This is a genomic window from Synechococcus sp. CCY 0621 (genome assembly GCF_019038465.1).
GTDB lineage: Bacteria > Cyanobacteriota > Cyanobacteriia > PCC-6307 > Cyanobiaceae > Cyanobium.
Genome location: NZ_JAFKRH010000039.1, coordinates 1 through 53721 on the forward strand (window position 1 = coordinate 1; position 53721 = coordinate 53721).

A 53721-nucleotide genomic window follows, 5' to 3' on the forward strand; every position below is an offset into this window, starting at 1 on the left:
CCTCGGAGATGTCCCAGAAGACATAGGCCCACTGGGGATCACGGGGCAGGAAGACGACGCGGGTCTCGGCGGCGGGACGGGGGGCCGGGGACATGTCCGCCTCCAGGTCCGCGACGGTCCGTCCCGGCTGCGCCGGGATTTCGGGCAAGGTCGCACCGGCCTCTCCGGAGCGATCGGCAATGGCATCGGCCAGGGCACCCCTGTCCTGGGCGCTGTAGCGCTGGATGCCCAGGGTCCTGGCCAGCTCGCGCAACTGGCGCATGCTGAGGTCGGCCAGATTCGCGAACGGGTTGATCCTGGCCATGGTATTTCAAGAATCGTTACATCCCATGATCGCCGATGGGATCAGGCTGGGATCGCTTCTGTCAGCGGATGGCGACAGCCCCGAAGCGGCCGGGATCACCGGGCCCTGCGTGAGGTCGGCGCCACGGCGCTCCGGCGGCCGGCTGGGGCGCTCCGGAACGCTGGCCAGCAGCGCCGACACCGTCAGCAGGGACCCCAGCATCAGCCACAGGCCCCAGCGACGGGGCAGGGCTAGGGCAGGGCCGCGCCCCTGCCCCCGGCGGCGCGTGCCGCTGGCGATCCGACGCGCCCTGCCGATCCCCAGCGGCTCGCCACAGCGGGCGCAGACCATGCGACCCGCCAGGCTGCGGTCGGCGCGCACAGCCCAACTGCCGCACGTCGGACACCCCATCCCTCTCCCAATCCATCATGTCTCCATCGTGGCGGAACGGGCTAGAGCAATGCCGGATCGGCGCCGGCCGGCCGCTCAGACGGCCGGAGATCGGCCATCAGCTGGAAATCCTCGAAGGCAAAACCCGGTCCCACGCAACAGTGCAACAGGCTCCAGCGCCCCCGGCTGCGGGCCGCCTGCCACCAGCCGGCCGGCACGACCTGCAGGGTGGCCGGCTCCGGAGCCTCGGTGGCCTCACCGGTGGCGGCAGCGACGAGGGGACCGAGCACCAGCCGTTCGGCCGTGCCTCCCTGGGGCGGCAGCCGCCAGAGGTCGAGGGGATCACCGCCGGCGTGGTGCCACACCTCATCGCCCCCCGCGACCCGATGCCAACGGCTGAGCTGCCCCTCCGCCAGCAGGAAAACGATCACCGTGAGTCCGGCGCGTTGCCGCCCGTCCTCGCTGCGTTGCACCTGGCCGGCGGAGCGGTGCAGCTCCCGGTACCAGCCCCCCTCCGGGTGGGGCTGCAGAGCGAAGCGGGCGATCAACGCCTCCGGACTGGAATCCATGACCTGACGGCAGGGGGTCGCCGCCGATGATCCCGCGGCAGGGGCCGACCGGAGTAGAACACCTGTACTGCCACGACCTGATGCTGTCCCTCCCTCCCCAGGTGCCGCTGCCCCCACGGCAGGGAGCCGCGGCGCTGCTCTGTCGTTTGGCCACCGAAGCCGTCAGCGCCGGCTTCCCCAGCCCCGCCGACGACTACGTGGAGGCCCGCATCGATCTCAACGTGGAACTGATCCCCCGCCCGCTGTCCACCTTCTTCATGCGCGTCAGCGGCGATGCCATGCGGGGGGACGGCATCGTCGACGGCGACCTGCTGGTGATCGACCGCAGCGTCGATCCCCGTCCCGGCATGGTGGTGGTGGCGGTGCATGCCGGCGCCTTCCTGCTGCGGCGCCTGGCCCGCCGCGGCACCGGCCTGTGGCTGGTGGCCAGCGACGGCACCAGCCCGCCCCTGGTGCTCATCAGCGACGAAGGCAGCGGTGGTGATGGCGCAGACCTCTGGGGCGTCGTGATCCACGCCGTGCACCACCTGGCGGGCGCCCCCTCCAGGCGGCGCTGATCGGGCTCACGGATCGGCGCGGTGGGGCAGGGCGCGCGCGTCGCGGGGAAGGGCGGGAGGGGTCATCAGCAGGCCGCGCCGGCGCAGTTCACGCCGGAACTCAGCGGCCAGTCCGTCGGCCATCCAGAGCTTGCGCAGGTGGCCGAAGATCACCATGCAACGCAGGGCGATGGTGACGCAGACGAGCAGCTGCAGGCAGAGTTTCAGCACGGTGGAAGCAGCTGCGGCGCTGTGCTGAGTCCAGCCTAGGGGCGCCGGCGGCGGGCGGCCGCCGCGGGCCAGCAGGGAAACGCCGTCCAGGCGTCATGCTGGGGGCGATGAACGGCAACGCCGCCCCAGCCTGCTTCGATGATCGAGCCTCTGCCGGAGCTGAGCACCGCCGAACTGGAGACGTTGCTGGCCGCGCTTGATCCGCTGCTGGATGGTTTCGGCGAAGGGGGCTCCTGCCTCGACGATGCCAGCGCCTTCCTGGAACGGCTGGGCATCGGTCAGGGCGATGGGGCGGAGACGACCTCGCCCCTGCTCCAGTGGCTGGAAAGCTGGCGGGCCGCCGGCGGCAACCGGACGACCCTGCGGCTGATGGTGCAGACCCTGCTGACGGGACGGCAGGAGGACCTGCCGGACTGATCCGTCGGCCGGGATCAGGGGCGGCAGAGGGCATCGGCCATGCGGGCCGTCTGCACGATCGGGCCGACATCGTGCACCCGCAGCACATCGGCACCGGCGGCGATGGCCTGGCCGCAGACCGCCGCGGTGCCCCACAGGCGGGCCCGGGGGCGGGGCTCGGCCAGCACCTCGCCGATGAACCGCTTGCGGGAAGGTCCCACCAGCAGGGGAAACCCCTCGGCCCGCAACAAGGCCAGCCCCCGCAGCAGGCTGAGGTTGTGGACGGTGGTCTTGGCGAAACCCAGCCCCGGATCCCAGAGGATCCGCTCCGGACGCACCCCCGCCGCCAGGGCCCGGTCGGTGGCGCGCAACAACTCTTCGCGCACCTCGGCGACCACGTCGCCATAGCGGGCCAGGGCGTCCATGGTGCGGCTGTCACCACGGCTGTGCATCAACACGCAGGGGCAGTCCGCGGCCGCCACCACCGCCAGCAGGTCGGGATCGCGCCGGCCGGCGCTGACGTCATTGATCCAGTGGGCACCGGCGGCCAGGGCGGCTTCGGCCACCGGGGCGCGGAAGGTGTCGATCGACAGCAGGGGGCCGCCGGCTTCCGGGGGCGGCAGGGACGCCAGGATCAGCGCCAGGGCGGGAAGCACCCGGGCGATCTCGGCCTTGGCATCGATCTCGCTCGCCCCGGGACGGGTGCTCTGCCCCCCCAGGTCGAGCAGGTCGGCCCCCTGGCGATGCAGCAGGCGGGCCTGGCGCAGGGCCGCTTCGGGGGCCTCGTGACGGCCGCCGTCACTGAAGGAATCGGGGGTGAGGTTGAGGACCCCCATCACCAGGGTGCGATCCCCCCAGCGGAAACCGGGCGGTGTGGCGGCAGGCGGGGCGACGCCCACGGCGGTCAGGCCGGCACCGGCACCTGGTAGTTGGCGATGCGGGCGAAGCTGACCGGATCAAGGGAGGCGCCACCCACCAGCACGCCATCGATGTCGCTCTGGGCCATCAGCATGTCGATGGTGGCGGGGTTGACCGAACCGCCGTACTGCACCACCACCTCAGGATGGCCCACCCAGCCGCGGATCAGGCCGCAGATGCGGTTGGCCTCCTCGGCGGCGCAGGTCTTGCCGGTGCCGATCGCCCAGATGGGCTCATAGGCCACGATCAGGCGCAGGGGGTCGACACCCTCCAGGCCCTGCTCCACCTGGCGGTGGATTACCCGCTCGGTTTCACGGGCTTCGCGCTGGTCGTCGCTCTCGCCCACGCACAGGATCGGGATCAGACCCGTCTTCTGGGCCGTGCGGGCCCGCAGGTTGATCTGCTCGTCGGTTTCGCTGAAGTACTTGCGCGGCTCGCTGTGGCCCACGATCGCGTGGGTGACGCCATGCTCCAGCAGCATCGGGGCGGAGATCATGCCGGTGTAGGCGCCGCTCTCCTCCCAGTGGACGTTCTGGCCGGCAATGGCGACGCCGGCCCCGGCCAGGTGACGGCAAAGGGTGGGGATGGCCGTGAACGGAGGGGCCAGCACCACCTCCCTGTCATCGGGCAGATCGGCGATCAGGGGCCGGAAGCTGGCCGCAAACGCCCGCGCCTGGGCGCAGGTCATGTGCATCTTCCAGTTGCCTGCGATGACGGCCTTGCGCACGTGGTCTCCCGGCAGCGACATTCAAGCGAGGTTAAGGCGTGATGCCGCCATCGCCCCCAGGGCCCAGCCGCCTGGAGAGCATCAGCACCTCATGGCCGTCGATGGCCACCGCGTCGCCAGGGGCCAGCTGGCGGCCGCGCCGGGTCTCGATCGTGCCGTTCACGGTCACATCGCCACGCTGGATGCGTTGCTTGGCCTCGCCGCCGGTGCCGACGAGGCCCTGCCATTTGAGGAACTGATCCAGCTTCACCGTCAGGGGACGCCCGGAGAGCGCTGATAGGGTTCGTCGATGCTTGCACCCTCGCCGGCCGGCTTCCGCAGGCTCTGGCCGCTGCTGAAGCCCCATCGGCGACCCCTGCTGCTCGGGGGGTTGTGCATGCTCGTGTTCGTGGGCTGCTGGCCCCTGCTGGCCTGGCTGGCGGGCCAGCTGATCCCGGCCATCGGCGCCGGCGATTTCACCAAGGTGCTGCGGACCATCGCCGCGGCCCTGGCGGTGTTCCTGGTGCAGAAGATCGCCCAGTTCGGGCAGGACACCCTGCTGGCGGGTCCGGCCCTGCGGGTCAGCCAGGAGCTGCGGCGGCAGCTGTTCGCCCGCCTGCAGCGGCTCGACTTCTGCGCCCTCGAGAAACTCTCCGCCGGCGATCTCACCTACCGGCTCACCGAAGACGCCGACCGGGTGGGGGAGGTGATCTACAAGACGATCCAGGACACCACCCCCAGCGCCCTGCAGCTGGTGGTGGTGCTGGGCTACATGATCTGGCTCGACTGGCCCCTGGCCCTGGCCACCCTGTTGCTGGCGCCGCTGGTGGCGCTGATGGTGAGCGCCTTCGGGGCCCGGGTGATGAACGCCGCCGAGCGCAGCCAGAAGCAGGTCAGCGATCTGGCGGCCCTGCTGGGTGAAGCGATCGGCGGCCTGCCCCTGGTGCGGGCCTTCGCCGCGGAACCCTGGCTGCAGCAGCGGTTCGACACCGAGATCGACCTGCACCGCCGCGCCCGTTACCGCACCCTGGAACTGCTGGCCCTGCAGCACCCGGTGGTGGGTTTCATCGAAGCAGCGGGCATCCTCTCGGTGCTGCTGATCGGCGCGGCGCGGATCAAGGCCGGCGGCCTCGACAGCCAGGGGTTCAGCAGCTACGTCGCCGCCCTGCTGATGCTGATCGATCCGATCTCCCACCTCACCACCAACTTCAACGAGTTCCAGCAGGGCCAGGCCTCGCTGAAGCGGCTGCGGGCGATCGAAAACGAGCCGGTGGAACCGCCCGACCACGCCGACGCCAGGCCCCTGGGGACCGTCTCCGGGGAGCTGCGGCTGGACGGGGTGAGCTTTGGCTACGGGGGCGCCAGCCCGGTGCTGCGCCAGCTTGATCTCCACATCCTTCCGGGCCAGGTGGTGGCCCTGGTGGGTCCCTCCGGTGCCGGCAAGAGCACCCTGTTTTCGCTGCTGCTCCGCTTCAACACCGCCCAGAGCGGCCGGGTGCTGCTCGATGGCCAGAACCTGGCCGACCTGCGGGCCCGGGACCTGCGCCGCGCCGTGGCCCTGGTGCCCCAGCAGAGCAGCGTCTTTTCGGGCACGGTGGCCGAAGCGATCGCCTTCGGGCGCCCCGCCAGCAGCGAACAGATCCGCCAGGCCGCCAGGCTGGCCAATGCGGCTGATTTCATCGAAAGCCTCCCTGGCGGCTACGACAGCCGCCTCGAGGAACGGGGCAGCAACTTCTCCGGTGGCCAGCTGCAGCGGCTGGCGATCGCCCGGGCCGTGCTGGGCAACCCGGCGGTGATGCTCCTCGACGAGGCCACCAGCGCCCTGGATGCGGAGGCCGAAGAGGCGGTGCAGCAGGGCCTGCAGCAGGCCATGGCCGGTCGCACCGTGCTGGTGATCGCCCACCGGCTGGCCACCGTGCAGGAGGCCGACCTGATCGTGGTGCTCGACGGCGGCCGCATCGTCCAGCAGGGCAGCCACGATGAACTCATGGCCAGCGGCGGCCGCTACCGGGAGCTGTGCGAACGCCAGTTCATCCGCTTGGAGGCCTGAGTCCGCCACCTAGGCTCACGTCCAATCGCTCCTCCCCCGTTGGAAACTCCCAGCCAGCAACCGCCCGTGCTGACCTTCGAGGGCCTGCGCTACGACCTCAACGGCCTCCCCGACGATGTCAAGGAGCTGGTGCGGGGGATGCAGGTGGCTGATGCCCAGCTGCGCATGCATGAAGACACCCTCAAGGTGCTGGCCGTGGGCCGCCAGGCGATGGCCAGCCAGCTCAACGACAAGCTGAAAACGATCACCCCACTGCCCTGAGCCCCACACCTAAGCCAGGGGGGCGAGATCCTCGAACCGGAACACCTGGCGGCCGGCCGGCGTGTCGCCGTGGGCGTCCGTCTCCACCACCCGCTCGCTCAGCACCCAGGGGCCCACGCCAGAGAGGGGCACGAAGGTGTCGGTGAAGCGGCTGGTGCCGCCGCGGGCCTCACCGGTGGCAGGGTCGCTGTAGCGGCTGGTGTAGCTGTGGCTCAGGTAGCCGCTGCCGGTATCGGTGGTGCTTTCGGTGAAGATCGTCACCACCGTGCCGTGGATATGGCGGTGCACCATCGTCACCACGTTGTCCTTGATGCGGTAGCGGTCGCCTTCGGCCTTGCCGCCCATGATCACCTCGGTGCCCACCGCATCGGTGTCACCGGCGGTGAAGGTGTTGGCGCCGTGGGTCTGCTCAAAAGGGCGGCGCACCCGGTGGATCGCCACTTCCCACAGCTGGGAGGCGACGGCCTTGTGCACCTCTTCATCGCTGAGCCCCTCCACCGTCGCCTTGAGGTCGGCGCCAACCTGGAAGGTGCCTTCGAGGCAGCGGTCGTCCTGCTCCCAGACGCAGCGGCCGCCATAGCCGCCGAAACCCGGCTCCCAGGTGTAGCGGTTTTCATAGGCGGCGCGGAAGACCTCGCGCAGGTCGGTGCCGGGGGCGACGGGCTGGGCGGCCAGGGTGCTGGTCACAGGAGCAAGGGACGATCGGACGATCACCCTACCCAGGGTGGGTGGATGTCCTGCAGGGCGGCCACCTCCACCTGCTGCTGCTGCTGCAGGGCCGCGATGGCCTCCACCGCGGCCCTGGCCGCCGCCATCGTCGTGACCGTCGGCACCGCGTAGTCGAGGGCCGCCAGGCGCAGGTAGCGGTCGTCGTGGGCGGCCTGGCGCCCCACCGGCGTGTTCACGACCAGCTGCACCAGGCCGGAGCGGATCGCGTCCTCGATGTTGGGGCGGCCCTCATGCACCTTGAGCACGGGCTCCACCGCCAGTCCCGCTTGGGCCAGCATCGCCGCAGTGCCGGCGGTGGCGGTGAGGGCGAAGCCCGCCGCCAGCAGATTCCGGGCCACCGGCACCAGGGCGGGCTTGTCGCGGTCGTGGGTGGAAAGGAACACGGTGCCGGCGGTGGGCAGGGGTTCACCGGCGGCCAGTTCGGCCTTGGCGTAGGCCAGGCCGAAGCTGGCGGCGATCCCCATCACCTCGCCGGTGGAGCGCATCTCCGGGCCCAGCAGGGTGTCGGCGCCGGGGAAGCGCTTGAAGGGCAGCACCGCCTCTTTCACGGTCTGGCGGGGCGGCTGGGGCTCGGCCAGCAGTCCCAGCTCCGCCAGGGTGCGGCCGGCCATCAGCTGGCTGGCGATCTTGGCCAGGGGCACGCCGGTGGCCTTGGCCACGAAGGGGACGGTGCGCGAGGCCCGTGGGTTGGCTTCGATGATGAACACCGTTTCGTTGCCGGCGCCATCGTTCTGCACCGCAAACTGCAGGTTGATCAGGCCGCGCACCTCCAGGGCCAGGGCCAGGTCCGAGCTCCAGCGACGGATCGTGGCCAGGGCCTCGGGCCCCAGGGACACCGACGGCAGGGCGCAGGCGGAATCGCCCGAGTGGATCCCGGCCGGCTCGATGTGCTCCATCAGGCCGCCGATCACCACCGTCCCCTCCCGATCGCAGAGGGCATCGACATCCACCTCGATGGCGTTCTCCAGGTACTGGTCGATCAGCACCGGGTGGTCGGGCTCCACCTGCACCGCCTCCACCATGTAGCGGTTGAGCTCCTCCTCATCGAAGACCACCTCCATGGCCCGCCCCCCCAGCACATAGCTGGGACGCACCACGACGGGATACCCCACGGCCGCCGCCACCGCCCGGGCCTCACCATCGGTGCGGGCCAGGCCGTTGCGGGGCTGGCGGATCTCCAGGCGGCGCAGGATCGCCTCGAACTGTTCCCGGTCCTCGGCCCGGTCGATCGATTCGGGCGAGGTGCCCCAGAGCCGGGTGCCGGTGGCGCGGCCCTCCTCGCTCGCCAGCCAGCGCAGCAAGGGAATCGCCAGTTTGAGGGGCGTCTGGCCGCCGAACTGGACGATCACCCCCTCCGGCTTTTCCGCCTCGATGACGTTGAGCACGTCCTCCAGGGTGAGGGGCTCGAAGTAGAGGCGGTCGCTGGTGTCGTAGTCGGTGGAGACCGTCTCCGGGTTGCTGTTCACCATCACCGTGGCGAACCCGGCCCCCCGCAGGGCGAAGGAGGCGTGGCAGCAGCAGTAGTCGAACTCGATGCCCTGGCCGATGCGGTTGGGGCCACCGCCCAGGATCATCACCTTGCGGCGGGTCTCGGGGGTCACCTCGTCCTCAGGGGCGAGCACGGTGAGGGAACCGTCGGCCTCAAGCCGCTCCAGCGGCCGCTCATAGGTGGCGTAGTGGTAGGGCGTGGAGGAGGCGAACTCGGCGGCGCAGGTATCAACCGTCTTGAACACAGCCCGCACCCCCAGGGCCTGGCGCCGGCGGCGCACGGTGAGTTCGTCACTGCCGGTGGCCCAGGCGATCTGCCGGTCGGAGAAGCCACTCTGCTTGAGCTCCAGGAAGTCCCCGGCCCCGATGGCGTCGAGGGAACGCCCCCGCAGCAGGGTGGTTTCGACCGTCAGGATCCGGCGCAGCTTGGCCAGGAACCAGGGATCGATGGCGCTGAGCCGGTGGATCTCGTCGTCGCTGCGGCCAGCCACCATGGCGGCGCGCACCGCATGGATCCGGTCGGGGGAGGGGATGCGCAGCTGGCGCTCCAGGTCAGCCGGATCCAGGGGATGGTCGGGGCGGTCGCAGCCCCAGCCGGCATGGCCCGTTTCCAGGGAACGCAGCGCCTTCTGGAAGGACTCCTCGAAGCTGCGGCCGATGGCCATCGCTTCCCCCACCGACTTCATCGAGGTGGTGAGCACCGCCGGCGAGCCGCGGAACTTCTCGAAGGCGAAGCGGGGGATCTTGGTGACGACGTAATCGATCGTCGGCTCGAAGCAGGCCGGGGTGGCTCCGGTGATGTCGTTGACGATCTCGTCGAGGGTGTAGCCCACCGCCAGGCGGGCGGCGATCTTGGCGATCGGGAAGCCGGTGGCCTTGCTGGCCAGGGCCGAGCTGCGGCTGACGCGGGGGTTCATCTCGATCACCACCACGTCGCCGTTGGCGGGATTGATGGCGAACTGGATGTTGCTGCCGCCGGTGTCCACGCCGATCTCGCGGATGATGGCGATCGACTGGTCGCGGAGGCGCTGGTACTCCCGGTCGGTGAGGGTCTGGGCCGGGGCAACGGTGATCGAATCGCCCGTGTGGACCCCCATCGGGTCGAGGTTCTCGATCGAGCAGACGATCACCACGTTGTCGGCGGTGTCACGCATCACCTCGAGCTCGAACTCCTTCCAGCCGAGCAGGGATTTCTCGATCAGGATCTGGGAGACGGGGCTGGCCTCCAGGCCGCTCTTGCAGAAGGCCTGGAATTCCTCGGGGTTGTAGGCGATGCCGCCGCCGGATCCCCCCAGGGTGAAGGCGGGCCGGATGATGCGCGGATAGGTGCCGATGGCCTCGCCGACGCGGATGGCCTCCTCGAGGTCGTTGGCGATCCCCGACGGGCAGACGGCCACGCCGATGCGGGCCATCGCTTCCTTGAACAGCAAACGGTCTTCCGCCTTGCGGATCGCCGCCAGGTCGGCGCCGATCAGTTCGACGCCGTAGGAGGCCAGGGTGCCGTTCTCGGCCAGCGCGACCGCCAGGTTGAGGGCGGTCTGGCCCCCCATGGTGGGCAGCAGGGCATCGGGGCGTTCCACCTCGATCACCCGGGCCACCACCTCGGGGGTCAGGGGCTCGATGTAGGTGCGATCCGCCAGGTCCGGGTCGGTCATGATCGAGGCCGGGTTGGAATTCACCAGCACCACCTCGTAGCCCTCGGCCCGCAGGGCCTTGCAGGCCTGGGTGCCGGAATAGTCGAACTCGCAGGCCTGGCCGATCACGATCGGTCCCGACCCCAGCAGCAGGATGCGCCTCAGATCCGTGCGGCGGGGCATAGGGCGTGGTCGGGCAAACCCGCCCAGCCTCTCACGGTCGCCGTCCCGACCGGCCTGTGCGGCCCTCTGGCACCGCAGGCAATCGCTAATCTGAGTGGATACCTACTGCCCGAGACGCCGCCGATGAGCGAACTCCAGCGCCTGAAGGGGTTGCTGCCCCCTGAGATGCAGAGCTGGGTGTTCGTGGAAGCGGCAGCCTCCGTGGATCCGCCCCTGGTGACGATCGAAGAGATCGGCCGTGACGAAGTGGAGATCCAGGTGGATCTCGAGAAATGGGATGGTCTGGCCCTCGACCACCGCAACCTGCTCTTCTGGCACGAGGTGGGCCGCATCCAGAACGACGCGATCCCCCGGGATGGCTGGGAGATGGCGGCGCTGGCCATCGGTCTGGGCGGCGCCATCGGCGAACTCTGGGTGCAGGACGGACTGCTGCTGGTGATGGCCCTCGGCCTGTCGGGCTTCGCCGGCTACCGCCTGTACCTCAAGAACAATTCGGAAAAGCGTCTTCAGGACGCGATCCTGGCCGACGAGCGGGCCATCGACCTGGCCTGCCGCTTCGGCTACAGCCTGTCCAATGCCTACAAGAGCCTCGGGGGAGCCCTCAAGGAACTGGTCGAGCAGACCCGCAAGAAGCGGCGCCGCACCTTCTACGAAGACCGCCTCGAGGCCCTGCGCAAGAGTGCCGGCAAGGCCCGTGCCGAAATGGCCCAGCAACAGGGCTCCCGCCAGTCGGTCACCAGTGAGAACGTCTATGGATAGTCGCGACTTAGCCCTGCTCGCCGCCGAGGCCTGCGACGACCGCAAGGCCGTCGACATCCGCCTGATCCGGGTGGATGAAGTGTCGTCCCTGGCCGACTTCTTCGTGATCTGCAGCGGCCTCAGCGACGTGCAGGTGCGCGCCATCGCCCGCTCGGTGGAAGACCGGCTCGAAACCGATGCGGCCCGCCTGCCGCTGCGGCGTGAAGGCCAGAGCGAAGGCCGCTGGGTGCTGCTCGACTACGGCGAACTGATTGTTCATGTGCTGACCCCCCAGGAACGCAGCTACTACGACCTTGAAGCCTTCTGGGGCCACGGTGAACAGGAGCGCTTCGTCGGCACACCGATCGAGGTGAGCGGCGGCAGCCAGGTCGGCGGCTGAGGGAAGGGCAGATGGCCGCCGGCATTCCCAGCCTGCCCAGCCAGGACGCTCCCTGTCCGGTGCCCCCGGCCCAGCGCCCCCTGCAGGAATACGACCAGCTGAGCCGCTCCTGGTTCTTTCGCTGGCCCGCCGCTGGCCCCACCGGACTCTGGCGCCCCCTCGGACTCACCTGGTTGCTGTCCCTCCCCCTGGCACTGCTGGTGGCGGGGGGCAGCATCCCCCTGCGCCACGATCCACCCCGGCTGGTGATCGCCGCTGGGGCCGCCGCCGTTCTGTTGCCGCTGTTCCTGCTGCTGCGCCAATGGCTCGGCTGGACCTACGTGCAGAGGCGGCTGGTATCCGAGCGGGTGGAGTACGAGGAGTCGGGCTGGTACGACGGCCAGGTGTGGGAAAAGCCGATCACCTGGCGCCAGCAGGATCTGCTGGTGGCCCGCCACCAGGTGCAGCCGGTGCTGGCCCGCCTGCGTCAGGCCATCGCCGTGGCCATCGCCCTGATGCTGGTCGGGACGGGGCTCTGCCAGGCTCTCTGAGGTCGGCTTCCACGGACTTTCTCGCAACGCCATGACCCTGTCCTCCAGCTTCGCCGGCCCGGGCCGCCCCGGCATTCCCCCCCTGGAGGTTCGCCTGCTGCGCAACGGCATCGTCGAATCGCGGCACCGGGTGCATGCCGTGGTCTGCGACCAGCGGGGCCGGGTGCTGATGCGCGCCGGCGACCCCCAGCAGCTGAGCTTCGTGCGCTCGGCCCTCAAGCCCTTCCAGGCCACCGTCTTCGTGGGCAGCGGTGCCGCTGATCGGATGGGGGCCGGCGAGCGGGGCCTGGCGATCGCCTGCGCTTCCCATGCCGGCACCGCCCAGCAAGCCCGGGAGGCGTTCAAGCTGCTCTGGGGGGCCGAGCTCGACACCGAGGATCTCCAGTGCCCGACCCCCGCCGGGGGCAGCAGCCCGCTGCAGCACAACTGCTCCGGCAAGCACGCGGCCTTCCTGGCCGCTTGCCGGCAGATGCACTGGCCCCTTGAGAGCTATCTGCAGAGCGACCATCCCCTGCAGCAGGCGGTGATCAAGCGGGTCGGGGAACTGCTGGGGCTGCCGGGCGCGGAGCTGATCAGCGCCCGGGACGACTGCGGCGCCCCGACCCTGCAATTGCAGCTGGCCCAGATGGCCCTGTTGTTTGCCCATCTCGGTGGCGGGGAGCAGGCCGACCTGGAGCGGCTCAGCCGGGCGATGCTGGCCCACCCCGAACTGATCGCCGGCGAAGGGGAGTTCGACACCGAAGTGATGCGCCTGGGCCACGGCCAGGTGCTCAGCAAAGGAGGGGCGGAGGGCATCCAGTGCCTGAGCCGGGTGGGCGAAGGCATGGGGGTGGCCATCAAGGTCGACGACGGCGCCCGTCGGGCCAAGCAGGCGGTGGCCCTGCACCTGCTCGAACAGCTCGAGTGGCTTACCCCCACCACCCTGGTGGAGCTGCGCCAGCGCTACCTCGCCCCCGCCGACCACCTGCGCCTGGAGGTGATCGGCGAGCTCCGTTTCGACGGTGCCCGCCCCTGAGGGGCCCTGCCCCCATCAGCCGATCCGGGGGCGGGCGCATCGGCTGATACGATCTGTTGGTGCGACGCGGGGTAGAGCAGTCTGGTAGCTCGTCGGGCTCATAACCCGAAGGTCAGGAGTTCAAATCTCCTCCCCGCCACCAATTTCCGGGTTCCTTCTTGGGACCTCCACCCCGAACCCCCAGCCCAGGCTGGGGTTTTTTTGTTGGTGGACCCACGCCCTCTGGCGGGCGCGAACCTGCGCGGCGATGCTGGGGCCCATGACCCATCCCCTGGCCGGCGTCTTCGTCCTGGTGGCCGGCTCCCCCCTGGCCCCGCTGCCCCTCAGCGCCCTGCCGGCGGATCTGCAGCCCCTGGTGCGGGGGCTGGCCCAGCACGGATTCATAGTGAAGCTGGCGGTCCCTCCCGTGCGAGGGGTCTACGGGCTCTACGAAGCTCGCCTGCGGCGGATCTGGGTGGCACCGATCACCTTTGAGCTCGGCATCGCCCGCCAGACCTTCCTCCACGAGGCGGTCCACGCTGTGCAGAGTTGCCCCAGCGGTGTGGTGGCTCCCCTCGGATGGAAGCTTCCCCTGGCGCCGGTGGTGCGCCAGCAGATCGGTGGGATCCTCACCACCGCGTATCACGGCAACAAGGCAGCGGAGCAGGAGGCCTTCGCCCTCCAGGGCCAGCCGGACGCGGTGCCCCGGCTACTGACGGCCCTGCGCCAACGCTGCGCACCCCTGGCGGGTCGCTGAAGCGATGACCCACACGCGGCGCTGGTGGGGGTCATGGGGGCGGGCGATGCGGCCAACCCCGCAGGCGATGGGCCTGGCGGAGGCCCTGGGCGCGGAGATCAGCCGGCGGGGCTGGGCCTTGCTGAGCGGCGTGCTCCCAGGTACAGCAGCCCTGGGGCAGCTTCTTCCGCTCCCTGTCAGCCGCGGTGCAGACCGCCGCCGACGTTGCGGCCTGCTGCGAGATGATCGGAGCCCTGGAGCGCGCCCAGCGTGCCGCTGAGGCGTTGGGGTGAGCTCAGGCGGGGGGGGGATCGATCTGGCCCTCGGAGATGGTGATGAACACCCCGTCGAAACTGCGGAAAGTGAAGGACAACGGGCGTTCCGCGTACTCCAGTGTGCGCCTGCGGAGGATCTCCATCGCCACCCGCTCCCCCAGCCGCAGGCTGCGGGTGTTGTCCGAACGCCAGTGGACCCCGCCCATGCTGCGTCCCATGGCCACATTGGCGGCCAGTTTGTTCAGCTCCCCCCCCACCGTGATCAGACCGGCATCGGCGCCGGTGTAGGCCGCGGGATCGGCGAAGTTCTCCCCTCCCAGATGGGCACCGGGCTGCAGCAGGCCCTGGATCACGACCGGCTCCTTGCGTCGGGACGCGCTTGCCGCCTGGGCCAGCAGCGGCTCGAGCCGCGCATCTTCATCAAACCAGGCCTTGAGCACCGTCACGCAGGCGCCGGCCACGGTGGCATGGCCGGCACCGTAGGCCGGGTGGGAAGGGGATCCGGCGGAGAACGCCATCGGCAGGAAGTTCGTGCCGTGCTGCAGGCGCACCCGCTGGGCGGCCACCGAGTCGATGGCCAGCCGTTGGAGGCCGTAGACGCGCTTGCTGACGCCGACCCCGACTTCCTGCATCTCGATCATGCCCCCGTACACCTCGGGACGGGCCCGGCGGTGCACCAGCCACTTCTGGCGCCACACCACCTTCAGGGCACGACTGGCCACCTCAGAGACCACCGTGAGCAGGTCGGGCCCGCCGAGGGTGGCGAAGGCCCCCTCCCGGCTCTTGCGCACGCCCTTGTAGGGATTGCCGTCATCGAGGGGGGCGTTGATCGCATCCAGGAACAGGGCGGCATTGAAATAAGCCTGATGCAGGGCATCCCGATTGACGAAACGGGCCAGATCCCTGAGGGTGGAAATGAAACGCGGCGAGCTCGCGTAGTAGATCTCCCCCCGGGCCGGATCGATCTGATCCGCATAGTTGTTGCAGCTTCCATAATCCCGTCCCCATCGATCCTTCCCCGTGTTCTGGGCCCGCAGCCAGTCGTCGCGGGAGGTCAGGAAATCCTTCTCCCGCACATAGGGTGTCTGCTTGGCGGAGATCGTCTGGACGCCGTAGGGGGTGTCCCTGAGGAAGAACTGGCTGACCAGTGGGCCGAACGCTTCGTCATGAAGACCGCAACGGAACAGGGTTTCCTGCCGAAGATCCAGCCCGGACACGTTGGCCGGCAGATCCTGGCCCAGCTTCAATCGTCCCCGGGCCCGATCCTGGTCGAGGGCGGTCTGGAAGACGGGGCCGACTTCGGCCACGGCGGAGGCGACGTCAGGATCCGTGGCGAAATCGTGGAGGGGTTTGTCGCGCAGCAGCGCCATCCAGTACAGCTCCACCATCTCGGCCGCAGAACTGAGGCTGTTAATGCCGGGGGCCGGCGGCATCTCCAGGCCTGTGGGATCCGGTCCCCACTCCTCGGTGGCGGCGCCGGCCAGGGGGCTGGTGAATTTGGCGACGGCGGACGCGGCACCTGCGTCCGCCGTGGGGGCGAAGGCTGGGACCAGGAGACCCTTGCGCACCCGCTCGAAGGAGGTCCGCATGCCTGCGGCAATGTCCTGGCAGGTTCGAACGAAGTCCCGGTAGGCGTCGCGATCCACCTCACCGAACTGATCATGGGGAAGGGTCTTGTGAAAATTTCCCAGAAAGGCAGCAGCGGAACCTGGGTTGCCAAACTCCTTGATTTCGTCGCTGTTGGGTGTCGGGAATGTCATGTTGCCCCTGGCATCGAGAGATGATCATCGATCCGATCGATAGACACGCTGCATTTCTGTGACACAGCACAAGATGCCGCAGAGAAGCCTCCTCATTTCTTCACACCTCAGCGCAGACGAGATAGCTCAGCCCGGGGGCGAAACACACCCGGGGCGCCGGGTCCGTCAGTTTCCGTCGTTGTCCGCTCTCAGCCCCGATCACCCCTGTCGAAGCAGGCCGCTCCGCCCGTCGATGGGGAAAGGAAACCGCCATCCACGATGATGCCGCGATCGCCCGCCGCTCCAATGGCCGCCGCCCCATCCCCCTCAACCGGCAGCGAGACCCCCTGGGACGCTGTGGTGGTGGGGGCGGGGGCCAACGGATCGGTGGCCGCCATGGTGTTGGCGGAAGCAGGGTTGCGGGTGCTGGTGCTCGAGGCGGGGCCGGAGCTCTCGGCCCGGCGGGCCCTGGGCAGCGAGCCGCTCAACAGCCTGCGGCGCCTTGCCCACCTCAGCAGCGGCCGCCAGCGTCTGCAGCGGCACCATCCGGGGTTCTGGAAACACAACCCCGAGCTGTTCGTCGACGAGCGCCAGAACCCCTACAGCACCCCGCCGGAGGCCCCCTTCCTGTGGACCCGGGGCCGCCAGGTGGGTGGCAAGAGCCTCACCTGGGGGGGGATCACGCTGCGCCTGTCGGAGGCGGAGTTCCAGGCGGCGCGGCGGGATGGCCACGGCCCGGCCTGGCCGATCGGAACCACCGAGCTGGCGCCCTTCTACGACCGCCTGGAAACCCTTCTGGGGGTCCACGGCCAGCGGGATGGTCTTCCCCAGCTGCCGGACGGTCAGTTCCTGCCGCCGCTGCCGTTCACGCCGGGGGAGCGACACCTGCAGGGTGCGATCGCCAGAGATCTGGGCCTGCCCCTGATCCATTCCCGCGGCTTCCGCCTGCACACACCCACCCCGGCGGCCCCCTGGCCCCCCTCCAGCGCCCAGGGCCTCAGCCTGGCCCGGGCCCTGGCCACGGGCCGGGTGCAGCTGCGCAGCGGGGCGGTGGTGAGCCATCTGGAGATGGCGGCCCAGGGCGGCCTGGCCGAGGCGGTGGTGCTGGTGGAGGCGGCCAGCGGCCGGCGGGAGCGGGTCGCCGCCCCCTTGATCGTGCTCTGCGCCTCGACGATCGAAACCGTGCGTCTGTTGCTGCATTCCAGCGACACCATCCGACGCGGCGGCCTCAGCGACCCCTCCGGCAGCCTGGGCCGCTTCCTGATGGACCACATCTCCACCAGCCGGTTCTTCTCGATTCCTGCCATCGCCACGCCGACCGAACCCGCCGAGCTCTCCGGTGCCGGCAGTTGCTTCATCCCCAACACGGTGAATCTGGACGACAACAGCCAGGAAGGCTTTCTGCGCGGGTACGGGATCTGGGCGGCCCTGCAGCGCTTCGATCCCCCCGCCCTGCTCAGGCGCCGGCCTGGGGAGGCGGTGGGGTTCCTGATCGGCCATGGGGAGGTGCTGGCCCGGGCGGAGAACCGGGTGAGCCTCAAGGGCGACCGCACCGATGCCTGGGACCTGCCCATCCCCCACATCGACTGCCGCTGGGGCACCAACGAGCAGGCCATGGTGGCCCACATGCAGGGGCGCATGGAGGCGGTGGTGGCCTCGGCGGGGGGCCGCATCCGACCCATTGAGGAATTGTTCGTGCTGCCCCTGCTGGAGCCCCTGATCCGCAACAGCCTGGCGGTGCGGCCCGAGCCGCCGCCTCCCGGGTACTACATCCATGAACTGGGCGGGGCACGCATGGCAGGCAGCCCGGAGGCGGGCGTCGTCGATGCCTGGAACCGCTGCTGGGGGGCCCCCAACGTGCTGGTGACCGATGGGGCCTGCTGGCCCAGCGCCGGCTGGCAGAGCCCCACCCTCACCGAGATGGCGATCACCTGGCGTGCCTGCGCCGCCGCCGCGGATCGGATGCGGCGGGGCTGAGGGCGCCGGTCAGGGAGCCGTCACACGAGGGGGAAGGTGGTGTCAATCACCACAGTCTTCCCAGCGCAGCCTGAGCACAATGACGGGGCGACCTCCAAAGGGTCGGGCAAGGGAGAAAACCATCGGCGGGGGTTGGCACCCTCGCTTTTTTTTGTCTCAGGGTTTCTGGAAGAGTCCGTCGAGATAGTGCTGCGAAACGACGGGCTCCTGGCAACCGTTCTGGAACAGGAATCCGGCCAGGGCTGAGGTGATGACGCTGTATTGATCCCAGTGCGGATGGGTGTTGATGAAATCACGCATGCCTTCGTAGAGCACCTCCGGCACCTCCGCTTCCAGGCTGACGCTCGCCTCGTCGCCGGCGCACCCCGGGCACTCTGGATCCATGGCCATGCTGGTGGGGGTCTGCTGGGATCGTTCCAAGTACGCCACAGGGGAGACCCAGCGTCAAAAACGCCTCGATGGGAGCCGACCTCGGTCAGGTTGGATGAGACTCATTGCCCTGGCAGGGCCATGGTCCGGGTGTCCCACATCACGCCAGCAGCCGAGGGAGCCGGCGAGGACTGTCAAGGCTGATCCGAGCAATCATTCAGTTTCCCCAGCCCCCGCATCCCAGCCACGCCGGAACGCCCCCATCTGTGGAAAAAGCCCCATGAAACGGGGGAAAACGGCATCACGGTGGGGGAAAGCCCCGAACCATCGGAAAAAATGATCAGAGCCAAGTCTCTCGGGTCCAATCAAGGGATGAGACCGGCAAGGCCAGCGGACCCTGACGCGGAGGCTCACTCGGCGGGGCGCCGCAGCGTGACGGGACCCAGGGGATGGTCGGCATGGGGATAGATCGGATGGTGATGGTGCACCCCCTGACCAGGGCCATGGGCGTGGTCATGGCCGCCGGCCGAGCCACCCACCGGCAGGGGCACCCCATCGGGCTGGCAGGCTCCGGTGCACTCCCGCTCGCAGAGGGTGCAGCTCTCCACCAGCCCTTCCACGTGGTGGTGGTGGCTGTGCTGGGGCGCCCCCACCTCCCGCTCGAAACCCAGCACTTGGGCCCGGTACTTGCACAGGGAGCAGTTCATGTTGGCCTCACCCCCCAGCACCTCGGCGACCCGCTCGCGGAAGGTGTCCAGCACCAGGGGATGGTCGCCGAGGTAGCCGGCCTGGACCATCTCCAGCTCGGGATGGTCCGCGGCCACGCGCTCACTGTGCTGCCGGATCCGACTCACCAGCACCCCGGAGAAGAGGAAGTAAGGGAAGACGACGATGCGCCGGTAGCCGAGCTTGACCGCCTGGCGCAGGCCCGGCTCCACCAGGGGGAAGGTGACACCGGAATAGAGCGTCTCCCCCCAGCCGAAGCCAAATCCCTCCACCAGCATCCGGGTCACCTTGGCCACGTTGGAGTTGGCATCCGGGTCGGAGGAGCCGCGCCCCACCACCGCCAGGAGCGTGTCGTGCAGGGGAACGGGGCTGCGGCCGTCGGCGACGGCTTCGGCATCGGCGGTCTCGAGGCTGGCGCGGATGCGGGCGGCCGCGGCCTGGATCATCTTGAGATCCACCCCCAGCTCACGGCCGTAGTCGATGCGCAGCCCCGTCTCGGCGGCGTAGGTGTTGAGCACCGAGGGGATGTCGTTCTTGGCATGGCCGGCGGCAAACAGCATCGCCGGCACCGCCAGCACATGGCGCACACCCCGTTGGCGCAGGGCGTCCAGGCCGTCACGCAGGATCGGCCGGGCGAACTCCAGGTAGCCGTGGTCGACGGGCACCGGATCGAGGTGGTGCTGGAGCTGGTGGGCCAGGGAGGCGAATTCGGCCACCGCCAGACGGTTGCGGCTGCCATGGCCGCAGACCAGCACACCGATCGGGCCGTGGGGTCCGGCCAGGGCGCCGTCTCGGTCAAGGGCGGTGGTCATGGACGTCTGCACGTGGATCGACCCTATTCCCGCGACTGGGACCAGCCGGGATGCCGCCAGGATGGGTGCCAGCCACCGGCACCCATGAGCCTGCACCTGCCCCCCTATCGGCCCCTGCCCCCACCAGGACCCAGGGTGGAACTGCTCAGCGTCGCCATCACCGACCTCCAGCCCACCCAGATGTGCGTGGGTCTGGCGGAGGTGCGCAGTCGCCAGCAGGACTTCTCCCAGGAAACAGCCGAGCAGCGGCTGCGCTATCTGCGCGGCAAACCCGTGCCCCTGGTGCGTGGTGGGGCCGGCGAGCTCTGGATGGTCGACCGCCACCATCGCCTGCGGGGGCTGATCGAAATCGATCCGACAGCCCTGGCCTATGGCTACCTGGTGCTGGATCTGCCGGGAGCCCCCCCCGAAGCGGTGCTGGCCGAGCTGCAGGAGCGGGGCTGGCTGTACCTCTATGACGGCCGCGGCCACGGCCCCCTGGCGCCGGCGGCCCTGCCGCCGCGGCTGCCGGATCTCCAGGACGATCCCTACCGCTCGCTGGTATGGCGACTCAAGAAGGAGGGAATGATCGATCCGGCTCCCCTGATCCCCTTCCACGAGTTCCGCTGGGGGGCCTGGCTACGGCGCCGCCCCCTGCCCCCCTTCAGCTCCGGCAACCTGGCGCCGGCCCTGGCCGCCGCCCGCTCCCTGGTGCGCTCCGCTTCCGCCTCCCACCTGGCTGGCTGGAAAGGCTGAGCCCCCCTTGTCGGAAACTCAGCCGGGCCTGTTGCGCGGCGGTTCGCCATCCCCGGCCAGCAGCAGCCGCTCCCAGCGATCGAAGCGCTGGGCCAGCAGCAACGCGGCTCCGGCCAGCAGCAGCGCCACCACCAGAACCTGGGGGGTCTGCCACCAGGCGACCGCCAGCAGCGACAGCCAGGGAATCGCCTGCAGCAGCGGCCGCCAGCGCCGCAATCCGCGCAGGGCGCCGCTGCAGGCGGCGCAGTGCTCCCCGTGGCTGGCCCAGCGCTCCATCAGCGCCGACTGGTCGAGGCGGAGCGGCAAGGGCTGGCCGGGAAACGGATCGCCGTCGTGGTGGTTGACCCAGTCGTGCAGCGCCTTCACATAGACATCGGCGCCGGTGGCCAGGAAGAACGCCCGCTCGGCCCCGCCGCTGCGGCCCCGCTGCTCCAGCACCCGCTCCTGCCAGTGCAGAAACACCTGGTCGTCCTCCAGCACGGTGTGGTTGGCGATGTGCTGCAGCCACCGGGGCCGCAGGCCCAGCAGCAGGGGAGGCAGCCGGGACTTGAACTGGAAGGGGAAACGGGCGAACAGACGGCATTCGCCCCGGCGGATCGGCGTCGCGTAGACCACCGTGAGAATCCGGGCGAAGCCCGGCGCCGTGAGCTCATGCCACATCAGGCCGGGGGCGGCGAAGGTGGTGGACTGGCTGCCTAGCGTTCCCTTGCGGGGCCCTTCCTGCCACAGGGCCGTGAAGCCCTCCGGTCCGGCACTGGTGATCGTCGCGGCCACTGGAGCGGCGTTCTCACGCTTGCCCACGGTGCGGTGGTGGGTGAACGGCACATGGCTCACATCGAGCACGTTCTCCAGCAGGGTGAGGGCATCCATGGGCAGGTCCCGGAAGGTGTCCTGCACGAACCAGCCCGGCTCCTCCAGCACCGGCACCAGGGGCAGGGGCACCGCCGCGGCCCCATCCGCCTCGCCGGCAAACACGAACAGCAGGTCCTGGCCCTCGGCGGTGGCGTAGGCCCGGCAGCTGGAGCGCAGGGCGCTGGGGGTCGCCCCCGGCTCGGCCTGGGGGATCGCGGTGCAGTGACCATCGCCGGCGAAGGTCCAGCCGTGATAGGGGCACTCCAGCTCGCCGGCGCCGTTGAGGCGCCCCTGGCTGAGGGGCACCAGGCGGTGGGGACAGACATCGGCGAAGGCGCGCCAGGCCTGGCCGGGGCCATCCCACCAGAGCACCAGGTCCTCCTCCAGGAGGGTGAAGGCGGTGGGCCTGGTGCGGTCGAGGTCCCGCAGATAGGCCACCGGATACCAGTGCTGGCGCCAGGCGGAACTCGTCATGCCGTCGATTCTGCTGGGGGGCGCGGGCGGGTGCGGGCCCGTTACGAGACGCGATACGGACCGTTGACGGCGGCGGCGGCGCTCCTAGGACGGCCTGGAGGACATCCCTGCCATCCCTCTCCATCCCCGTGGGCTCCTTCCTGGCAGGCAATCCCCTGGCGATCTTCGCCCTGCTGCTGATGCTCAGCGTGGTGGTGCCGCCCCTGGTGCGGCCGTTGCGGCTGCCGGATCTGGTCGGACTGCTGGTGGCCGGTGTGGCGATCGGTCCCCATGGCCTCGCCTGGCTCGCCTCCAGCAACGAGACCGTGCGGTTGCTCTCGGACGTGGGGGTGATCTATCTGCTGTTCATTGCCGGCCTGGAGATCGACCTGGGGGAGTTCCAGCGGATCCGGTCCCGCTCCTTCCGCTTCGGCTTGCTCACCTTCACCCTGCCGATGCTGGCGGGCACGGCGCTGGGATTCGCCTACGGCTATCCGGTCGTGAGCGCCGTCCTGATCGGCTCGATCCTGGCCTCCCACACACCCCTGGGCTACCCGATCGTGCGCAGCTTCGGCGCGATGCGGGAGGAGTGCGTCACGGTGGCGATCGGCGGCACGATCTTCACCGACATCGCCGCCCTGGTGGTGCTGGCCCTCTGCGTCAGCCTCGGGAAAGGCCAGCTGAGCGGCGTTGGGGTGGTCGCCCTGCTGCTCAAGGTGGCCGTCTACGCCGCCGCCGTGATGCTGCTGATCCGGCGGCTGGGTCAAGGGCTGATCCGCCGCAGCGTCGACGGTGACAGCCGTCTGTTCGTGGCGGTGCTGCTGGCCCTGTTCCTGGCGGCGGTGGGGGCGGAAGTGGCCGGTGTGGAGAAGATCGTCGGCGCCTTCCTGGCCGGACTGGCCGTCAATGGCGTGCTGCCGGAGGGCCGGGTCAAGGAACAGGTGGTGGTGGTGGGGGCGAGCCTGTTCATCCCGCTCTTCTTCATCGATCTGGGGCTGCTGCTGGATGTGCCGGTGTTCCTCAGCACCATGACCGGCTCGGTCTTCGCCATCGCCTTGATCCTGACGCTGATCACCAGCAAAGGGCTGGCCTCGTGGTGGTCGGGCCTGCTTTACCGCTACGACGGCCCAGAGATGCTCACCCTGTGGTCGCTGTCGCTGCCCCAGGTGGCCGCCACCCTGGCGGCCACCTATGTGGGCTTCCGCCAGGGCCTGCTGGATGAGCGGATGCTCAACAGCGTCCTGGCCCTGATGGTGGTCACCGCCACCCTGGGGCCAATCCTCACCTCGGTGGCGATGACCCGCATGGCCAGCCGCCGGGCCAGGGATCTCAGCCTGCAGGAGAGCGGCCAGCTGGCCCTGGTGCGACGGGCCCTACGGGTGCTGGTACCGATCAGCGAGGCCCGCAGTGAGGAACCCCTGCTGGCGCTTGCCGGCCGGCTGATCGACGGGGACGCGGGCCGCCAAGGCACGGTGCTGCCCCTCTCGGTGGTGTCGCCGCGCCAGGCCGAAGCGGGCCGCGGCGCCCAGCCGGTCGTGCATCGTGCCCTGGCCGAAGGGCGCCAGCTGCTGGAGCGGGCCGATGCCTTCACTGCGGCGGCGGGGGTGCCCAGCCGCTCCCTGCTGCGGGTCGACAACGACATCCCCGGAGGCATCGCCCGCACGGCTCTCGAGCAGGGCGCCGACCTGGTGCTGTTGGGCGTGGCCGCGGCCCCCCGCTTGGGGCGCTGGCTGTTCGGCGATCTGGTGGCCGCCATCTGCCGTCAGGCCCACTGCCCGGTGGTGATGGCCCGTCTGCGGGACGACCCGGCCAGCTTCCGCCGGCTGCTCGTCCCGGTGAAGGACCTCTCCTCCGGCGCCCTGGAGCAGTACCAGCTGGCAGAGCGCCTGCTCAGCGCCTGCCCGCCCGGTGAGGGCGCCGCCATCACCCTGCTTCACATCCATGAGCCCTGGTTGCCCCAGGCGGAGCGGGAACAGCTGGCCCGCCAGCTCCAGGGCTGGGTTGCCTCCCCCTCCAGGTCCGGGAAGGGCGTGCCGGTCACGGTGGAGCTCCTGGCCCACCAGAACGTGGCTGAGGCGATTGAGAGGGGCAGCGAGAGCCACGATCTGGTGATCCTGCGCTCCCTGAGGCGCCTGGTGGAGGGCGTGCCGATTCCCGCCAGCGACCAGGCCACCAGCCTGCTGCGGCGCCTGCACTGCTCGGCCCTGGTGATCAGCGATCCACTTCACTGATCCACTGCGCTGATGCAAGGCCTTGACTAGACAGAGGAGAGACCTGCCGCTCCCATGTCCTTCAGCCAACTCCTGGTGCCCAGCGACGGTTCCGACCTCTCGATGGCGGCCGTGCGCCACGCCGTGGCACTGGCCGCCTCCCTCGGGGCCCGCATCACCTTCTTCCATGCCCAGGCCAGCGTGCCGGTGCAGGTGGTGGGGCTCGGCGAGATGCTCGATGCCACCACCATGGAGGCCCTGATGAGCGCCAGCCGCAAGGATGGGGAACGGATTCTCGAGGAGTCCCTGGCGGTGGCCAAGGAGGCCGGCGTCAACGCCACGGCCGAGCGTGTGCTGAGCGACCTGCCGCACCAGGCCATCATCGAGGCCGCCACCCGGCTGGGCTGCGACCTGATCGTGATGGCCTCCCACGGCCGCCGCGGCCTGGTGGGGATGCTGATCGGCAGCGAAACCCAGCGGGTGCTGGTCCAGTCCCCCTGTCCGGTCCTGGTGATCCGATGACGGAGAACCCCTCCGGCGGGGGCGGCGCCGCCGCGGATCGGGCCTACGACATCCTGCGCTCCCAGCATCAGCCGCTGGCGGCCCTTTTCTCGCCGCGCAGTGTGGCCGTGATCGGAGCCTCCGACCGGCCGGGCAGCGTCGGGCACGGGGTGCTCTGGAACCTGATCAGCCACCCCTTCGGCGGCACCGTCTATCCCATCAACCCCAAGCGCCCGAGTGTGCAGGGAATCCGGGCCCACGCGTCGGTGGCGGAGGTGCCCGAACCGGTGGACCTGGCCGTGATCGCCACCCCCGCCGCTACGGTGCCGGCCCTGATCGAGGAGTGCGCGGCGGCCCGGGTGAAGGGCGTGATCGTGCTGTCAGCGGGCTTCCGGGAGATCGGCGCCACCGGCATCGCCCTGGAGGCCCGCATCCGGGATGGCCTGCGCCGCACCGGCATGCGACTGGTGGGCCCCAACTGCCTGGGGCTGATGAATCCCCTCACCGGCCTCAACGCCACCTTCGCCGGCGCCATGGCCCGCCCTGGCCACGTGGGCTTCCTCAGCCAGTCGGGGGCGATCTGCACCGCCGTCCTCGACTGGAGCCTGCAGGAGAACGTGGGCTTCAGCGCCTTCGTCTCGATGGGCTCGATGCTGGATGTCGACTGGGGGGATCTGATCACCTACCTGGGGGACGATCCGGAAACCCACAGCATCGTCATTTACATGGAATCGATCGGTGACCCCCGGTCGTTCCTCTCGGCGGCTCGGGAGGTGGCCCTGACCAAGCCGATCGTGGTGATCAAGGCCGGCCGCACCGCCGAGGCGGCCCAGGCGGCGGCATCCCACACCGGCGCCCTGACCGGAAGCGACGCCGTCCTGGATGCCGCCTTCCGCCGCTGCGGCGTGATCCGCGTCGACAGCATCGCCGACCTCTTCGATCTGGCCGAAGTGCTGTCCAAGCAACGTCGCCGGCCCCTGGGGCCGCGGCTGACGATCCTCACCAACGCCGGGGGGCCGGGCGTGATCGCCACCGATGCCCTGGTGCGCCATGGCGGACAGCTGGCCACCCTCCCGGCGGCCACCCTGGCGGACCTCGATGCCGTTCTGCCCCAGCACTGGAGTCGGGCCAACCCGATCGACATCCTGGGGGACGCGGATCCGGACCGCTACGAGCGGGCCATCCGCCTGGCCCTGGAGAACCCCGACAGCGATGGCCTGCTGGTGGTGCTCACCCCCCAGGCCATGACCGATCCCACCAGCACGGCTGAGCGGCTGGTGGCCCTGGCGGCGACCACCACCAAGCCGCTGCTGGCCAGCTGGATGGGGGGCCAGGACGTGGAGGCTGGGGAGCGCCTGCTGAATGCCGCCGGCATCGCCACCTACCGCTACCCGGACGGGGCCGTGCAGCTGTTCGATCTCCTGTGGCGCTACAGCGACAACCTGCGCGCCCTTTACGAAACCCCGGCCCTGGTTCCGGACACCGAAGCGACTGGAGCCGGCGAGCCCCACGCCGATCGCCAGCGGGTGGAAGCTCTGCTGGAAGGGGTGCTGGCCCAGGGACGCACCCTTCTGAACGAATGGGAAGCCAAACAGGTGCTGGAGGCCTACGGCATCCCCACAGTTCCCACCCACATGGCCACCAGTGCCGAGGCGGCGGCGGCGGCGGCCGACGCGATGGGCTACCCGGTGGTGGTCAAGCTGCTCTCCGCCGAGCTCACCCACAAAAGCGATGTTGGCGGGGTGCAGCTGAACCTGCGTGACGGCGCCGCGGTGACCCAGGCCTTCCGCGCCATGCAGGAGGCGATCGTGGCACTGCACGGCGAGAGCGCCTTCGGCGGGGTGACCGTGCAGCCGATGCTGGAGCTGACGGGCGCCTACGAGCTGATCGTGGGCAGCAGCATCGACCCCCAGTTCGGCCCGGTGATCCTGTTCGGCACCGGCGGGCTGCTGGTGGAGGTGTTCCGCGACAGCGCCGTGGCCCTGCCGCCACTGAACACCACCCTGGCCCGGCGGCTGATGGAACGCACCCGCATCCATGCGGCGCTGCAGGGGGTGCGCGGCCGGCCGCCGGTGGATCTGGCGGCGCTGGAGCGGTTGCTGGTGCGCCTCAGCCGGCTGGTGCTGGAGCATCCGGCCATCCTCGAACTCGACATCAACCCCCTGCGGGTGGCACCTGGGATCGGCAAGGGTTCGCTGGTGGCCCTGGATGCCCGGGTGCTGCTGCAGTCGTCCTCCGGGGCCACCTGTTTCACCCCCAGACCGGCGATCCGTCCCTATCCGAGCGAGTACGTGCGCGCCTGGCACCTGCCCGACGGTTCACCGGTGACGCTCCGGCCGATCCGACCGGAGGACGAACCCATGCTGGTGGCCTTCCACCGCACCCTCTCGGAGCAGAGCGTCTACTTCCGCTACTTCCATCTGATGACCCTGGGCCACCGCATCGCCCACGAACGACTGACTCGGATCTGCTTCACCGACTACGACAGGGAAATGGCCCTGGTGGTGGAGCGGCCGGGGCAGAACGGCGCCCCGGCCGAGGTGCTGGGGGTGGGCCGGCTCAGCCGGATCCACGACGACAACGCCGCCGAGTTCGCCATGCTGATTGCCGACCCCTGGCAACGGCAGGGGTTAGGCACCGCCTTGCTGGGGCTGCTGATCACGATCGGCCGGGCCGAGGGGCTCGAGCGGATCTGCGCCGAGATCCTCCACGAGAACAGGGGCATGCAGCATGTCTGCCAGAAGCTGGGCTTCCGGCTGCGGCCGACGGCCGAGTGCGTGCATGCCGAGATCAGCCTGCTTGATGCTGCAGTTGCCGGGCCCGCTGCAGATCCACCCGGGTGACGCCGAACCCCAGCCGGCGGGCCGCCAGCAACAGTTCCGCTCTGGAGCGGCAGTGACGCAGCCCGCGGCGGATCACCTCATCCGTCTCCGCCTCCTCAACAAGGCGCTCCAGTTCACTCCAGCTCATCGTGTCCTCCCGCCCTCTGACTCACGCTGGCAAGGGCCGGCCGATCTGACCAGGGGTCGACAACAAGCGATGCAGAGGGGGCGCTGGCGGCGAGTCGCATCTTGTCGGACATCCCCGGGGACCCATTCATGGCTCGGTCACATGACTTCGCTTGATTGATGTCATCCCCACCTCAGGGGTCGCTCCTCACAACGCGAACCACCATGAACACCATCCTTCGTCAGGGTTCCCGCCGCCTCGCGGGCCTGCTGGGCACCACCGGCGTCCTGGCCCTGCTCGCCACCCCCCTGGAGGCCTTGGCCGGTCCCTGGGGCCAGGCCGGCGTTCCCCGTCAGGTCGACAGCCGCCGTGTTCCCTACCCCGTGCAGACCCTGCCCAGCCCCTCGTCCTACGGCGACGGCTACGGCGGCGGCTACCGGGCCGACTACGACGTCGACCGCTACCGGGCCAACCTGCCGGTGGCCCCCGACTACATCCAGGCCCAGACGGCCCAGCGCTGCAACGTCGGCCGACTGGTGGGCGGCATCATCGGCGGCGGCCTCGGCTACGCCGCCTCCCGCCAGGACGGCCGCACCTGGGCCGTGCCGCTCGGGGCCCTGCTGGGTCAGCAGATGGGCTGCAGCATCGGCGCCCAGCGCGCTCCCCTGCCCTGGTGAACCCCCGGCTCAGGCAGCGGTCCCGAAGGCCACCTGGCAGGCGGCATTGAGGAGTTCCGCTTCCTGGGCCGTCTGGGGCTCCTGGCCATTCAGCAGACCCTGCTGGCAGTCAGCGGAGAGCTGAAAGACGCTGCCGTCGGCACTGACATCAAAGGCCACCGTGGAGGTGCCGGTCGGCTGGACCGTGCCGAACAGCAGCTGGTACTCGGTGTTGGGCACCACGATCACCGTCTGGCTGCTGGCCACCGCGGCATCGACGGCACTGTTGATGATCGAGGCCGTCGCCAGCGTGGCCACACCCCAGGTGGCGGCCCGGGCCCCCCACCATCCCCAGGACGGGGTGGCCCAGCCGCCGTACCAGCCATGGTTCCAGGGCCGGGCAACCCCCCAACCCGGACGGGCCCAGCCCGGTCTGACGCCGATGGCGTTGACATTGACGGCGCGGTTCCAGTTGCGGTTGACGTTGACGTTCCGCGTGAGATTGGCGTTGCGGTTGATGGTTCCGGCCCCGCCAACCCTGTTCACACCCGCTGAGCCAACCCCTCCAGGACGGTTAAGGCCAGGGGTTCCAACACCACCAGGGCGGTTGAGACCTGCTGCTCCAACACCACCAGGTCGTCCGACGGGACCAGCCAGGGAGGGACGACCCATGCCGCCGGCGGCACCGCCACTCCAGCCACCGGCGGGTCGGGCCGCGCCACGGTTGAGGCCTCCGGCACCACCGGATCCCTGGAAACCACTGTGGGCCCTGGCACCACCACCGGCCCTCGCCCCACCACCAGCAGCCCTGCCGGCACCGCCGCCTCGACCAGCACCACCGGCCCTGGCACCACCACCGCCTCCCCGTCCACCGCCGCCGCCGCGGGCAATCAGCTGCGGGGTGACCAAAGAAGAAGAAGAAGTCTCCACGGCCAGGGCAGCCCCGACCGGGGAGGCGATCACACCGGCCATCAACAGAGCGAATCCAGCGAGGATCTTCATTTCAGGAGCAGCGCGCAGGCGTCGTCGTAGCAACTGGCATCCACCCGACCGTCCTGGCCGAAATGGACCATCACCAGATCGCGTCCCTGAAGGCGGGTATTGGCGCGATCCTCCCGGACACTGTTGAGGTAATTGGGGTTGACCACACACAGGTCCTTGCCGTTGAAGCAGACCGTGTTGGTGGAGAACCGGGCGGAAGCTCCTCTCAGCGGGCGCCATTTCTTGGTGTCGTTCGCCCAGATCGCCATGGTCACCGGCTCGGCGGTGATGCGGACCGTTTCGGTGACGTTGCCGATGAGGTGTCGGTAGAGCGTGGCCCCTCCCACGTCCACCGCTTCCACCTTGCAGGGGACCGGAGCCGCCCCCTGGAGCGAGCACTGGGTGGAAAGGGTGTAGAGCACCTGGGCCGCAGGAGCGGGCTGGGGGGCCAGCAGGGCCGCGGCCGTCAGGCCGGCCAGGATCCCGGCACCGCCTACGGCCAGACGGTGACGACTGCCGCCAGCAGGGCGGCCACAGGGGCGAAGGCTGATCCAGCGCTGGGGCATGGGGAAAGGAATCAACGGGGCTCCCGGAGGACCGGTGGCGTCAAATCCAGCGTGACCATCGAGACTCTCGATGACGCTGAGCATCTTGCAAAACGTTGTAATCAGCGGCGTTGGTCCGGATCACGGCGCCGCCTTGGCTGCGCGGGGCTCCAGGCGATGCGAACCCAGGCAGGAACGGGAAGATAGTGTCCGTTGACCGTCGTGACGAAGCATCGTGGGTCACTCCGAGCCATGGGAGCTTCGCCCACGCCCCCGATGGGCGCGCGTCATCTTGCCCCTGCTGGCCGCTCTGCTGGCGGCCCAGCTGCTGGCGTCGCCCCCCCTGGTCCGGGCGGGTGCCGCCCCACCCGAGGCCTCTGCCGCTGCCCAGAACGCTCCGCAGCCGGCCTTCATCGAACTGGATGGCCGACGGGTGCTGGAGATCCGCGCCGGCGTCGGCGCCCAGACCCCGGCCCAGATGGCGCAGCGGGGCAGCCAGCGGCTGGCCGAGCTGGCCGCCAACTACTCAATCGAGCCAGGGCAGATCGTTGTGCAGGAGGACCCGCCCTACACCACCATCGGCCTGATGCGGGGCGGCGCCTTCGAGCCCAGGATCTCTGTTGACGACCGCAACGCGGCCCGCTTTCAACTCAGCCGTCAGCAGCTGGCCCAGCGCTACCTGGAGCAGATCCGCGCCGCGATCGTGCGCTACCGCCAGACCCACCGGCGTTCGGACTGGCTGCGGGGCGCCGCCCTGGCCCTGCTCGCCCTTGGCTTCTACATCCTGTGGCTGCGGGGACAGATGGCCCTCAACCGGCACCTGGAGCGCTGGATCAAGGACCCCGCCAACCGCCGGATCCGGGGACTGCAGGTGGGGGGCAACCAGTGGCTCACCGCGGATCAGGAGCGCAGCCTCCTTGATCCCCTGCGCCGGATCGTGCACGGGTCCGTGCTGCTGCTGGTCAGTTACCTCTCCATCCCCCTGTTCCTGGGGCTGTTCCCCCCCACCCAGGGCCTCTCCGAAACCCTGCGGGCCCAGATCACCGGCCTGGTGGTGGGCGGGGCCCAGGCCATGGCCACGGCCATTCCCGACCTGATCTCGGTGGCGGTGATCCTGGGCCTCAGCGTGCTGCTGATGCGGGCCAGCAACGCCTGGTTCCGGGCGGTGGAGATGGGCAACCTCCGCCTGCGCTGGTTCTATCCCGAATGGGCCCGGCCCACGGCCCGGCTGGTGGGAATCGGCATCCTGCTGCTCGGCGTGGTGGCGGCCTACCCCTACATCCCCGGAGCCAACAGCAAGGCCTTCCAGGGCGCCGGCCTGTTCGTGGGGGTGCTGGCGGCCCTGGGCTCAAGTGCCGTGGCCGCCAACCTGATCGGCGGGCTGATGCTCACCTACACCCGGGCCTTCCAGGAGGGCGACCGGGTCAGCATCAACGACACCGTCGGCGTCGTCCATGACTGCGCCCTGCTGGTGACCCGCCTGCGCACCCCCCGCAACGAGGTGGTGAGCATCCCCAACGCCACCGTGCTCGGGTCCTCGATCGTCAACTACAGCCTGTCCCGCCGGGAGATCGCCGAGCCGGTGGTGATCGCCACCACCGTCACCATCGGCTACGACGTGCCCTGGCGACAGGTTCACCGGCTGATGCTGGATGCGGCCGGCGCCACCGCAGGCATCAGCCGGGAGAGGCCCCCGTTCGTGCTCCAGACCTCACTGAACGACTTCCACATCAGCTACGAGCTCAACGCCTACGTGGAGGATGTGGACACCTACCGCAGCACCCTCTCCGAGCTGCTAGGGGCCATCCAGGATCAGTTCGCCGGCGCTGGCGTCGAGATCCTCTCTCCCGGCTACCACGCCATGCGTGACGGCAACGGCAGCACGGTGCCCCCCTGGCCTTCCGAGTCCTTCGGCACCCCGACCCCCACTCCGCCCGGCGCCGGTTGAAGGCTCAAGCCGTTCGCAGCGGGGCTCTGCGCCAGCGCAGGAAGGGAATCGAAAGCAGCACGGTGACCAGCAGGTAGGCCAGCACGGCCAGCTTCAGGCCGGGCATCCCGGCGCCGTAGGTGGTGGCGAACAACAGGGCCAGGCCCGGGTTCCGCATCGACATGACCAGGGCCACGGTGGTGCGCTCGCGAGGCTCCGGGCCAGCCAAGAGGTAGCCGATGGCCAGGGCCGCGGCCACCATCACCGCCATGAAGCCCAGGGCCAGCCCGTTGGAGGCCACGAACGGCAGCAGCAAAGGGCCGGCCTTGATCAGCACGAGCACGATCAGCAGCAGAAGCAGGCCGTTGGCGAGCTTGTCGAGCGGCCCCTCCAACCGCGCCACCCATTCGGGCTTCCAGCGCCTAAACAGCAAGCCGGCCAGCAGCGGCAGCACCTGGGCCTTGCCCACCTGCAGGGCCACGTCCCGGGGGGCGATGTCCCAGCCATCAATGCCGAACGAGGCCCGGAACAGATCGGCCAGCAGGGGAATGGAAACGATTGCGGCCACGGCCGCGCTGGCCTGCAGCAGCGCCGCCAGCTGGCGATCGCCCCCCGTCTTGCCGGCCTTGCGCAGGGTGAGCGGGGCGCTTGGACAGGCCGCCATCAGGGCGATGCCGAAGCGGGCCGGCGGGGAGAGGGCGAAGCTCACCGGCAGCTTCAGCAGCACCAGCGCCACCAGGGGCACCAGCACACAGGAGCCGATCAGCACCCGGATCACCAGGGCGGGCCGATGCCGCAACTGCGCGATCGCCTCCAGTTGCAACCCCAGGCCGAGGGCGAACATGATCGTGAACAGGGTGAGGCTGACGAGTGCGGCAGAGGCCTGGGCCATGGAGGTCAGGGGAAGGGAAGGGAGGAGTTGCGAAGGCTCAGAGCGCCAGACCCCCATTGGCCAGCATCGCCAGGGCAACGGAGCCAATCAAGCTGAGGCTCACGGCCGTGGCCATGGCGATCGAGCGAGGCCGATGCCATCGCTACCGTGCCGTTCCGCATAAACGCCATCGACACCAGGCGTACCCATGGCCCGCATCGCCCACCGCGCCAGCCTGACTACTGATGGCGGCCACAATCTTGTTGAGGCCAAAACCAAACTGATCAGCGACTGGCAGGTGCGGATCCAGTCCATCAACGTGCGCTCCGCAGGCTCGGATCCATGGTTACTTCCATGCTCCCTCTCCCCTGCCTCGCTAGCGTTGAACCAGCCACAGACAAACCATCGATGGCCGTTCTCAACCGCTGCGCGATCGCGGTGGCGCCGCGGCAGCCGATGGTGGACTGGACCCGGCCCTTCTGGACCCGGGAGGACATGGAGGGTCTGGGGGACGACCACAGCCTCTATCTGATCCCCACCTACGACAGCGAGGTGGAAGCCCAGGACCGGCTGCTGGACAGCTACGGCCAGATCTTCGCCGCCGAGCTCGAGCTGTGGTGCCGCGACCGCAGCCGCTGGCCCCAGCCCCGCAGCCTCGAACTCTTCGAGGCCTGGTTCTCCGTCCGCTTCTTTCCCCTCGTCGAAGACCTGGACAGCGAGCCGTTGCACACCTACATGATCGATGACGACCTGCAGGATGCCCTGCGCGAGGCCCTGGGCTGAGACATGTTCTTCCGCATCCACCACCGGCTCAGCTACAGCTACGACCGGCCCGTTTTCCTGGAGCCCATGACCCTGCGGCTGACCCCCCGTCAGGACGGCAGCCAGAGGATCCTGGAGCACCATCTGCGACTGGTGGATCCCGCCGCTGGCCTCACCCGTGTGCTGGAACCGGATGGCACCGACGCCATGGTGGCCTGGTTCCAGCAGGAGCGGGACCAGCTGACGATCGAGGTGGACATGCTGCTGGAGACCCTGCGCAGCAATCCCTACGACTGGATCATTACCCACAAGGAGGCCCAACACCTGCCGGTGGACTACCCGGAGGCGGAGGCCTGCTCCCTGGCGGGCTGCCGGCATGGCCAGATCGATCCGGCCGTCCGTGCCTGGGCCCAGGCCATCGCCGACAAGGTCGAGGGATCGGCCACCGCGTTCCTCGGCGCCCTTGCCGATGAGATCCACCACGGCTTCCACCATGTGGGCCGGCTGGAGGGGGAACCCACCTCAGCGGCGGAGACCCTCGCGACGCTGACTGGAGCCTGCCGGGACACGGCCGTGCTGTACATCGCGGCCTGCCGCAGCCAGGGCCTGGCGGCGCGCTTCGTCAGCGGCTACTCGATGCACCATCCCCCTGAGGTGAGCGAGCATGAGCTGCACGCCTGGGCGGAGGTGTACCTGCCAGGGGGGGGCTGGAGGGGTTTCGATCCCAGCCTCGGTCTGGCGGTGGCCGATGGCCATGTGGTGCTGGCCGCTGCACCGGATCACCATCTGGCGGCGCCGGTGAGCGGACGTTATCGGGGAACCGGCGTGGGCTCCAGCCTGGCCTACCTGATCCGGCTGCAGGCCGCCTCCAGCCGCGACGAGCTGGAGGGAATGGCTCAGCCGATGGTCTCGAGCTGAAGCCAGCACCCCGCCGGGGCCAGCTTCTCAACGATCACCGGTGCCTGGTGCGTCAGGGCCAGGTTCTGGGCATAGCGTTCGGCTTCGTCACGGTGGTCGAAGAGGGGGCCGTGAACCTCGTTGGGAACGGTGGTCTCGTTCTGGTCGGCGGGTCGGACCCGGTAGCGGCCTCGAGGGCTGGGTTCACTCATGCCACCAATCTGCTCCCCACCCCCGGCAAGTCGCTCCAGCAGCAGAGTGTCTTTCGATCCGTGCCGGACTCCCAACAAGGACCTGCCCGCCCGGGGCGCGGATGACCATGAAAAAACCGCCCCGGAAAACCGGGACGGCCAGAGAAGAAAGAGCCGATGACTCAGTAACGGCTGCGGCCGCCGCCACCGCCGCCATAGCCGCCGCCACCACCGCCGTAGCCGCCACCGCCGCCGGAGCGACCACCGCCGCCGCCGCCGCCACCGGTGCGGGGCTCAGCTTTGTTGACGCGGATGCTGCGACCCATCCACTCGACGTCCTGAAGATCATCGATGGCCTTGGTTTCGTCGGCGTCGTTGGTCATCTCAACGAAGGCGAAGCCCCTTTTGCGGCCGGTGTCGCGATCAAGGGGAAGGGTGCACTGGCGCAGTTCGCCGTACTGGGCAAACAGATTTTTGACGTCTTCCACTTCGGCGTCGAAGGAAAGATTTCCGATGTAAATGGTCATGAACCTGAAAAAAACTATGAACCGATCCTTCGACAGCCCTTTTAGAAAGTGATGAGCTCGCTGGAGAGAAATCTTGGAATCTTCCCTACCTTACAGCCCCTGCGGTCCCAGAACGCCCCGTGGACGGGGAGCGGCAAGGGCCGGCAGGGCGATTGCCGCAGCAGCGCTGCCCATCTGCAGCTTGCCTGTCCGAGAGGTGCAACGTCGCGGAAGCCATCCCAGCCCCGCATGCAGCCGAGGTATCAACAAACAATCTTTACAGCAAGCCTGGTCAGGGGGAGAGCGACGCCAGCCAGTTCAGGACCAAAACGAGCCGATCAACCCAGTCCGATCCTGGTACGGAGATCAGCACCCTTGGGTCCATCAATGCCAGGACGGATCGCGGCAACGACCATGGCGAAGCCGTGCGTACGTTCGGATGGACTCACATGCGGGACATGGCCACAATCTTGTTGAGCTTGTCCTTATCCAGCCCGTCCAGTTCTTCCACCTGGAGCAAGCCGTCTTTTACCAGGCTGGCAAAGACGAACAAGAGTCCTGCTAGACGGAAATCGAAGCGACCTTCAATTTCGTGGCGTTGAATGCTGAGGAAATCATGAAGTTTCCAGCATTCCTCGACGGTGTCCATGCGACTGGCGTGGGCCTGGGCGGCCCTGATGATGCCGAGGACGGCTCGGGAGTGGGCCTTGTCAAAGGCGCACCGGGCTATGTCCTGTTCCTGATCCGTCCACTCCAGCACCGCTGTCACCATCGGACCCAACATCTGTTTTTTGACCTTAACGCGCAGGCTCGAGCCGCCGCGAGCTGTTCCCAGGGCCGTGATCAAGAGAAACGCGCCGCCGCAACTCCGGCAGCCGGAACCAGGGCACGGCCGGGTAGGCATGGTGCTCCCAGTGGTAGCCGAAGTGATAACAAGCCAGCAGGGAGAGAAGGTGGGAGTACCCCAGACTTCGCACGGCATGGCTGCCGGCAGGAAGAGGTCCTGATCCTTGGCTGCGATGGGGAAGATAGGTACCGAAGAGGAACAGTTGAAACGAGCTCAGCACCAGCGGCAGCACCCAGAATGCGACCACATTCATCGCCCGTTGGGGATCCAGCTCCAGTAGCAGTGCTGCTGCGGTGATCCAGGTGATCAGGAGCAGGGCCAACTGCTTCCAGGAGAGATAGTTGCCCATGAATCGCACATACCAGCGCAGGGCACCATCGCCACTGGCGAAACGGAAATCGGGATCCCTGAGGCTGCCAGGTGAGCGGTGATGGCGCAGATGCTGGCGGCGACAGGGCCCATAGGGCAAGCCGGCGTAAAGCACCAGGGCCAGGCGACCGAGTCCGTCGTTGAGGGCAGGGCGCCCAGGCACCAGGATGCGGTGCATGGCGTCGTGGCCCAGGATGAACAGGCCGGTCTGCAGGAACGTCCGTCCTGCGACAGCCAGCAGGATGGCCGGCGCTGGCCACTGGGCTGGATGGGCCAGCAGCAGGGTGATGAGACTGACCAACCAGCCCAAGAAGATCGCCATCCCAAGCCAAAAACCCCTGCCCAGGGGGGCAGGGGAAACAGCACAGACGCTCGCCTTGTCCGTCATCGGGCCAGGCTGGAGGGAGGATCCTGTCAGCGTGCGAATTTGAGCAACTCGGCCGGGGACGCCAGCAGGTCGATCGCCACGAAGTAGATCCGGTTCTCGGGATCCAGCAGGAAACGCCAGGCCACATTCATGCCGACGCCGGCGCCGAACCAGGGGGTCTGAACCTTTCCGGTGACCTTGATCTGGGTGAAGCCGCCATCGGAGGGCTCACTCACGCCACTTTCGGGAAGCAGCTTGAGGTTCTGGCAATCTTCGCGGAAGAAGCGCAGCACGGCATCGGTGCCGACAATCGGCCGCTGGAAGGGGGGCTGCAGGGCGCCGTCGGGAAGGAACAGCTTGATCAGCTGGTCGAAATCGTTGGCGTTGAGCAGATCCATGTAGGAGAGGATCGTGGCATTGTCGATTCCCGCGATCGTCACCTTGGTGCGCTGCTCGGGGGCCGTGGGCAGCACGATCGGCTCAGCGATGCGCTCCGTCCCGTCCACCTTGCTGGGGTCGAAGCCCATGTCGACGACGAAGTTGCGCAGCACCGTGATCTGCTGACCGGCATCAATGCCCTTCAGCGAGGACAGCACCGAAGCGGCGTTGGCAGAGAGCTGATAACCCTCGGGGATGGGGGCGACAAGGCCTTCCTCCATCCACTCGCCCAGGCGATACCAGAACCCCAGTTTGATGTTGACCGACCAGATGGCATAGGTGCGGCAGATGTCGGTGTCGGCCCTGTTGGCCAGATCCACCATCACCTGGCTCTGCTCGGCGAAGGTCATGGCCTTGATCCGGTTGAGCACCGGCTCGGCGAACTGCATGCGGGCCGCCCCGGGCGCTGCGATGGTGATGGTCTTGCCCATCTCGAGGTAGGCGAACCAGATCAGCGCCAGCTGATCCTCCGCGCTCAGCAGAGCGAACCGAGCGGTGAGGGCGGGCACCACATCGGCGGAAAGGGTGTCCGGAAAGATCTGGGACGCTTTTTCGAGCGTGAACATGACAGGAAGGCTCCGGAGGTCAATAAATCTTTACAAATCCTAATGCATGGTGGCACCGACGCTGACGCTGAGACCACCTGTGATCAAGGAAAGCACGATTTCGTGTCCGTCATCACAGCGAGCAACAAGCGGATAACCCCTACAGGGATTGGGAAAGTCCCTGGGGACCGAGGCCCCCAGGGACCGCCGATCACTGCGCTGCGGTGCTCAGCATCGCCGCCGCCGTCCACAGCACCAAGCCCGTGATCGCAAAGCCGCCGGCGGTGACCAAGCCCTGCCAGATCTGGCGCGCCAGTGGTGAGGGCTGCTCCCCGAGCCAGGCGGCGCGGGGGGTGCCCGGCGACCAGGGGCTGGTGCCACGGGGCGCCCTGGTGGCGATCACATCGCGCCAGCGGCCGTCATAGCGGGGAGCTTGCTGGTTGAAGGGGCGCTCACCCTGGGCCCGACCCGGCAGCACCCGAGAGCGTTGGTAGGGCACAGTGTCGTAACCAAAAGTCTCCAGATACTCCGCCGAGTCGAGCAGGGCATCCACCAAGGTGACGAGCCCATGCTGGGCAACCAGGATGGAATAGCGGATACGTTCCTGCTCGCCATAGACAGGGCGGCCCAGAACCCTGCCGATCAGCTGCTCCACCAGCCGATAGTTGCTGTTGCAGTCATAAAAGCCTTCACGGAATCGCCTGGAAAGCAACAATCCGCGGATGAAATCCCTCATGGTGATCTGTCCGCTACGGAGCTGGGATTCCAGCACCACTTCGCGATCCACCTTGAAGGCATGAAAGAAGATCTGGCGGTAAGCCTGCTCGATCTGAACATCCAGACCGAGGCGAGCCCCACCGGTCTTGCCGGTCTCCAGCGTGGCAACGGCCTGGCGGGGAGATTCCTCACTGGCGATGGCGAAACTCGGCACCCTGGCATTGAGGCTCGAGGGTCGGGCGGCGAGCAGGGGAAGGGCCATGAAGGGCTTCGGGGAGAACGACCCGGAAAGATACCGAAGATCAAAAGTGGCCTTAGGCCTGCGGCCAGATCCCTTACACAGCTTTACTGATCTGGCCGGCCACGGGTGGCTCCTGGGGGGTCCTGGCCAGCGGTGGCACAGGAAGCACCGAGGGTTCACAGTCCAGTCTGAGCACCCGCTCAAGGGTCTGGTTGCGGTAATTGCGCAGGCAGTACTTACAACCGCCGGTGGTCTGCAGATGGCGCTCAGGCGTGATCACGACCTCCCGGACAGGATGCTCAACGCAACGAATCTTGATGGGAGTGCGAAAACTCTTATAGATCATCTTGGAATAGTCGTATCGTGTGCCGAATCTGGAAATGGCTCTCTCCAGAAACGTGGCTTCATCAATTCGTAAACCCATTGTTCAGACCGCGTGTATCCGTTCGAAAGGCCCACCTGGACGTTGGTTCTGAACCCCATCCCAGGGAGGGGGGTACCGATGGGCTCCGTAGGCCGGACGGTGCCGGAACTGCCGGGATTCTGCCCCCTGCGCCAGTCGGGCAGGCCCAGCGCAGGATTTCTCCACACTTCCACACCGCCGCAGGCCGATGCGGAGGCCGGCGCTGGTCGCTCCGGACCTCAGTGGGGGGCGCTCTCGGAGGGGGCCATCACCTCGGTGATGACCCGGAAACCGGTGAGTTGGTGATCGCCGAAGGAGCGCAGGAAGGGCACGTCCGCCGCGTCCCTGCCCCGGGCGATCAGCACACGACCGATGCGCGGCGTGTTGTAGCGGGCATCAAAGACATACCAGCGATCTTCGAGGAACGCCTCGAACCAGGCGGAGTAGTCGATCGGATCAGGCCGGGCTGCCACGCCCGTGTAACCCAGGTAGCCGGTGCAGTAGCGCGCCGGGATGTTGAGGCAACGGCAGAGGCTGATGGCCAGGTGGGCGAAATCCCGACAGACGCCGCGCCCCTCCCGCAGGGCGTCGTGGGCGGTCTTGTCGCTGCGGGCGGCGCCGTAGTCGAAGCGGAGCTGCTCATGCACCCAGTCGCAGATGGCCTGCACCCGCGACCAGCCCGGCCGGACACCGCCGAAACGCCCCCAGGCAACCTGGGCCAGCCGATCGGTATCGCAGTAGCGGCTGGGGTTGAGGTAGGGGTAGGTCACGATCGGCAGCGCCGCCACCGGGCACTCCCCCACGTCCGCAGCCACCGGGTCAGGATGGCCATCATCGGCCACCACCACTTCAAACTTCAGCGTGGTGCTGCCGGCAGAGGCCATGAAGCGGCAGGCACGGTTGCCATCGGCATCGGTGAGGACCTCGGCGATGCGATCCGGGCTCAGCCACAACCGCTCCGGGCCGCGCCGATCCTCCAGGCGGCTGCCATGGGGATGGACCAGGGCCAGTACCGGCGTCGGGGCCCAGCAGGAGAGGGTCAGTTCGCAACCGAGCCGGATCAGCATGGAGAAGGCAAAAGAAACGGCGCGCTACCCCAAGCTCGATTGTGGACCCCCGGCAGGGAATCCGTGGCGACCCAGCCCAGAAAGTGTTAGTACAGTTGTACTGCACGCCTGGCCATGTCCGTCACCCCGCAAGCCCCCCTGGCTCTCACCTCCTGGCCCTATCTGGGACCGGAGCGTCTGCTGCCCAGCCGCAGCCGTCAGGTCTGCCTCACCTGCCACTGGTTTCGTCACCACGCCGACGCCGACAGCCTCCCCCTGCTCAGCTGCCAGTGGCATCAGGCCCTGATCTGCCACGGTGACCACCTCACCCAGCGCTGTCCCCGCTGGATCGAGCCGCTCCAGGTCGGCGGTGGCTGGTGCCCGGAAGCCTCCTGAACACCTCCTGGAAGCACCACCCTCGATAGGCTGGATTCCACCCCAAGCCCGTCCGCATGGCCATCGTCCGCGCGCAGGGCCTCGGCAAGACCTACCGGGTGGCCGACAAGCAACCCGGACTGGCCGGCACCCTGCGTCACTTCGTGAACCGCCGCGAGCGCCTGATCGCGGCGGTTCAGGACGTGAGTTTCGCCATCGAGCCCGGCGAATTCGTCGGCTTTCTCGGGGCCAACGGCGCCGGCAAGACCACCACCCTCAAGATGCTCACGGGGCTGATCCACCCCACCAGCGGCACGGTGGAGGTGGCCGGCTGTGTGCCCCATCGCCGCCAGGCGGCCTTCCTCGGCCAGATCACCCTGGTGATGGGCCAGAAGCAGCAGCTGATCTGGGATCTGCCGCCGCTGGATTCCCTGCGGGTCAACGCCGCCGTCTACGGCATCCCCCCAGCGGAAAGCCGGCGTCGCATCGACGAGCTGGCCGACATGCTCGAACTCGGAGACGAGCTGCGCCGGCCGGTGCGCAAGCTCTCCCTCGGCCAGCGGATGAAGGCGGAGCTCCTGGCGGCCCTGCTGCACCGGCCGGCGGTGCTGTTCCTGGATGAACCCACCCTGGGGCTGGATGTGAACGCCCAGGCCCGGGTGCGCAGTTTTCTGGCCGATTACAACCGCCGCTTCGGCGCCACCGTGCTGCTCACCAGCCATTACATGGCCGACATCACCGCCCTCTGCCCCCGGGTGCTGCTGATCCATGAGGGGCGCCTCTTCTACGACGGCAGCCTGGAGACGCTCACCCAGCGCCTGGCCCCCTGCCGCGAGGTGCGCCTCGAGCTGCATGCGCCCCTGGGGGCCGACGTCTTCGCCAGCTACGGCGACGTGGAGGCCATCGAGGGCCGGGAGGTGCGGCTGCTGATCCCGAGGGAACGGCTCACCGAGCAGGTGGGACGGCTGCTGGCCGACCTGGCCGTGGTCGATCTTTCCGTGTCTGACCCACCGATCGAGGACATCATCGGCCGCCTCTTCCACCGGGGGGCCCTGGCATGAGAGGGGGCCCTGGCATGAGGCCTCCCCTCGCTCAGCGGCTGGGCCATGCGCGCCGTATCGCTGCGGTGCTGCTCTCCAGCCAGTACGCCTACATGCTCGAGTACCGGGCCGAGATCGTGCTCTGGGCCCTCTCGGGGGTACTGCCCTTCATCATGCTGGGCCTGTGGAGCGCCGTCGATGCCGGCGGCGGGCTGGGGATGAGCTCCCTGCAGCTGGCCCGCTACTTCCTGTCGGCCTTCGTGGTGCGTCAGTTCACGATCGTGTGGGTGATGTACACCTTCGAGGAGGACAACCTCACCGGCCGCCTCTCGCCCTACCTGCTTCAACCCCTGCCCCTGGTGTGGCGCTACGTGGCCGCCCACCTGTCTGAGCAGGCCACCCGGCTGCCGTTCGTGGCGATGCTGGTGGGGCTGTTCTTCCTTCTGTACCCCGCCGCCTTCTGGTGGCCGTCGTTGGCGTCGGTGCTGCTGGCGATGCTGGCCACCCTGGCCGCCTTCGCCCTGCGCTTCCTGATGCAGTTCACCCTGACGATGGTGTGCTTCTGGAGCGAGAAGGCCAGCGCCCTGGAACGGCTCCTCTACCTCCCCTACCTCTATCTCTCCGGGTTGGTGGCCCCCCTGGCGCTCTATCCCGAGGGGGTGCGCAACTTCGCCTTCTGGACCCCCTTCCCCTACATGGTCGATGTGCCCGCCAGGATCCTGGCCGGTGAGACCGTGCCGGTGCTGCAGAGCTTCGCGGCGATGGCCGCCTGGGCCGCCCTGCTGCTGCCGATCAACCTGCTGCTGTGGCGCCGGGGGCTGCGCCACTATTCGGCCATGGGGGCCTGATGGGCAGGTACCTCTCCACCCTGCGCATCTTCTGGATCGCCTCGCTGACGGCGGAACTGGAATACAAGGCCAACTTCGTCATTGAGCTGGTGGCCACGGCCGGCAATCTGGTCGGCAGCATCTTTGTGCTGTCGCTCTTCTATGGACGCGGCCAGTCGCTGGGGGGCTGGAGCTGGGAGGGGGCCCTGGTGGTGCTGGGGGTCTACACCCTGCTGGAGGGGGTCACCAGCACGCTGCTGCAGCCCAACCTCAGCACGATCGTGGCCCACGTGCGCACCGGCAGCCTCGATTTCGTCCTGCTCAAACCGATCGACAGTCAGTTCTGGCTGTCGGCCCGCACCTTCTCCCCCTGGGGACTGCCCGGCATCGCCCTGGGGGCCGCTCTGATCGGCTACGCCGCCTGGAAGGCCGGCGCCACACCATCGCCCCCCACCCTGCTGGCGGCGGCCCTGATGCTGGTCGCCAGCCTTCTGATCCTCTACAGCCTCTGGTTCGTGCTGGCGGCCAGCAGCATCTGGTTCGTGAAAATCTGGAACGCCACCGAGGTGCTGCGCAGCGTGCTGGTGGCGGGCCGGTTTCCGGTGAGTGCCTTCCCGGCCGGGTTGCGGGCCTTCTTCACCTTCGTTGTGCCAGTGGCCTTCCTCACCACCGTGCCCGCCGAGGCGATCCTGGGTCGGGCCTCAGGCCCCTGGCTGCTGGCGGGCGGCGCCGTGGCCGCTGGCTCCATGGCGCTGAGCCGTTGGTTCTGGCAGTTCGCCCTGCGCTTCTACACCTCCGCCTCCAGCTGAATGGAGCCGCTCCTTCCCCTTCCCCTCGACGCCCTGCCGCCCCTGCCAGCCCTGACCCTGGCGGTGGTCGGCCATGTGGAGATGGTGAGCTTCATTGGCGTTGAGCACCTGCCGGCGGCCGGGGAGATCCTCCACGCCAACGATTTCTGTGAGCTTCCCGCCGGCGGTGGTGCCGTGGTGGCGGTGCAGATGGCCCGCCTCACGGGGCAGCGCATTCCGTTCTTCACCGCGCTGGGCAACGACGGGATGGGGCGCCGGGCCGCCGCGGAACTTGAGGCACTGGGGCTGGAGTTGCACATCGCCTGGCGGGAGGCCCCGACCCGGCGGGGGATCACCTTCATCGACACCGGCGGCGAGCGCACGATCACGGTGATCGGCGAGCGGCTGATGCCCACCGCCGCCGATGGGCTGCCGTGGCAGCGGCTGGCCGGGGCCGACGGCGTGTTCGTCACGGCCACCGATGCGGCTGGCCTGCGGCTGGCACGGCGGGCCCGGGTGCTGGCCGCCACGCCACGGGTGCGGCTGGCGACCCTGCGGCAGGCGGGCGTGAGCCTCGACGCCCTGATCGGCAGCGCCGCCGATCCCGGCGAGGTCTACCGGCCGGGGGATCTGGAGCCGGCACCATCGCTCTACATCGGCACCGAGGCCGAAAGGGGCGGGGTGCTGGAGCCCGGTGGCCGCTATGCCGCCGTACCGCGCCAGGGCCCCGTGCTGGATGCCTACGGCGCCGGCGACAGCTTTGCCGCTGGTGTCACCACGGCCCTGGCTGCCGGCTGGAGCCTCCAGGACACCATCAGCCTCGGCGCCCAGTGCGGCGCCGCCTGTCTCGATGGCCGCGGACCCTACGCCAGCCAACTGCAGCTCAGGCGTTGCTGACCAGGAGCAGCAGCCGGTTGCCCTCCGGATCGGCCAGCCAGGCCTCGGCGCCGAAGGGTTCCTGCCGCGGCGGCTCCACCAGCGCCGCCCCCAGGGGCAGGACGGTCTTGAGCCAGTCGTTGAGCACCTGCAGGGGCGGGTTCTGCCCCGCCGGGCGGGAGAAGCAGAGGGCCAGCCGGCCCTCGCCGCGGGGACGGGGACGCCGGCGGGACGGGGCGTAGATCTCCAGCCGCCCCTCGCCTGGCCCCTGCAAGCGCCAGTGGCGGGCACTGGCGCCCACCAGGGGAGTGGTCTGCAGCAGGGCGCCGTAGAAGACGGCCAGACGCTCGGGGTCGTCGGCGGCCAGCACCAGGAAGGGGGGTGGAACGGCAGGGGGCATGGCGGAAAGCGCCGCCTTGGGCGCCGCGATTCGCCACCATGGCAGGAGAACGGACTCCCGAGGGCCATGGCGGTGCTGGTGCTGAACGAGGCGGAGCGGCGCAAGCTGGACGGCACCGACGACGCCCTCTTCTATGCCGAGCCGCGCTACGTCCAGCACCTCGACGGCGCCTTCCGCCGCCGGCTCACGGCGCTCTATCGCGAGCGGATCCCCCCCTGTGCGGTGGTGCTGGACCTGATGAGCAGCTGGGTGAGTCACCTGCCCGAGGAGATCCGCTACGAAGAGGTGATCGGCCACGGCCTCAACGGGGCCGAGCTGGCGGCGAACCCCCGCCTGGATCGGCACTGGCTGCAGAACCTCAACCAGGACCAGCGGCTTCCCCTGGCGGACGCCAGCGTGGATGCGGTGCTGATGGTGGCGGGCTGGCAGTACCTGCAACGGCCCGAACCGGTGGCGGCCGAACTGCTGCGGGTGGTGCGCCCCGCCGGCCAGGTGATCGTGGCCTTCTCCAACCGGATGTTCTTCCAGAAGGCGCCCCAGGTCTGGACGGACGGCAGCGACCGTGATCACCTCGCCTACATCAGCCGGGTGCTGCAGGCCCAGGGCTGGCCGGCGCCGCAGCTGATCGCCGAGTCGACGCGGGCCGAGGGCCCCCAGGGCTGGCTGGGGGGACAGGGAGATCCGTTCTTTGCCGTCGTGGCCGAAAAGCCTGCGCCCTAGGCCCGCCCCATGCCCGACGCCATGCCAGCCGCTTCAGACTCCCTGCCGCCGTGGCGCCCACTGCTGCGCGGGGCGCTGGAGCGCCAGGGACGTTCTTCTCCCCAGGCCCGCTGGCTGCAGCTGGCCAGCCTGGCGGCGGACGGCACCCCGAGGGTGCGGACCCTGGTGTTCCGCTGCTGGGCCGGGGGAGCGGCCATGGATTTGCTCACCGACCGCCGCAGCGCCAAAAGCGGTGAACTGAAAGGGAAGGCACCGCTGGAGCTTTGCTGGGTGCTGCCGAAGGCCCGCTGCCAGTTCCGTCTCAGGGGCCGGCGGCTGCCGCTTGCGGGCGAGGAGGAACGGCAGGCCCTGGATCGCCACTGGCAGGCCCTCACCCCCAGAGGCCGGGCCCTCTGGGGCTGGCCGGCGCCGGGGGAACCGCTGCAGGCGGACGCGCCATTCCCGCGGGAACTCGATGACGGCGCCCCGAGACCGGTGCACTTCGAGCTGGTGCGGGTGCAGCTGCAGCAGGTGGAACTGCTGGAGCTGCAGGGTCACCCGCACCGGCGCCGCTGCTGGCGCGCCAGCAACGGCTGGCAGGAGGAACGGCTGAATCCGTGAGGGCCAACGCCCGGTCGAGCGTCCACGTTTAACAGATCTTTACATTAGGCTGGGTCAAAGCGAGAAATCCATGCTGGAAGCCCTGTTCCCCATCGTTTACATGGTCAGCTTCGCGGTGATCGCTGGCGGCGCCTTTGCCCTGATGACCCAGAATCTGCGCAGCGCTTCGACCATGCCGGCCAAGCGTCCCTCCCATCCCGAAGCCCCCGCCCCGGGCGAAGACGTGCTGTATGTGGACCTCAGCCGCGAACGGCTCGAGCAGCTCTACGAACAGGCCAGCTGAAGGGACCCTCAGCCGGGGAACACCGTGATGCTGGACGTTTCCCGGTAATTGTCATCCGCCATGCTGTCGACCCGAAAGGAGGTCCAGGTGGCAAAGGGCTCGGGATCACTGGCGGTCACCGGCCATTCGATGCGGCGGGTTTGGTAGGTCAGACCAACGCAGGTCAAGGCCTGATCGTCGGCCATCAGCGACCAGAGAAGCCGCAGGTCGCTGCGCTCATAGGGAATGCTCTGCTCCTGAATGCACGGATCGGCGGGATATCCAGGCGAAAGCTCCAGGGACCGCTGGTTTTCCCAGCAGAGATAGTCGCCGTTTTCGGTGGGATAGAACCAGCAGGTTTCGTTGTCGGCGTCTCGCAGGGAAAACTGGTCGAGACAGCGAATGGACGTGATGGCCAGGCGATCCACCGGGTGGCCGGTGCTTCCCTGAAGCTCCTCACCATTGAGCTCGTAGGCGCCGAGCCAGAGGCAGCGGGGCTCCAGGTGGGGCACGACGGCATCACAGATCAGCCGGCGGACCGGGCCCGCCTCCGCGGAGGGGATGGGATCCTCCTGGCAGGGATCGGTGCGAAGGGGCTCGAACGGATCGGCGCCACTGACGTTGGCCTGACCCGAAGCGACCAGCTCATCGAGGCTCAGCTCGGGTGGCGTCGCTGTGCGGAACATGCGCAGGGCAATGCCACTACCGACGCCAAGGCGCTGTGCCGCCAGGAGATCGGCCCAGGCGGCGCCATCGCCGGGCAGGGCTCCTTCCGGGGCCAGTACAAAGACAAGAGCGTGCGCCATGGCGGGTCGGGGTGAACGCTGCAGACATCAAAGCCCGGATGGCAGAACCACCCGGGCTGAAGCAGGCGAACCTTCCGGTGAATCAGCCGAGGCCGATCTGGGCAAGGATGCCCTGGCCGGTGAGGATTTCGGTGCCGAGGCCGATCACGAAACCGAGCATGGCAAGACGGCCGTTCCAGGTTTCAGCGAAAGCGACGAAGCCGAAGCGGGTGGTGGAGTCGGTCATGGAAGGAGTTTGTTTGCGAAACTTGAAGGGAGTGTAAACGATCGTGAAGCGTTGTGACTGTCGTCAGCGATGCCGTTGACGACCCAGGGGCTCGATCCATTCCTCCAGCACCCCTGGGGTGGGCGACTCAGGGCACGGGGTATCGGCAGACACCAGGCGGCAGCCCAGCTGGATGTCGCCCTGATCGAGCAGGCGACCGAGCCTCAGGGCAGTGGCCTCCTCCAGACGGGAGAAACGGTCCTGCCCGTGGGTGAGCCAGGTGAGTTCGGTGGGGGTGATGATCCCAGTGGCCAGGGATTCCAGGTAGAGCTCGCCGACCGTCATGACTGATGTAACGGAACGTAAAGATTCTGGCGCTTGGCGGCGGAGACCGCGGCGAAGCGCCAGAAAAAGGCGATGAAGCGCCTGCGGGGGTCAGTCCTTTACAATTCTTAAGACGTTCTTCGGGGACGGGTTCGCTGACCCGTCCTTTTTTTTGCCCGTGTGCCTGGGCCCAGGGGCAGGATGAAGGCTCAGTCGTCGGGGACGCCCATGGAGACGGAAACGTTGCTGCCCCTGGCCGGGGCGGCGGTGCTGACCCTGATGGTGGTGGTGGGGGTCGTGGTGGTGGTGCTGCGGCCCAGCGACCTGCCGAAGCGCTGAGCGGACTTCCTAGCCTGCATCGATGGCGCTGCAGGTGGTCTGGTTCAAGCGCGATCTGCGCCTCCACGACCACCGCCCCCTGGTGGAGGCGGCGCGACGCGGCCCGGTGCTGCCCCTCCACGTCGTGGAACCGGAGCTGTGGCAACGCCCCGACGCATCAGCCAGGCAGTGGCGCTTCTGCCGGGAGGCGCTGCAGGAGTTGGCAGAGGCACTGGCCGACCTGGGCCAGCCGCTGGTGGTCCGCGTTGGCGAGGTGGTGGCCGTGCTCGAGGCCGCCCATCGGCGCCATGGCATCGCCGGGCTCTGGAGCCACCAGGAGACGGGCAACCTCTGGACCTACGACCGGGACCGCCGCGTGGCGGCCTGGGCCAGGGATCGGGGCATCCCCTGGCAGGAATCCGCCAGCTTCGGCGTGATCCGGGCCCTCAAGGATCGCCGTGGCTGGGCCCGGGCCTGGGAGCAGCGCATGGCCGAACCCCTGCTGGCCCCTCCCACCGCCCTGCCCCCGCTGGTCGGGATCGCCGTGCGGAGCCTGCCCACCGCCGTTGATCTGGGGTTGGCAACGGACCCCTGCCCCGGGCGGCAGCGGGGCGGCCGCCGGGCCGGACGGGAACTGCTGGAGGGGTTCCTGCGCCAACGGGGTCGCGGCTACCACCACAGACTCTCCAGTCCCCTGACCGCCTTTGAAGCCTGTTCGCGGCTCTCGCCCCACCTGGCCTGGGGCACCCTGTCGATGGGGGAGGTGGTGCAGGAGGCCCGCGCCCGTCGGCTCGCTCTGGCGACGCTGCCGGCCCACGCCAGCGCCGGCTGGCCCCGGGCGCTGGACGCCTTCCTCTCGCGCCTGCACTGGCACTGCCATTTCATCCAGAAACTGGAACGCCAGCCCTCGATCGAAATCCAGGAGCTGCATCCCGCCACCCGGGGGCTGCGCCGCACCGATCCAGAACGACTGGCGGCCTGGTGTGCAGGACGCACCGGGGTGCCGTTCGTGGATGCCTGCATGCGCGCCCTGCACCACAGCGGCTGGATCAACTTCCGCATGCGGGCGATGCTGCTGTCCTTCGCCAGCCATCACCTCTGGATCGACTGGCGCGACAGCGGCCTGCACCTGGCCCGACAGTTCGTGGACTACGAGCCCGGCATCCACTGGAGCCAGTGCCAGATGCAGAGCGGCACCACGGGCATCAACACGATCCGGATCTACAACCCGATCAAGCAGGGCCGCGACCACGATCCGGACGGCGTGTTTCTGGGACGCTGGTTGCCGGAACTGGCGGCTGTGCCCGCCGCCTGGCGCCATGAGCCCTGGCGGATGGATCCGGGCACCCAGGAAGCGTGCGGCTGCCGCATCGGGCTGGACTACCCCGCCCCGATCGTGGATGTGGCCGCCGCCGCCCGGGAGGCCCGGGAACGGCTCTGGGGCCTGCGGCGTCAGCCCGGTTTCGGAGCCGCCGCCGACGCGATCCAGGAACGGCATGGCTCCCGGCGCTCGGGACTGCCCCCCTCCGGCAAGGGAGGTGGTCCCCGGCGGCGACGGGTCGCCGACGGCCAGCTCTGCCTGGACCTGGGCCTGGCCCCGGAGGGCGCTTCACGTTCCGTTACCTAACGCGGCAGAATCTTCATAATTCTCCCGCCGTCATGACCACCACGCTCCTGCTTGAGATTTTTGCGGGGTTTTTCACCGCCTTCATCGCCCTGTGGATGCTGGCGCTCAACCGCCCGACGGCCGCCGCTGCCGTGCCCATCAGCCTCGAAGACAGCGCCCCTGCCCAGGGCTCTGCCATCGCCGCGAGCGTGCGCCACGGCCTGTCGTCCTATTTCCTGCGGGAAGGGCGCCTGGCCAACACCGGCCTGCTGATCCTGCGCCTGGCCATCGGCGCGATGATGATCCACCACGGCCAGGACAAGCTGGCCGATCCCCAGGCGTTTGCGACCAACTACGTGGTGCCCCTGCACCTGCCCTTCCCCCTGTTCTTCGCCCACGTGGCGGGCTACTCGGAGATCCTGGGCAGCTGGCTGCTGATCCTCGGCCTGCTGTCGCCCCTGGGGGCACTGGCCCTCACCGGAACGATGACCGTGGCGGCCTACCACCACATCCTCACCAGCGGGCTCAACATCTACGTGCTCGAGCTGGTGGTGCTCTATCTGGGCGGCAGCCTCGCCCTGCTGCTGGTGGGTCCTGGCCGCTATTCCTTTGATGCTGGCATCCTTAACGGCCTGTTTGCCGGCACCGAGGCCAGTGAAGCGCCAACCACGGCCACGAAGCCCGTTTCCGTCTCGTACGGCTTGGCGGCCGAAGCCAGCTGAGCGTTGCCGGCCTTCAGGTCAATTCGCCTGGTCGCTCTTCCCAGCATCTGGTCCTCCAGTGATCCGCGCTTGGCTCCTGGGGGCACCTCCCCAGCGCAACTGGATGCCGCCTCCCAGATCCCAGGAGGTGCCACCGCCGTAGAAGCCCGCCCCCCCACGCACATAGAAGGTGGTGTTGTCGCGGAGGGTGTAAGCCAGCCCTCCCTGCAGCCCCAGGCCACTGCCCTGGACCAGGGAACCGGTGGGGAGGTTGGTGGCCAGACCGAAGCCGTCGGTCACGCGGTTGGACGGGGCATTGCCCAGGAAACCGGCCCCCAGCCAACTCAGCCGCAGGGAGGGAGTGATCAGATTGGGGCCGTCCTTGAGCGTCGCCCTCCAGGTAAGGCCAATGTCCGCCGTGCCCACCGTGCTGCCGGAGGACGGAACATTCCAGAGGCGGTTGGTGGCCAGATCCGGCACGGTCACACCCCCCAGGGAGAGGCTTGTCAGGGTCAGCAGGGCGCTGGGCTCGAGGATCTGACTCTCCGACAGGCTGATCCTGCCGCCGAAACGGGTGGCCAGGTTGAAGGCGCTGCCTCCCACCGAAGGGGTGCTGCTGCGGATCCCGAAGGCGTTGCTGCTGTTGATGGCGAAGGGCTGATCTGCCTGCAGTCCATCGCCACCGCCCGCCAGGCCGACGAACCAGCTGGGCTTGGACACCTGCACCAGAAGACCGCCTCCGCCCAGCTGCGTACGGGCAGAGCGGCCGCTGAACGGCGTGCCACCGGCGGCAGCAAAGGAGCCAGCATCGGCTGAGAAGCTGCCGAATCGTCCAAAGGCGCCGATCACCAGATCGCCGACGGCGTAATTCAGCAGCAGGCCCGTCTGAGCACCACTGAAGGAGGTGGAGCCTCCAAAGGCGCCCTGGCTCAACGGGCCACCGAAGCCGCCGCCGAACAGGCGCAGCCGCCAGCCATCCCGTTCGCTGAAGTAGCCGCCCGACTTGAGGCTGAAACGAAAATCCGTCTCTGATTCACCCTCCGGCAAAGGGACCGCCAGGGTGGACGTGCTTCGCACCTTTTGGGGCAGGATCTCGAGCAGATCCCTGCTGAAGTTCTGCCAGCCGAGGCCCGCCCCCAGCGGGACCACCCGGGCATCGAGCCGATCGACATCAACCCGCAGCGGGCGGGCCGGGGCCACGGCGGCCGGCGTGGTGACCGGAGGTGTGACCGGGGGTGTGACCGGAGGTATGACCGGGGGTGGCAGGCAGAACTCGGCCTCGGTTCCATCGGGGCACAGGACCGTTTGGGCCTTGCCGACCTCGATCATGCCGACGACAACGGCGGGGATCAGCAGCGCGAATCGAAGATCTGGACTCCGATGGCGACGGCGCACTGCCGAACCGGAGCTGGTGGGTTCCGATCGCGCTGATGTGCTGAGGCAGGTGCTCCCTGAAATGGAGGCGAGACGGTCTTGAATCCCAGGCTGGTTGACAGTTTCCACCTCCGATGAAGTAGCCAACGAGGCTGGGCGCAAGGGCGATTCAGCAGACGGCTCAGGAAAGCAACCAGCCAACATTCAGAACAGGTAAGCAGTTTCAGATTTTACAGCGAGATGGAGACCCATACGAAGGGAAAGCAGTGGATTGCTTGGGGGTCTCTAATACATTACTAAGGGTTTCTCAGGATAAATGGCCGGATTGGGCTGCCCGCTGACGTGATAAGTAAACCCTAAGCGCGTCTTGCTGCCCACCCCGCAACAGGGCAATTAGGTAAGCTTGCTGCAATGCGGTGAAGCGATCCTAACAATGACGACATCCGCAGGATCGATTTTCTGATGAGTGACATGGAACGACAGGAGGACCAACAGGGAGCGGATTCGTTGACCAAATTTCGACATTTTTACATTCAGAAAGATTTTGCCCTCCCCCTGACAAAGGCTGTTGAGAGCTTTTGGGACTCGGCTGTTTCTTGGCTGAATGAGCAACTCGATCATCTCTCCTTTCGGAGTGATTATGAACGCCTGCTGAGCGAGGTCTTTGGTTCCGCTGGCACCGACCCCACGCGTTTCAGAGATCGCGTCATCGAACTCAGTCAGAGGCTGCGCGGGCCGGGCCTCGGCCTGCTGATTGAACTGCGTAGCGGCTTGGAACTCGCAGGGGCCCAAGGCGCTTACATCGCCCTTGACCCGGAAGGGCGTGAGCGGATTTCCATCAATGCCAACTGGCTGTCTCTCGCCACAAGCGAGGCCATTCGCCGCGTCCTTCTGGAGGAAGTGGGCCATGCCATCGACCACTGGCTGAACGGCCTCCTTGACTCACGAGGCGATGAAGGCGCTCTGTTCGCCGCCCTCGTCAGTAGCACCCCTCTGAGCGAAACCCAGCGGGCCGCGATCGCCGCCGAAAACGATCATCACCAGTTGCAGATCGATGGTCAGGCGGTGATGGCGGAATTCTCCAGTGCCCCCGTTCTGAGCGACGGTTTCGTCGGAACCCGCACCACCGCCGAGGACACGCCCCTGGCCATCACAGGCTTGAGCGTGGCCGACAGCGACAACGGGGTACCGACGCCGATCACGCTCCGCCTGCGCCTCACCACCACCGGGGGCATCGCCACCCTGGCCAGCGCCGCCCTGATCACCAGTGGCAGCAACGGCAGCGCCGATTTCACCCTGGAAGGCAGCCTGGCCGCGATCAACGCGGCGATCTCCAGCATCCTGTTCACCCCGGCCCTCAACGCCAACAGCGTCAACACGCCGGTGGCGCCCAGCCTCACCCTGACCGCCACGGATCTCACCAACGGCGACGGCCCCGTCAGCCTCGGCACGGGCCCGATCCAGGTCACCCCGGTCAACGATGCCCCCACCCTGAGCACCAGCCCCCTGGTGGTGGCAGAAGGAGGCACCGCCACCTTCACGGCCGGCAACTTCAATCTCTCGGATGTGGACAACCTGCCCGAGCAGGTCATCTACAGGATCACCTCCCTGCCGGGCAAAGGGACACTCAGCCTCAACGGCAATCCCCTGGTGGTGGGATCCAGCTTCTCCAGCAGCTTCCTCAGCAGCTTCACCTACACCCACGAGGGCTCCCAGGTGCTGCCCGGGGTGATTCCAGGCAGTGGCAGTGATGCCTTCACCGTGTCCGTCGACGATGGTGCCGGGGGTCGGATTCCCTCGGCAACGGTGCCGATCAGCCTCACTCCCATCAACCAGGCGCCGGCCGTCAGCGGCTCGATTGCGGTCTTCGAAGGCCAGCGGGGAGTGCCGGTGACGCTGGTCATCACCGATGCCGACCAGGCAGCGGGGGTGGCCCCCACGGTCGTGATCACCTCCCTGCCCTCAAGGGGCACGCTCCGCTACAACGGCGTCCCGATCACGGCCCCGTTCAGCCTTCCCTCGCTGGCGGGCCTCACCTACGACCACGACGGCAACGACCTCAACGGCGGCTTCCCGCCCGACGAAAGTTTCACGGTGCGGGTGAGCGACGACGGCGGCGGTCAGGGGGCCAGCAGTGCCCTCAGCACCAACGCCGTCATCACCTTGGCGGTGCAGCGGGTCAACGACGATCCCACCCTGACCACCAACAGCCCGATCGTCACGCCCACCGGCAGCACCGCGATCACGGTCGCCGCGCTGAGGGTCAGCGACATGGATTCCGCCGCCCCCAACCTCACCTACAGCCTCACCACGGCACCGGATCCGGCCAGGGGCCAGTTGCAGGTGTTCCGGGGCGGCTCCTGGGTGGGCCTCGTCAATGGCGCCAGTTTCACCCAGGACGACATCGACGCCGGCCGGCTGCGGTTCAATTTCGTCGACGGCACCGCCTCGGGCACCACGGCGGGGTTCACGTTCACGGTGGAGGACGGCGCCATCAGCCGGCTGCCGAACGACTTCACCCAGACCCGCGACGGCGGCATCTATACCAACAGCAGTCCCCAGCCCCTGCCCAGCGACCCGCTGAGGCCGATCAACTTCAGCCTCACCTACCTGAATCCGCTCGATCTTCCCAGCAGCGGCGGCGGCAACGCTCCCACCACCCTGCCGCCCAACGCCTCCCCCAGCCTCGGCACCAACAACCTGATCCGCACCAGCGAAGGCGCCACGGTGACGATCAGGGCCACGGATCTGGCGATCAGCGACAGCGACAGCAACCCTGTTCAGCGGGTGTACCGCCTCACCGCCCTGCCAGCGGGCGGC

61 protein-coding genes and 1 tRNA gene (1 of these 62 only partly in view) are annotated in these 53721 nt (G+C 68.5%); 30 read left to right on the forward strand and 32 right to left on the reverse strand.

The annotated features are described in order from the left end of the window. From KUG43_RS13200 to KUG43_RS13210, 3 genes are all read right to left on the reverse strand, one after another. Positions 1-304: DUF4912 domain-containing protein (locus tag KUG43_RS13200; protein ID WP_216909790.1), on the reverse strand; the 304-nt coding region annotated here is incomplete at its 3' end. A 6-nt stretch (positions 305-310) separates the two neighbouring features. Further along, the gene (locus KUG43_RS13205) at positions 311-664 is read right to left on the reverse strand and encodes a hypothetical protein (protein WP_216909792.1); all 354 of its coding nucleotides are present in this window, start codon (positions 662-664) and stop codon (positions 311-313) included. Between the two features lie 71 nt (positions 665-735). Then, positions 736-1242, reverse strand: coding sequence for a cupin domain-containing protein (locus tag KUG43_RS13210; RefSeq protein ID WP_216909795.1), 507 nt, complete (start codon positions 1240-1242; stop codon positions 736-738). 80 nt (positions 1243-1322) lie between these two features. Here KUG43_RS13210 and KUG43_RS13215 point away from each other — a divergent pair, with 80 nt between their 5' ends. Next, positions 1323-1799, forward strand: coding sequence for a LexA family protein (locus KUG43_RS13215; RefSeq protein ID WP_216909797.1), 477 nt, complete (start codon positions 1323-1325; stop codon positions 1797-1799). Positions 1800-1805: 6 nt separating this feature from the next. Here KUG43_RS13215 and KUG43_RS13220 read toward each other — a convergent pair whose 3' ends face one another. After that, complete coding sequence (locus KUG43_RS13220; protein WP_216909799.1) at positions 1806-2009, reverse strand: hypothetical protein; 204 nt, start codon at positions 2007-2009, stop codon at positions 1806-1808. 138 nt (positions 2010-2147) lie between these two features. On the opposite strand from KUG43_RS13220, the gene KUG43_RS13225 reads away from it, so the two are divergent. Then, complete coding sequence (locus KUG43_RS13225) at positions 2148-2426, forward strand: hypothetical protein (protein WP_216909801.1); 279 nt, start codon at positions 2148-2150, stop codon at positions 2424-2426. Positions 2427-2440: 14 nt separating this feature from the next. On the opposite strand, the gene folP is transcribed toward KUG43_RS13225, so the two are convergent. The 3 genes from folP to KUG43_RS13240 all read right to left on the reverse strand — a co-directional run bounded on the left by folP (position 2441) and on the right by KUG43_RS13240 (position 4300). Further along, positions 2441-3241: a dihydropteroate synthase gene (gene folP, locus KUG43_RS13230; protein ID WP_216909868.1), complete on the reverse strand. Its 801-nt coding sequence runs from the start codon at positions 3239-3241 to the stop codon at positions 2441-2443. A gap of 68 nt (positions 3242-3309) precedes the next feature. Beyond that, on the reverse strand, positions 3310-4071 hold the full coding sequence (gene tpiA / locus KUG43_RS13235) for a triose-phosphate isomerase (RefSeq protein ID WP_216909803.1): 762 nt from the start codon (positions 4069-4071) through the stop codon (positions 3310-3312). 10 nt (positions 4072-4081) lie between these two features. After that, positions 4082-4300 (reverse strand): RNA-binding S4 domain-containing protein, encoded by a 219-nt coding sequence (locus KUG43_RS13240; protein WP_216909805.1) that lies wholly within the window; start codon positions 4298-4300, stop codon positions 4082-4084. 39 nt (positions 4301-4339) lie between these two features. Between KUG43_RS13240 and KUG43_RS13245 the strand changes: the two genes are divergently transcribed. After that, the gene (locus KUG43_RS13245) at positions 4340-6079 is read left to right on the forward strand and encodes an ABC transporter ATP-binding protein (protein ID WP_216909807.1); all 1740 of its coding nucleotides are present in this window, start codon (positions 4340-4342) and stop codon (positions 6077-6079) included. A 39-nt stretch (positions 6080-6118) separates the two neighbouring features. Beyond that, positions 6119-6340, forward strand: a complete 222-nt coding sequence (locus KUG43_RS13250; protein ID WP_216909809.1) for a DUF6447 family protein — start codon at positions 6119-6121, stop codon at positions 6338-6340. A 9-nt stretch (positions 6341-6349) separates the two neighbouring features. On the opposite strand, the gene KUG43_RS13255 is transcribed toward KUG43_RS13250, so the two are convergent. Both KUG43_RS13255 and carB read right to left on the reverse strand, forming a co-directional pair. After that, a complete protein-coding gene (locus tag KUG43_RS13255) occupies positions 6350-7027 on the reverse strand; it encodes a DUF3386 domain-containing protein (RefSeq protein WP_216909811.1) in 678 nt (225 codons plus the stop codon). A 23-nt stretch (positions 7028-7050) separates the two neighbouring features. Then, positions 7051-10374 (reverse strand): carbamoyl-phosphate synthase large subunit, encoded by a 3324-nt coding sequence (gene carB, locus KUG43_RS13260; protein WP_216909813.1) that lies wholly within the window; start codon positions 10372-10374, stop codon positions 7051-7053. 123 nt (positions 10375-10497) lie between these two features. Here carB and KUG43_RS13265 point away from each other — a divergent pair, with 123 nt between their 5' ends. The 6 genes from KUG43_RS13265 (at position 10498) to KUG43_RS13290 (ending at position 13793) form a co-directional block, all read left to right on the forward strand. Then, positions 10498-11133 carry a DUF3318 domain-containing protein gene (locus KUG43_RS13265; protein ID WP_216909814.1) on the forward strand — a complete coding sequence of 212 codons (636 nt, stop codon included), beginning with the start codon at positions 10498-10500 and terminating at the stop codon, positions 11131-11133. After that, positions 11126-11512 carry a ribosome silencing factor gene (rsfS, locus tag KUG43_RS13270; RefSeq protein ID WP_216909815.1) on the forward strand — a complete coding sequence of 129 codons (387 nt, stop codon included), beginning with the start codon at positions 11126-11128 and terminating at the stop codon, positions 11510-11512. The genes KUG43_RS13265 and rsfS overlap by 8 nt, the downstream gene beginning before the upstream one ends. Positions 11513-11523: 11 nt before the next feature. After that, on the forward strand, positions 11524-12042 hold the full coding sequence (locus KUG43_RS13275) for a CGLD27 family protein (RefSeq protein ID WP_216909816.1): 519 nt from the start codon (positions 11524-11526) through the stop codon (positions 12040-12042). A gap of 31 nt (positions 12043-12073) precedes the next feature. Then, the gene (locus KUG43_RS13280; protein WP_216909817.1) at positions 12074-13057 is read left to right on the forward strand and encodes an asparaginase; all 984 of its coding nucleotides are present in this window, start codon (positions 12074-12076) and stop codon (positions 13055-13057) included. A gap of 65 nt (positions 13058-13122) precedes the next feature. After that, positions 13123-13199 (forward strand) — tRNA-Met (locus KUG43_RS13285). Between the two features lie 117 nt (positions 13200-13316). Further along, positions 13317-13793, forward strand: a complete 477-nt coding sequence (locus tag KUG43_RS13290) for a hypothetical protein (protein WP_216909818.1) — start codon at positions 13317-13319, stop codon at positions 13791-13793. Between the two features lie 274 nt (positions 13794-14067). Here the strand turns inward: KUG43_RS13290 and KUG43_RS13295 are convergent, their stop codons facing one another. Continuing rightward, the gene (locus KUG43_RS13295; protein WP_216909819.1) at positions 14068-15636 is read right to left on the reverse strand and encodes a vanadium-dependent haloperoxidase; all 1569 of its coding nucleotides are present in this window, start codon (positions 15634-15636) and stop codon (positions 14068-14070) included. Positions 15637-16092: 456 nt separating this feature from the next. On the opposite strand from KUG43_RS13295, the gene KUG43_RS13300 reads away from it, so the two are divergent. Beyond that, entirely contained in the window at positions 16093-17763 is a 1671-nt protein-coding gene (locus KUG43_RS13300; protein ID WP_216909820.1) for a GMC oxidoreductase, read from the forward strand. A gap of 156 nt (positions 17764-17919) precedes the next feature. On the opposite strand, the gene KUG43_RS13305 is transcribed toward KUG43_RS13300, so the two are convergent. Continuing rightward, positions 17920-18147 carry a DUF2811 domain-containing protein gene (locus KUG43_RS13305; protein WP_502988617.1) on the reverse strand — a complete coding sequence of 76 codons (228 nt, stop codon included), beginning with the start codon at positions 18145-18147 and terminating at the stop codon, positions 17920-17922. Between the two features lie 395 nt (positions 18148-18542). Beyond that, positions 18543-19670: a sirohydrochlorin chelatase gene (locus KUG43_RS13310; protein ID WP_216909821.1), complete on the reverse strand. Its 1128-nt coding sequence runs from the start codon at positions 19668-19670 to the stop codon at positions 18543-18545. Between the two features lie 84 nt (positions 19671-19754). Between KUG43_RS13310 and KUG43_RS13315 the strand changes: the two genes are divergently transcribed. Next, a complete protein-coding gene (locus tag KUG43_RS13315; protein ID WP_216909822.1) occupies positions 19755-20405 on the forward strand; it encodes a ParB-like protein in 651 nt (216 codons plus the stop codon). A gap of 18 nt (positions 20406-20423) precedes the next feature. Here the strand turns inward: KUG43_RS13315 and KUG43_RS13320 are convergent, their stop codons facing one another. Then, complete coding sequence (locus KUG43_RS13320) at positions 20424-21731, reverse strand: aromatic ring-hydroxylating dioxygenase subunit alpha (RefSeq protein WP_216909823.1); 1308 nt, start codon at positions 21729-21731, stop codon at positions 20424-20426. Between the two features lie 128 nt (positions 21732-21859). Between KUG43_RS13320 and KUG43_RS13325 the strand changes: the two genes are divergently transcribed. The 3 genes from KUG43_RS13325 to KUG43_RS13335 are packed head-to-tail and all read left to right on the forward strand — an operon-like array spanning position 21860 to position 27264. After that, a complete protein-coding gene (locus KUG43_RS13325; RefSeq protein WP_216909824.1) occupies positions 21860-23941 on the forward strand; it encodes a cation:proton antiporter in 2082 nt (693 codons plus the stop codon). A gap of 54 nt (positions 23942-23995) precedes the next feature. Next, entirely contained in the window at positions 23996-24442 is a 447-nt protein-coding gene (locus KUG43_RS13330; RefSeq protein WP_216909825.1) for a universal stress protein, read from the forward strand. Further along, on the forward strand, positions 24439-27264 hold the full coding sequence (locus KUG43_RS13335) for a bifunctional acetate--CoA ligase family protein/GNAT family N-acetyltransferase (protein WP_216909826.1): 2826 nt from the start codon (positions 24439-24441) through the stop codon (positions 27262-27264). The genes KUG43_RS13330 and KUG43_RS13335 overlap by 4 nt, the downstream gene beginning before the upstream one ends. Here KUG43_RS13335 and KUG43_RS13340 read toward each other — a convergent pair. Beyond that, entirely contained in the window at positions 27212-27391 is a 180-nt protein-coding gene (locus KUG43_RS13340; protein ID WP_216909827.1) for a Nif11-like leader peptide family natural product precursor, read from the reverse strand. The two genes, KUG43_RS13335 and KUG43_RS13340, sit on opposite strands and share 53 nt — an antisense overlap. A 203-nt stretch (positions 27392-27594) precedes the next feature. Here KUG43_RS13340 and KUG43_RS13345 point away from each other — a divergent pair, with 203 nt between their 5' ends. Continuing rightward, positions 27595-28047 carry a hypothetical protein gene (locus tag KUG43_RS13345; RefSeq protein WP_216909828.1) on the forward strand — a complete coding sequence of 151 codons (453 nt, stop codon included), beginning with the start codon at positions 27595-27597 and terminating at the stop codon, positions 28045-28047. Positions 28048-28056: 9 nt separating this feature from the next. Here KUG43_RS13345 and KUG43_RS13350 read toward each other — a convergent pair whose 3' ends face one another. From KUG43_RS13350 to KUG43_RS13360, 3 genes are all read right to left on the reverse strand, one after another. Then, entirely contained in the window at positions 28057-28572 is a 516-nt protein-coding gene (locus tag KUG43_RS13350; RefSeq protein WP_216909829.1) for a hypothetical protein, read from the reverse strand. Further along, the gene (locus tag KUG43_RS13355) at positions 28569-28916 is read right to left on the reverse strand and encodes a hypothetical protein (RefSeq protein ID WP_216909831.1); all 348 of its coding nucleotides are present in this window, start codon (positions 28914-28916) and stop codon (positions 28569-28571) included. Before KUG43_RS13355 ends, KUG43_RS13350 begins: the two co-directional genes overlap by 4 nt. Positions 28917-29024: 108 nt before the next feature. Continuing rightward, positions 29025-29573, reverse strand: coding sequence for a hypothetical protein (locus KUG43_RS13360; protein WP_216909833.1), 549 nt, complete (start codon positions 29571-29573; stop codon positions 29025-29027). 271 nt (positions 29574-29844) lie between these two features. Between KUG43_RS13360 and KUG43_RS13365 the strand changes: the two genes are divergently transcribed. Beyond that, positions 29845-31500 (forward strand): mechanosensitive ion channel family protein, encoded by a 1656-nt coding sequence (locus tag KUG43_RS13365; protein WP_216909835.1) that lies wholly within the window; start codon positions 29845-29847, stop codon positions 31498-31500. Positions 31501-31504: 4 nt separating this feature from the next. On the opposite strand, the gene KUG43_RS13370 is transcribed toward KUG43_RS13365, so the two are convergent. Then, positions 31505-32371 (reverse strand): bile acid:sodium symporter family protein, encoded by an 867-nt coding sequence (locus KUG43_RS13370; RefSeq protein ID WP_216909836.1) that lies wholly within the window; start codon positions 32369-32371, stop codon positions 31505-31507. A gap of 387 nt (positions 32372-32758) precedes the next feature. On the opposite strand from KUG43_RS13370, the gene KUG43_RS13375 reads away from it, so the two are divergent. Together KUG43_RS13375 and KUG43_RS13380 are read left to right on the forward strand one after the other, a co-directional pair. Further along, the gene (locus tag KUG43_RS13375; RefSeq protein ID WP_216909837.1) at positions 32759-33133 is read left to right on the forward strand and encodes a hypothetical protein; all 375 of its coding nucleotides are present in this window, start codon (positions 32759-32761) and stop codon (positions 33131-33133) included. Between the two features lie 3 nt (positions 33134-33136). After that, positions 33137-34030 carry a transglutaminase family protein gene (locus tag KUG43_RS13380; RefSeq protein ID WP_216909838.1) on the forward strand — a complete coding sequence of 298 codons (894 nt, stop codon included), beginning with the start codon at positions 33137-33139 and terminating at the stop codon, positions 34028-34030. On the opposite strand, the gene KUG43_RS13385 is transcribed toward KUG43_RS13380, so the two are convergent. From KUG43_RS13385 to KUG43_RS13420, 8 genes are all read right to left on the reverse strand, one after another. Then, positions 34009-34221 (reverse strand): hypothetical protein, encoded by a 213-nt coding sequence (locus KUG43_RS13385; RefSeq protein ID WP_216909839.1) that lies wholly within the window; start codon positions 34219-34221, stop codon positions 34009-34011. The two genes, KUG43_RS13380 and KUG43_RS13385, sit on opposite strands and share 22 nt — an antisense overlap. Before the next feature lie 161 nt (positions 34222-34382). Then, positions 34383-34727, reverse strand: a complete 345-nt coding sequence (rbp, locus tag KUG43_RS13390) for an RNA-binding regulator (RefSeq protein ID WP_216909840.1) — start codon at positions 34725-34727, stop codon at positions 34383-34385. Between the two features lie 424 nt (positions 34728-35151). Then, complete coding sequence (gene frp / locus KUG43_RS13395; protein ID WP_286194777.1) at positions 35152-35553, reverse strand: fluorescence recovery protein; 402 nt, start codon at positions 35551-35553, stop codon at positions 35152-35154. Continuing rightward, positions 35504-36244 carry a fatty acid desaturase gene (locus tag KUG43_RS13400; RefSeq protein ID WP_216909841.1) on the reverse strand — a complete coding sequence of 247 codons (741 nt, stop codon included), beginning with the start codon at positions 36242-36244 and terminating at the stop codon, positions 35504-35506. Before KUG43_RS13400 ends, frp begins: the two co-directional genes overlap by 50 nt. A gap of 92 nt (positions 36245-36336) precedes the next feature. Beyond that, on the reverse strand, positions 36337-37293 hold the full coding sequence (locus KUG43_RS13405) for an orange carotenoid-binding protein (protein WP_216909842.1): 957 nt from the start codon (positions 37291-37293) through the stop codon (positions 36337-36339). 190 nt (positions 37294-37483) lie between these two features. Continuing rightward, positions 37484-38251 carry a phycobilisome rod-core linker polypeptide gene (locus tag KUG43_RS13410; protein ID WP_216909844.1) on the reverse strand — a complete coding sequence of 256 codons (768 nt, stop codon included), beginning with the start codon at positions 38249-38251 and terminating at the stop codon, positions 37484-37486. A 73-nt stretch (positions 38252-38324) separates the two neighbouring features. Continuing rightward, positions 38325-38654 (reverse strand): DUF723 domain-containing protein, encoded by a 330-nt coding sequence (locus KUG43_RS17505; protein WP_216909845.1) that lies wholly within the window; start codon positions 38652-38654, stop codon positions 38325-38327. Between the two features lie 218 nt (positions 38655-38872). After that, a complete protein-coding gene (locus KUG43_RS13420; RefSeq protein WP_216909846.1) occupies positions 38873-39700 on the reverse strand; it encodes a transglutaminase-like domain-containing protein in 828 nt (275 codons plus the stop codon). A gap of 114 nt (positions 39701-39814) precedes the next feature. On the opposite strand from KUG43_RS13420, the gene KUG43_RS13425 reads away from it, so the two are divergent. From KUG43_RS13425 to KUG43_RS13445, 5 genes are read left to right on the forward strand one after another with little or no spacing between them, the layout of a single operon-like run. Next, positions 39815-40075, forward strand: a complete 261-nt coding sequence (locus KUG43_RS13425) for a galactose oxidase (protein ID WP_216909847.1) — start codon at positions 39815-39817, stop codon at positions 40073-40075. A 56-nt stretch (positions 40076-40131) separates the two neighbouring features. Beyond that, positions 40132-41115: an ABC transporter ATP-binding protein gene (locus KUG43_RS13430; RefSeq protein WP_286194779.1), complete on the forward strand. Its 984-nt coding sequence runs from the start codon at positions 40132-40134 to the stop codon at positions 41113-41115. A gap of 14 nt (positions 41116-41129) precedes the next feature. Continuing rightward, positions 41130-41942 carry an ABC transporter permease gene (locus KUG43_RS13435; protein WP_216909848.1) on the forward strand — a complete coding sequence of 271 codons (813 nt, stop codon included), beginning with the start codon at positions 41130-41132 and terminating at the stop codon, positions 41940-41942. After that, positions 41942-42730, forward strand: coding sequence for an ABC transporter permease (locus tag KUG43_RS13440; protein WP_216909849.1), 789 nt, complete (start codon positions 41942-41944; stop codon positions 42728-42730). The genes KUG43_RS13435 and KUG43_RS13440 overlap by 1 nt, the downstream gene beginning before the upstream one ends. Continuing rightward, the gene (locus tag KUG43_RS13445; RefSeq protein ID WP_216909850.1) at positions 42731-43606 is read left to right on the forward strand and encodes a PfkB family carbohydrate kinase; all 876 of its coding nucleotides are present in this window, start codon (positions 42731-42733) and stop codon (positions 43604-43606) included. On the opposite strand, the gene KUG43_RS13450 is transcribed toward KUG43_RS13445, so the two are convergent. Then, positions 43593-43985, reverse strand: coding sequence for a VOC family protein (locus KUG43_RS13450; RefSeq protein ID WP_216909851.1), 393 nt, complete (start codon positions 43983-43985; stop codon positions 43593-43595). The genes KUG43_RS13445 and KUG43_RS13450 overlap by 14 nt on opposite strands. Before the next feature lie 66 nt (positions 43986-44051). On the opposite strand from KUG43_RS13450, the gene KUG43_RS13455 reads away from it, so the two are divergent. From KUG43_RS13455 to KUG43_RS13465, 3 genes are all read left to right on the forward strand, one after another. Continuing rightward, a complete protein-coding gene (locus KUG43_RS13455; protein ID WP_216909852.1) occupies positions 44052-44705 on the forward strand; it encodes a methyltransferase domain-containing protein in 654 nt (217 codons plus the stop codon). 9 nt (positions 44706-44714) lie between these two features. Continuing rightward, positions 44715-45305 carry a pyridoxamine 5'-phosphate oxidase gene (locus KUG43_RS13460; RefSeq protein WP_216909854.1) on the forward strand — a complete coding sequence of 197 codons (591 nt, stop codon included), beginning with the start codon at positions 44715-44717 and terminating at the stop codon, positions 45303-45305. Between the two features lie 70 nt (positions 45306-45375). Next, entirely contained in the window at positions 45376-45588 is a 213-nt protein-coding gene (locus KUG43_RS13465) for a hypothetical protein (RefSeq protein WP_216909856.1), read from the forward strand. 8 nt (positions 45589-45596) lie between these two features. Here KUG43_RS13465 and KUG43_RS13470 read toward each other — a convergent pair whose 3' ends face one another. From KUG43_RS13470 to KUG43_RS13480, 3 genes are all read right to left on the reverse strand, one after another. Continuing rightward, positions 45597-46373, reverse strand: a complete 777-nt coding sequence (locus KUG43_RS13470) for a hypothetical protein (protein ID WP_216909858.1) — start codon at positions 46371-46373, stop codon at positions 45597-45599. 82 nt (positions 46374-46455) lie between these two features. Continuing rightward, positions 46456-46599, reverse strand: a complete 144-nt coding sequence (locus KUG43_RS13475; protein ID WP_216909860.1) for a CAB/ELIP/HLIP family chlorophyll-binding protein — start codon at positions 46597-46599, stop codon at positions 46456-46458. A gap of 63 nt (positions 46600-46662) precedes the next feature. Then, a complete protein-coding gene (locus tag KUG43_RS13480; protein ID WP_216909861.1) occupies positions 46663-46923 on the reverse strand; it encodes a PM-15 family protein in 261 nt (86 codons plus the stop codon). A 340-nt stretch (positions 46924-47263) separates the two neighbouring features. Here KUG43_RS13480 and KUG43_RS13485 point away from each other — a divergent pair, with 340 nt between their 5' ends. Next, positions 47264-48847, forward strand: coding sequence for a cryptochrome/deoxyribodipyrimidine photo-lyase family protein (locus tag KUG43_RS13485; protein WP_216909863.1), 1584 nt, complete (start codon positions 47264-47266; stop codon positions 48845-48847). A 32-nt stretch (positions 48848-48879) separates the two neighbouring features. Beyond that, the gene (locus KUG43_RS13490; protein ID WP_216909864.1) at positions 48880-49548 is read left to right on the forward strand and encodes a DoxX family protein; all 669 of its coding nucleotides are present in this window, start codon (positions 48880-48882) and stop codon (positions 49546-49548) included. 18 nt (positions 49549-49566) lie between these two features. On the opposite strand, the gene KUG43_RS13495 is transcribed toward KUG43_RS13490, so the two are convergent. Together KUG43_RS13495 and KUG43_RS13500 are read right to left on the reverse strand one after the other, a co-directional pair. Further along, positions 49567-50856 (reverse strand): hypothetical protein, encoded by a 1290-nt coding sequence (locus tag KUG43_RS13495; protein WP_216909865.1) that lies wholly within the window; start codon positions 50854-50856, stop codon positions 49567-49569. A gap of 438 nt (positions 50857-51294) precedes the next feature. Then, positions 51295-51810 (reverse strand): hypothetical protein, encoded by a 516-nt coding sequence (locus tag KUG43_RS13500; protein ID WP_216909866.1) that lies wholly within the window; start codon positions 51808-51810, stop codon positions 51295-51297. Between KUG43_RS13500 and KUG43_RS13505 the strand changes: the two genes are divergently transcribed. Continuing rightward, positions 51802-53721, forward strand: part of the annotated coding region (locus tag KUG43_RS13505; protein WP_216909867.1) for a cadherin-like domain-containing protein (this coding region is incomplete at its 3' end). Its footprint extends 4268 nt past the window's final position; 1920 of its 6188 annotated nt are in view. The genes KUG43_RS13500 and KUG43_RS13505 overlap by 9 nt on opposite strands.

Coding starts and splice junctions, on each gene's coding strand:
- KUG43_RS13335 (WP_216909826.1), top strand. CDS start 24,439: ATGACGGAGAACCCCTCCGGCGGGGGCGGCGCCGCCGCGGATCGGGCC.
- rsfS (WP_216909815.1), top strand. CDS start 11,126: ATGGATAGTCGCGACTTAGCCCTGCTCGCCGCCGAGGCCTGCGACGAC.
- KUG43_RS13475 (WP_216909860.1), bottom strand. CDS start 46,599: ATGACCGACTCCACCACCCGCTTCGGCTTCGTCGCTTTCGCTGAAACC.
- KUG43_RS13470 (WP_216909858.1), bottom strand. CDS start 46,373: ATGGCGCACGCTCTTGTCTTTGTACTGGCCCCGGAAGGAGCCCTGCCC.
- KUG43_RS13215 (WP_216909797.1), top strand. CDS start 1,323: ATGCTGTCCCTCCCTCCCCAGGTGCCGCTGCCCCCACGGCAGGGAGCC.
- KUG43_RS13385 (WP_216909839.1), bottom strand. CDS start 34,221: ATGAGTGAACCCAGCCCTCGAGGCCGCTACCGGGTCCGACCCGCCGAC.
- KUG43_RS13450 (WP_216909851.1), bottom strand. CDS start 43,985: ATGCCCCCTGCCGTTCCACCCCCCTTCCTGGTGCTGGCCGCCGACGAC.
- carB (WP_216909813.1), bottom strand. CDS start 10,374: ATGCCCCGCCGCACGGATCTGAGGCGCATCCTGCTGCTGGGGTCGGGA.
- KUG43_RS13490 (WP_216909864.1), top strand. CDS start 48,880: ATGACCACCACGCTCCTGCTTGAGATTTTTGCGGGGTTTTTCACCGCC.
- KUG43_RS13310 (WP_216909821.1), bottom strand. CDS start 19,670: ATGACCACCGCCCTTGACCGAGACGGCGCCCTGGCCGGACCCCACGGC.
- KUG43_RS13430 (WP_286194779.1), top strand. CDS start 40,132: ATGGCCATCGTCCGCGCGCAGGGCCTCGGCAAGACCTACCGGGTGGCC.
- KUG43_RS13380 (WP_216909838.1), top strand. CDS start 33,137: ATGTTCTTCCGCATCCACCACCGGCTCAGCTACAGCTACGACCGGCCC.
- KUG43_RS13435 (WP_216909848.1), top strand. CDS start 41,130: ATGAGGCCTCCCCTCGCTCAGCGGCTGGGCCATGCGCGCCGTATCGCT.
- rbp (WP_216909840.1), bottom strand. CDS start 34,727: ATGACCATTTACATCGGAAATCTTTCCTTCGACGCCGAAGTGGAAGAC.
- KUG43_RS13445 (WP_216909850.1), top strand. CDS start 42,731: ATGGAGCCGCTCCTTCCCCTTCCCCTCGACGCCCTGCCGCCCCTGCCA.
- KUG43_RS13290 (WP_216909818.1), top strand. CDS start 13,317: ATGACCCATCCCCTGGCCGGCGTCTTCGTCCTGGTGGCCGGCTCCCCC.
- KUG43_RS13345 (WP_216909828.1), top strand. CDS start 27,595: ATGAACACCATCCTTCGTCAGGGTTCCCGCCGCCTCGCGGGCCTGCTG.
- KUG43_RS13500 (WP_216909866.1), bottom strand. CDS start 51,810: ATGGCCCACTTCCTCCAGAAGGACGCGGCGAATGGCCTCGCTTGTGGC.
- KUG43_RS13375 (WP_216909837.1), top strand. CDS start 32,759: ATGGCCGTTCTCAACCGCTGCGCGATCGCGGTGGCGCCGCGGCAGCCG.
- KUG43_RS13440 (WP_216909849.1), top strand. CDS start 41,942: ATGGGCAGGTACCTCTCCACCCTGCGCATCTTCTGGATCGCCTCGCTG.
- KUG43_RS13245 (WP_216909807.1), top strand. CDS start 4,340: ATGCTTGCACCCTCGCCGGCCGGCTTCCGCAGGCTCTGGCCGCTGCTG.
- KUG43_RS13225 (WP_216909801.1), top strand. CDS start 2,148: ATGATCGAGCCTCTGCCGGAGCTGAGCACCGCCGAACTGGAGACGTTG.
- KUG43_RS13465 (WP_216909856.1), top strand. CDS start 45,376: ATGCTGGAAGCCCTGTTCCCCATCGTTTACATGGTCAGCTTCGCGGTG.
- KUG43_RS13305 (WP_502988617.1), bottom strand. CDS start 18,147: ATGGATCCAGAGTGCCCGGGGTGCGCCGGCGACGAGGCGAGCGTCAGC.
- KUG43_RS13460 (WP_216909854.1), top strand. CDS start 44,715: ATGCCCGACGCCATGCCAGCCGCTTCAGACTCCCTGCCGCCGTGGCGC.
- KUG43_RS13405 (WP_216909842.1), bottom strand. CDS start 37,293: ATGTTCACGCTCGAAAAAGCGTCCCAGATCTTTCCGGACACCCTTTCC.
- KUG43_RS17505 (WP_216909845.1), bottom strand. CDS start 38,654: ATGGGTTTACGAATTGATGAAGCCACGTTTCTGGAGAGAGCCATTTCC.
- KUG43_RS13280 (WP_216909817.1), top strand. CDS start 12,074: ATGACCCTGTCCTCCAGCTTCGCCGGCCCGGGCCGCCCCGGCATTCCC.
- KUG43_RS13410 (WP_216909844.1), bottom strand. CDS start 38,251: ATGGCCCTTCCCCTGCTCGCCGCCCGACCCTCGAGCCTCAATGCCAGG.
- KUG43_RS13360 (WP_216909833.1), bottom strand. CDS start 29,573: ATGCCCCAGCGCTGGATCAGCCTTCGCCCCTGTGGCCGCCCTGCTGGC.
- KUG43_RS13420 (WP_216909846.1), bottom strand. CDS start 39,700: ATGCTGATCCGGCTCGGTTGCGAACTGACCCTCTCCTGCTGGGCCCCG.
- KUG43_RS13210 (WP_216909795.1), bottom strand. CDS start 1,242: ATGGATTCCAGTCCGGAGGCGTTGATCGCCCGCTTCGCTCTGCAGCCC.
- KUG43_RS13425 (WP_216909847.1), top strand. CDS start 39,815: ATGTCCGTCACCCCGCAAGCCCCCCTGGCTCTCACCTCCTGGCCCTAT.
- KUG43_RS13340 (WP_216909827.1), bottom strand. CDS start 27,391: ATGAGCTGGAGTGAACTGGAGCGCCTTGTTGAGGAGGCGGAGACGGAT.
- KUG43_RS13275 (WP_216909816.1), top strand. CDS start 11,524: ATGGCCGCCGGCATTCCCAGCCTGCCCAGCCAGGACGCTCCCTGTCCG.
- KUG43_RS13315 (WP_216909822.1), top strand. CDS start 19,755: ATGAGCCTGCACCTGCCCCCCTATCGGCCCCTGCCCCCACCAGGACCC.
- KUG43_RS13330 (WP_216909825.1), top strand. CDS start 23,996: ATGTCCTTCAGCCAACTCCTGGTGCCCAGCGACGGTTCCGACCTCTCG.
- folP (WP_216909868.1), bottom strand. CDS start 3,241: ATGGGGGTCCTCAACCTCACCCCCGATTCCTTCAGTGACGGCGGCCGT.
- KUG43_RS13400 (WP_216909841.1), bottom strand. CDS start 36,244: ATGGCGATCTTCTTGGGCTGGTTGGTCAGTCTCATCACCCTGCTGCTG.
- KUG43_RS13370 (WP_216909836.1), bottom strand. CDS start 32,371: ATGGCCCAGGCCTCTGCCGCACTCGTCAGCCTCACCCTGTTCACGATC.
- KUG43_RS13495 (WP_216909865.1), bottom strand. CDS start 50,856: ATGATCGAGGTCGGCAAGGCCCAAACGGTCCTGTGCCCCGATGGAACC.
- KUG43_RS13300 (WP_216909820.1), top strand. CDS start 16,093: ATGGCCGCCGCCCCATCCCCCTCAACCGGCAGCGAGACCCCCTGGGAC.
- KUG43_RS13320 (WP_216909823.1), bottom strand. CDS start 21,731: ATGACGAGTTCCGCCTGGCGCCAGCACTGGTATCCGGTGGCCTATCTG.
- KUG43_RS13455 (WP_216909852.1), top strand. CDS start 44,052: ATGGCGGTGCTGGTGCTGAACGAGGCGGAGCGGCGCAAGCTGGACGGC.
- KUG43_RS13480 (WP_216909861.1), bottom strand. CDS start 46,923: ATGACGGTCGGCGAGCTCTACCTGGAATCCCTGGCCACTGGGATCATC.
- KUG43_RS13265 (WP_216909814.1), top strand. CDS start 10,498: ATGAGCGAACTCCAGCGCCTGAAGGGGTTGCTGCCCCCTGAGATGCAG.
- KUG43_RS13295 (WP_216909819.1), bottom strand. CDS start 15,636: ATGCGGACCTCCTTCGAGCGGGTGCGCAAGGGTCTCCTGGTCCCAGCC.
- tpiA (WP_216909803.1), bottom strand. CDS start 4,071: ATGTCGCTGCCGGGAGACCACGTGCGCAAGGCCGTCATCGCAGGCAAC.
- KUG43_RS13485 (WP_216909863.1), top strand. CDS start 47,264: ATGGCGCTGCAGGTGGTCTGGTTCAAGCGCGATCTGCGCCTCCACGAC.